Origin of the sequence: Nocardia sp. NPDC058244 (assembly GCF_042882065.1) — a bacterium.
Classification (GTDB): domain Bacteria; phylum Actinomycetota; class Actinomycetes; order Mycobacteriales; family Mycobacteriaceae; genus Nocardia.
The window spans coordinates 56,028-113,372 of record NZ_JBHVWX010000002.1 but is presented as its reverse complement, the minus strand read 5'-3'; the positions used below and the strand labels follow the sequence as shown (position 1 = coordinate 113,372).

The 57,345-nt window shown below is 71.1% G+C and carries 50 protein-coding genes (2 of these 50 running past the window's edge); 25 read left to right on the top strand and 25 right to left on the bottom strand.

The window, feature by feature from the left end:
- Together ACFVW6_RS06645 and ACFVW6_RS06640 are read right to left on the bottom strand one after the other, a co-directional pair.
- Positions 1–662 carry the beginning of a 1-acylglycerol-3-phosphate O-acyltransferase gene (locus ACFVW6_RS06645; protein WP_378825437.1) on the bottom strand. 757 nt of this gene lie to the left of the window's left edge, so 662 of the gene's 1,419 nt are visible here — the first part of the coding sequence; the start codon lies at positions 660–662; the stop codon falls past the left edge of the window.
- Entirely contained in the window at positions 662–3,091 is a 2,430-nt protein-coding gene (locus ACFVW6_RS06640) for a glycerol-3-phosphate 1-O-acyltransferase (RefSeq protein WP_378825439.1), read from the bottom strand. The genes ACFVW6_RS06645 and ACFVW6_RS06640 overlap by 1 nt, the downstream gene beginning before the upstream one ends.
- A 193-nt stretch (positions 3,092–3,284) precedes the next feature.
- On the opposite strand from ACFVW6_RS06640, the gene ACFVW6_RS06635 reads away from it, so the two are divergent.
- Complete coding sequence (locus ACFVW6_RS06635) at positions 3,285–4,571, top strand: salicylate synthase (RefSeq protein WP_378825441.1); 1,287 nt, start codon at positions 3,285–3,287, stop codon at positions 4,569–4,571.
- 51 nt (positions 4,572–4,622) lie between these two features.
- Here ACFVW6_RS06635 and ACFVW6_RS06630 read toward each other — a convergent pair whose 3' ends face one another.
- Positions 4,623–6,242, bottom strand: a complete 1,620-nt coding sequence (locus ACFVW6_RS06630; RefSeq protein ID WP_378825444.1) for a (2,3-dihydroxybenzoyl)adenylate synthase — start codon at positions 6,240–6,242, stop codon at positions 4,623–4,625.
- Between the two features lie 160 nt (positions 6,243–6,402).
- On the opposite strand from ACFVW6_RS06630, the gene ACFVW6_RS06625 reads away from it, so the two are divergent.
- From ACFVW6_RS06625 to ACFVW6_RS06615, 3 genes are all read left to right on the top strand, one after another.
- Positions 6,403–10,086: an amino acid adenylation domain-containing protein gene (locus ACFVW6_RS06625; RefSeq protein ID WP_378825446.1), complete on the top strand. Its 3,684-nt coding sequence runs from the start codon at positions 6,403–6,405 to the stop codon at positions 10,084–10,086.
- 76 nt (positions 10,087–10,162) lie between these two features.
- Positions 10,163–11,026, top strand: a complete 864-nt coding sequence (locus ACFVW6_RS06620) for an oxidoreductase (protein WP_365010327.1) — start codon at positions 10,163–10,165, stop codon at positions 11,024–11,026.
- A gap of 94 nt (positions 11,027–11,120) precedes the next feature.
- On the top strand, positions 11,121–11,591 hold the full coding sequence (locus ACFVW6_RS06615; protein ID WP_378825449.1) for a carboxymuconolactone decarboxylase family protein: 471 nt from the start codon (positions 11,121–11,123) through the stop codon (positions 11,589–11,591).
- 63 nt (positions 11,592–11,654) lie between these two features.
- On the opposite strand, the gene ACFVW6_RS06610 is transcribed toward ACFVW6_RS06615, so the two are convergent.
- A complete protein-coding gene (locus ACFVW6_RS06610; RefSeq protein WP_378825451.1) occupies positions 11,655–12,473 on the bottom strand; it encodes an NAD(P)H-binding protein in 819 nt (272 codons plus the stop codon).
- A 315-nt stretch (positions 12,474–12,788) separates the two neighbouring features.
- Between ACFVW6_RS06610 and ACFVW6_RS06605 the strand changes: the two genes are divergently transcribed.
- Entirely contained in the window at positions 12,789–13,877 is a 1,089-nt protein-coding gene (locus tag ACFVW6_RS06605) for a 3-deoxy-7-phosphoheptulonate synthase (protein ID WP_378825454.1), read from the top strand.
- Between the two features lie 51 nt (positions 13,878–13,928).
- Here the strand turns inward: ACFVW6_RS06605 and ACFVW6_RS06600 are convergent, their stop codons facing one another.
- A complete protein-coding gene (locus tag ACFVW6_RS06600) occupies positions 13,929–14,546 on the bottom strand; it encodes a LysE family translocator (RefSeq protein ID WP_378825457.1) in 618 nt (205 codons plus the stop codon).
- A gap of 67 nt (positions 14,547–14,613) precedes the next feature.
- Here ACFVW6_RS06600 and ACFVW6_RS06595 point away from each other — a divergent pair, with 67 nt between their 5' ends.
- Entirely contained in the window at positions 14,614–15,606 is a 993-nt protein-coding gene (locus ACFVW6_RS06595; protein WP_378825459.1) for an Rpn family recombination-promoting nuclease/putative transposase, read from the top strand.
- Positions 15,607–15,690: 84 nt separating this feature from the next.
- Complete coding sequence (locus ACFVW6_RS06590; protein WP_378825461.1) at positions 15,691–18,936, top strand: ATP-dependent RNA helicase; 3,246 nt, start codon at positions 15,691–15,693, stop codon at positions 18,934–18,936.
- A gap of 37 nt (positions 18,937–18,973) precedes the next feature.
- Here ACFVW6_RS06590 and ACFVW6_RS06585 read toward each other — a convergent pair whose 3' ends face one another.
- Both ACFVW6_RS06585 and ACFVW6_RS06580 read right to left on the bottom strand, forming a co-directional pair.
- Positions 18,974–19,525, bottom strand: a complete 552-nt coding sequence (locus ACFVW6_RS06585; protein WP_378825465.1) for an SAM-dependent methyltransferase — start codon at positions 19,523–19,525, stop codon at positions 18,974–18,976.
- 86 nt (positions 19,526–19,611) lie between these two features.
- Positions 19,612–20,190 (bottom strand): GNAT family N-acetyltransferase, encoded by a 579-nt coding sequence (locus ACFVW6_RS06580; RefSeq protein ID WP_378825467.1) that lies wholly within the window; start codon positions 20,188–20,190, stop codon positions 19,612–19,614.
- A gap of 67 nt (positions 20,191–20,257) precedes the next feature.
- On the opposite strand from ACFVW6_RS06580, the gene sigJ reads away from it, so the two are divergent.
- The gene (gene sigJ, locus ACFVW6_RS06575) at positions 20,258–21,151 is read left to right on the top strand and encodes an RNA polymerase sigma factor SigJ (protein WP_357346358.1); all 894 of its coding nucleotides are present in this window, start codon (positions 20,258–20,260) and stop codon (positions 21,149–21,151) included.
- 48 nt (positions 21,152–21,199) lie between these two features.
- On the opposite strand, the gene ACFVW6_RS06570 is transcribed toward sigJ, so the two are convergent.
- Positions 21,200–21,328 (bottom strand): hypothetical protein, encoded by a 129-nt coding sequence (locus ACFVW6_RS06570; RefSeq protein ID WP_355271075.1) that lies wholly within the window; start codon positions 21,326–21,328, stop codon positions 21,200–21,202.
- Between the two features lie 261 nt (positions 21,329–21,589).
- Between ACFVW6_RS06570 and ACFVW6_RS06565 the strand changes: the two genes are divergently transcribed.
- Complete coding sequence (locus tag ACFVW6_RS06565; protein WP_378825470.1) at positions 21,590–22,768, top strand: pyridoxal phosphate-dependent aminotransferase; 1,179 nt, start codon at positions 21,590–21,592, stop codon at positions 22,766–22,768.
- Positions 22,769–22,802: 34 nt separating this feature from the next.
- On the opposite strand, the gene ACFVW6_RS06560 is transcribed toward ACFVW6_RS06565, so the two are convergent.
- Both ACFVW6_RS06560 and ACFVW6_RS06555 read right to left on the bottom strand, forming a co-directional pair.
- The gene (locus ACFVW6_RS06560; protein ID WP_378825726.1) at positions 22,803–23,468 is read right to left on the bottom strand and encodes a trimeric intracellular cation channel family protein; all 666 of its coding nucleotides are present in this window, start codon (positions 23,466–23,468) and stop codon (positions 22,803–22,805) included.
- A 127-nt stretch (positions 23,469–23,595) separates the two neighbouring features.
- Positions 23,596–24,192 (bottom strand): LysE family translocator, encoded by a 597-nt coding sequence (locus tag ACFVW6_RS06555; RefSeq protein WP_378825728.1) that lies wholly within the window; start codon positions 24,190–24,192, stop codon positions 23,596–23,598.
- 332 nt (positions 24,193–24,524) lie between these two features.
- Between ACFVW6_RS06555 and ACFVW6_RS06550 the strand changes: the two genes are divergently transcribed.
- The 3 genes from ACFVW6_RS06550 (at position 24,525) to ACFVW6_RS06540 (ending at position 28,444) form a co-directional block, all read left to right on the top strand.
- Positions 24,525–26,192 carry a DNA repair helicase XPB gene (locus ACFVW6_RS06550; protein WP_378825472.1) on the top strand — a complete coding sequence of 556 codons (1,668 nt, stop codon included), beginning with the start codon at positions 24,525–24,527 and terminating at the stop codon, positions 26,190–26,192.
- 94 nt (positions 26,193–26,286) lie between these two features.
- The gene (locus tag ACFVW6_RS06545; RefSeq protein ID WP_355271082.1) at positions 26,287–26,952 is read left to right on the top strand and encodes a DUF3239 domain-containing protein; all 666 of its coding nucleotides are present in this window, start codon (positions 26,287–26,289) and stop codon (positions 26,950–26,952) included.
- 100 nt (positions 26,953–27,052) lie between these two features.
- A complete protein-coding gene (locus ACFVW6_RS06540) occupies positions 27,053–28,444 on the top strand; it encodes a M1 family metallopeptidase (RefSeq protein WP_378825476.1) in 1,392 nt (463 codons plus the stop codon).
- A gap of 14 nt (positions 28,445–28,458) precedes the next feature.
- On the opposite strand, the gene ACFVW6_RS06535 is transcribed toward ACFVW6_RS06540, so the two are convergent.
- The gene (locus ACFVW6_RS06535; protein WP_378825478.1) at positions 28,459–29,316 is read right to left on the bottom strand and encodes a hypothetical protein; all 858 of its coding nucleotides are present in this window, start codon (positions 29,314–29,316) and stop codon (positions 28,459–28,461) included.
- A gap of 157 nt (positions 29,317–29,473) precedes the next feature.
- Between ACFVW6_RS06535 and ACFVW6_RS06530 the strand changes: the two genes are divergently transcribed.
- Positions 29,474–29,938 (top strand): hypothetical protein, encoded by a 465-nt coding sequence (locus ACFVW6_RS06530; RefSeq protein ID WP_378825480.1) that lies wholly within the window; start codon positions 29,474–29,476, stop codon positions 29,936–29,938.
- 1 nt (position 29,939) lies between these two features.
- On the opposite strand, the gene ACFVW6_RS06525 is transcribed toward ACFVW6_RS06530, so the two are convergent.
- The gene (locus tag ACFVW6_RS06525) at positions 29,940–32,240 is read right to left on the bottom strand and encodes a helicase-associated domain-containing protein (RefSeq protein WP_378825482.1); all 2,301 of its coding nucleotides are present in this window, start codon (positions 32,238–32,240) and stop codon (positions 29,940–29,942) included.
- Positions 32,241–32,279: 39 nt separating this feature from the next.
- Between ACFVW6_RS06525 and ACFVW6_RS06520 the strand changes: the two genes are divergently transcribed.
- Positions 32,280–32,471 (top strand): hypothetical protein, encoded by a 192-nt coding sequence (locus ACFVW6_RS06520; RefSeq protein ID WP_378825485.1) that lies wholly within the window; start codon positions 32,280–32,282, stop codon positions 32,469–32,471.
- A 65-nt stretch (positions 32,472–32,536) separates the two neighbouring features.
- Here the strand turns inward: ACFVW6_RS06520 and ACFVW6_RS06515 are convergent, their stop codons facing one another.
- Together ACFVW6_RS06515 and ACFVW6_RS06510 are read right to left on the bottom strand one after the other, a co-directional pair.
- On the bottom strand, positions 32,537–33,145 hold the full coding sequence (locus ACFVW6_RS06515; protein ID WP_355271091.1) for a resuscitation-promoting factor Rpf1 domain-containing protein: 609 nt from the start codon (positions 33,143–33,145) through the stop codon (positions 32,537–32,539).
- Positions 33,146–33,518: 373 nt separating this feature from the next.
- Positions 33,519–33,767, bottom strand: a complete 249-nt coding sequence (locus ACFVW6_RS06510) for a hypothetical protein (RefSeq protein ID WP_355271093.1) — start codon at positions 33,765–33,767, stop codon at positions 33,519–33,521.
- 158 nt (positions 33,768–33,925) lie between these two features.
- Here ACFVW6_RS06510 and ACFVW6_RS06505 point away from each other — a divergent pair, with 158 nt between their 5' ends.
- Positions 33,926–34,345: a cold-shock protein gene (locus ACFVW6_RS06505; protein WP_355271726.1), complete on the top strand. Its 420-nt coding sequence runs from the start codon at positions 33,926–33,928 to the stop codon at positions 34,343–34,345.
- Positions 34,346–34,394: 49 nt separating this feature from the next.
- Here the strand turns inward: ACFVW6_RS06505 and ACFVW6_RS06500 are convergent, their stop codons facing one another.
- From ACFVW6_RS06500 to ACFVW6_RS06490, 3 genes are all read right to left on the bottom strand, one after another.
- The gene (locus ACFVW6_RS06500) at positions 34,395–34,910 is read right to left on the bottom strand and encodes a DUF2771 domain-containing protein (RefSeq protein WP_355271095.1); all 516 of its coding nucleotides are present in this window, start codon (positions 34,908–34,910) and stop codon (positions 34,395–34,397) included.
- Positions 34,907–36,691 (bottom strand): MFS transporter, encoded by a 1,785-nt coding sequence (locus tag ACFVW6_RS06495; protein WP_378825489.1) that lies wholly within the window; start codon positions 36,689–36,691, stop codon positions 34,907–34,909. The genes ACFVW6_RS06500 and ACFVW6_RS06495 overlap by 4 nt, the downstream gene beginning before the upstream one ends.
- 68 nt (positions 36,692–36,759) lie before the next feature.
- Positions 36,760–37,536: a glutaminyl-peptide cyclotransferase gene (locus tag ACFVW6_RS06490; RefSeq protein ID WP_378825491.1), complete on the bottom strand. Its 777-nt coding sequence runs from the start codon at positions 37,534–37,536 to the stop codon at positions 36,760–36,762.
- A gap of 17 nt (positions 37,537–37,553) precedes the next feature.
- On the opposite strand from ACFVW6_RS06490, the gene ACFVW6_RS06485 reads away from it, so the two are divergent.
- Positions 37,554–39,074: a DUF3027 domain-containing protein gene (locus tag ACFVW6_RS06485; RefSeq protein ID WP_378825494.1), complete on the top strand. Its 1,521-nt coding sequence runs from the start codon at positions 37,554–37,556 to the stop codon at positions 39,072–39,074.
- 44 nt (positions 39,075–39,118) lie between these two features.
- On the top strand, positions 39,119–42,208 hold the full coding sequence (locus ACFVW6_RS06480; RefSeq protein WP_378825496.1) for a sacsin N-terminal ATP-binding-like domain-containing protein: 3,090 nt from the start codon (positions 39,119–39,121) through the stop codon (positions 42,206–42,208).
- Here the strand turns inward: ACFVW6_RS06480 and ACFVW6_RS06475 are convergent.
- Positions 42,205–42,831 carry a TetR family transcriptional regulator gene (locus ACFVW6_RS06475; RefSeq protein WP_355271102.1) on the bottom strand — a complete coding sequence of 209 codons (627 nt, stop codon included), beginning with the start codon at positions 42,829–42,831 and terminating at the stop codon, positions 42,205–42,207. The two genes, ACFVW6_RS06480 and ACFVW6_RS06475, sit on opposite strands and share 4 nt — an antisense overlap.
- Before the next feature lie 119 nt (positions 42,832–42,950).
- Between ACFVW6_RS06475 and ACFVW6_RS06470 the strand changes: the two genes are divergently transcribed.
- Positions 42,951–44,999 (top strand): neutral/alkaline non-lysosomal ceramidase N-terminal domain-containing protein, encoded by a 2,049-nt coding sequence (locus ACFVW6_RS06470; protein WP_378825498.1) that lies wholly within the window; start codon positions 42,951–42,953, stop codon positions 44,997–44,999.
- Here the strand turns inward: ACFVW6_RS06470 and ACFVW6_RS06465 are convergent.
- On the bottom strand, positions 44,996–45,256 hold the full coding sequence (locus ACFVW6_RS06465; protein WP_378825500.1) for a DUF2530 domain-containing protein: 261 nt from the start codon (positions 45,254–45,256) through the stop codon (positions 44,996–44,998). The genes ACFVW6_RS06470 and ACFVW6_RS06465 overlap by 4 nt on opposite strands.
- 62 nt (positions 45,257–45,318) lie before the next feature.
- Between ACFVW6_RS06465 and ACFVW6_RS06460 the strand changes: the two genes are divergently transcribed.
- Complete coding sequence (locus ACFVW6_RS06460; protein ID WP_355271108.1) at positions 45,319–45,756, top strand: MarR family transcriptional regulator; 438 nt, start codon at positions 45,319–45,321, stop codon at positions 45,754–45,756.
- Here ACFVW6_RS06460 and ACFVW6_RS06455 read toward each other — a convergent pair whose 3' ends face one another.
- Entirely contained in the window at positions 45,757–46,149 is a 393-nt protein-coding gene (locus ACFVW6_RS06455) for a YccF domain-containing protein (protein WP_378825504.1), read from the bottom strand.
- Positions 46,150–46,174: 25 nt separating this feature from the next.
- Here ACFVW6_RS06455 and ACFVW6_RS06450 point away from each other — a divergent pair, with 25 nt between their 5' ends.
- Positions 46,175–46,978, top strand: coding sequence for a TrmH family RNA methyltransferase (locus ACFVW6_RS06450; protein ID WP_378825507.1), 804 nt, complete (start codon positions 46,175–46,177; stop codon positions 46,976–46,978).
- On the top strand, positions 46,975–47,274 hold the full coding sequence (locus ACFVW6_RS06445) for a DUF2537 domain-containing protein (RefSeq protein ID WP_378825509.1): 300 nt from the start codon (positions 46,975–46,977) through the stop codon (positions 47,272–47,274). The genes ACFVW6_RS06450 and ACFVW6_RS06445 overlap by 4 nt, the downstream gene beginning before the upstream one ends.
- 6 nt (positions 47,275–47,280) lie before the next feature.
- Here ACFVW6_RS06445 and ACFVW6_RS06440 read toward each other — a convergent pair whose 3' ends face one another.
- The 3 genes from ACFVW6_RS06440 to serC form a co-directional block, all read right to left on the bottom strand.
- On the bottom strand, positions 47,281–48,021 hold the full coding sequence (locus ACFVW6_RS06440; RefSeq protein WP_378825511.1) for a DUF6928 family protein: 741 nt from the start codon (positions 48,019–48,021) through the stop codon (positions 47,281–47,283).
- A gap of 105 nt (positions 48,022–48,126) precedes the next feature.
- On the bottom strand, positions 48,127–49,134 hold the full coding sequence (sepH, locus tag ACFVW6_RS06435) for a septation protein SepH (protein ID WP_378825513.1): 1,008 nt from the start codon (positions 49,132–49,134) through the stop codon (positions 48,127–48,129).
- Positions 49,135–49,448: 314 nt separating this feature from the next.
- Positions 49,449–50,570 carry a phosphoserine transaminase gene (serC, locus tag ACFVW6_RS06430; RefSeq protein ID WP_218716903.1) on the bottom strand — a complete coding sequence of 374 codons (1,122 nt, stop codon included), beginning with the start codon at positions 50,568–50,570 and terminating at the stop codon, positions 49,449–49,451.
- A 260-nt stretch (positions 50,571–50,830) separates the two neighbouring features.
- On the opposite strand from serC, the gene ACFVW6_RS06425 reads away from it, so the two are divergent.
- A complete protein-coding gene (locus ACFVW6_RS06425; RefSeq protein WP_378833735.1) occupies positions 50,831–51,466 on the top strand; it encodes a hypothetical protein in 636 nt (211 codons plus the stop codon).
- A 56-nt stretch (positions 51,467–51,522) separates the two neighbouring features.
- On the opposite strand, the gene ACFVW6_RS06420 is transcribed toward ACFVW6_RS06425, so the two are convergent.
- Both ACFVW6_RS06420 and ACFVW6_RS06415 read right to left on the bottom strand, forming a co-directional pair.
- A complete protein-coding gene (locus ACFVW6_RS06420) occupies positions 51,523–52,425 on the bottom strand; it encodes a polysaccharide deacetylase family protein (RefSeq protein WP_378833737.1) in 903 nt (300 codons plus the stop codon).
- Positions 52,426–52,631: 206 nt separating this feature from the next.
- A complete protein-coding gene (locus tag ACFVW6_RS06415; protein WP_378833739.1) occupies positions 52,632–53,756 on the bottom strand; it encodes a citrate synthase 2 in 1,125 nt (374 codons plus the stop codon).
- 128 nt (positions 53,757–53,884) lie between these two features.
- Between ACFVW6_RS06415 and pdxH the strand changes: the two genes are divergently transcribed.
- The 3 genes from pdxH to ACFVW6_RS06400 form a co-directional block, all read left to right on the top strand.
- Positions 53,885–54,580 carry a pyridoxamine 5'-phosphate oxidase gene (gene pdxH, locus ACFVW6_RS06410; protein WP_378833741.1) on the top strand — a complete coding sequence of 232 codons (696 nt, stop codon included), beginning with the start codon at positions 53,885–53,887 and terminating at the stop codon, positions 54,578–54,580.
- Positions 54,581–54,648: 68 nt separating this feature from the next.
- On the top strand, positions 54,649–55,932 hold the full coding sequence (locus tag ACFVW6_RS06405; protein WP_378833744.1) for an MFS transporter: 1,284 nt from the start codon (positions 54,649–54,651) through the stop codon (positions 55,930–55,932).
- Between the two features lie 271 nt (positions 55,933–56,203).
- Positions 56,204–57,345: the 5' portion of a citrate synthase gene (locus ACFVW6_RS06400; RefSeq protein ID WP_218716908.1), read on the top strand. It continues 172 nt past the right edge of the window; 1,142 of the gene's 1,314 nt are visible here — the first part of the coding sequence; the start codon lies at positions 56,204–56,206; its stop codon lies beyond the right edge, outside the window.

Below are 57,345 nucleotides of genomic sequence, written 5' to 3'. Positions count from 1 at the left end.
CCGCGGTCGGTGGCGATCCGCGCGAGTTCGGGGTCCGGATCGACGACGGTCGGGATCTCGGCCAGGTCGAGCAGGGTCAGATCGGTGATGCTGTCGGCGTAGGCGTAGCCGATCTCCACCTCCGCGGCGGCGGCGAATTCGGCCACCGCCTCGGCCTTCTCGACCCGCCACAGCGGCGCGCCGTCCGGCTGTCCGGTCACCAGCTCGTCGCGCACCGCCAGCTGCGTGCACAGCACGTGCTCGATGCCGAGCCGCTCGGCGGCGGGTTGCACCTGGAAGCGGGTGAGTTCGCTGACCAGCACCACCGTGTGCCCGGCCAGCTGATGCGCGCGCACGAGCTGCCACGCCTCGGGGAACAGCCGCCCGTAGATCTCCCGGCGGAAAGCGCTGCGGCCCAGCTCTTCCAGCTCGGCCTCGGACATCCCGGCCCAGGTCCGGTCGACGGCTTGCAGGAACCGCCCGAAGTCGCCGTCGCCGCCACCGCGCCGGATACCGCCGAGCAGCGCGGCCCGGCGGGCGTCACCACGGCGCAGCACCCGGCTCGCCAGGCCGCGCCGGGGCAGTCCGTCGACGACGGTGCCGCCGAAATCGAAGACGGCGGCGACGCCCGGTCCCTGCTGACCCGTTCTGATCGCGGCGACGGCCTCGGCGAGGGTGCCCATCAGATCGTGGTCCGGTTCGACGGGTCGAGACTGGCCGCGCGCGCGATGCGATCGCCGAGATCGCGCAGGCGTTCGGCGAATTCCAGTCTGCGCGCGGTCAAGTCGTCCTCGGCGCCCTCGGCGGCGGGTCCGATGAGGCCGTGATTGGCGGCCAGTTTCCAGGCGCTGGTGAACAATTCGGTCGACACCGATTCGGGGCTGTGCAGCCGCTGTTGCAGCAGCATCTGTTTGCCGACGGCCACGCACTCGTCGATGAACTCCTTGCGATCGATCGTCGCGTCGGCCGGGCGCGCGGCGAGTCGTTCGGCCACCACGAGCTGCGCGTCGAAGAACGAGCGCAGCACGCGATGGGCCATCACGAAGCCGGAATCGGTGAGGGCGCCGAGGAATTGGCGATCCAGCCGGTCGTCGGGGGTGTTCTCGTCCCATTCCGGCACGATCAGCCGCACCTCGTCGATGATCTGCTCGGCGAACTCCTGGCGCTCGGGGAAGAAGAACTCGAACTTGAGCAGGTCGCGCAGCGCGAAGGCGGCCTTCCACGCCGAGCGCAGCGGATCCTCGCCGGGTTCCTCGACGGCGGTGAGCGCGGCCAGCTCGAGGATCGCGCGGTTGACGAACCAGTGCACCGCGCTGTTGCGATAGAACGCGGCCTCCAGGTGCGCACCGGGTTCGATCGCGTAGACCGGTTCCAGCCCACCGCGATACACGGTGACCACGCCGGCCAGCGCGAGCTGTTCGAGGACGACGCGCAGACCCTGTTCGTCGCGCAGCGTGGACAGCTCGCCACTGGGCAGGCCGCGCTGGGCGATGTAGCCGAGCACCGGATCGACCACCGTGCGCACCTGCCTGAGGGTCAGCGCGCGCTCGTGCACGCCGAGCAGGGCCAGGGTGACCAGTGCGTTCACCGTGATCGGGGTGACCGCGTTGATCCCGACGGCGACGTCGAAGGCCAACCGCTGCACCGCTTTGCGCTCGGTCTCGCTCAGCGCCGACTCGTCGGGGACGCTGGTCGCGCCGGTGGTGGTGTCGCGCAGCGGGATGGTCAGCGGACGCTGGTCCATCGGATCGCCGTGCGCGCCGAGCCGTTCCCGCGCCGAGAGCGGTTCGCCGAACCGCACGTACACCCGGCCCGCCGAATGCTGCTGGCTGCGGACGTATCTGGCGAGCCAGCCGATACCCTCCGGCTTCTTCTTGCCGCCGGATTGCTCGCTCGCGATCGCCCCCAGCTCGTTGAGCCGCTCGTAGGTGATCGACACCGGCACCAGCAGCACGTCCTCGACCCGACGCGAACGCACAGCGGCGGCAAGGTAATTCAGCAGGCCGTAGCGCGGCGGGCGCAGCTTGCCGGTGCGGGTGCGCCCGCCCTCGAAGTACCACTCCATGTTGAAGCGCTTGGCCAGCAGATAGGCGAAGTACTCCTCGACGACGGCCTTGTACACCTCGTCGTCGCCGAAACTGCGGCGGATGAACACCGTTCCGGTGCGCCGGGCGATCGGGCCCATCGGCCAGAAGTTCAGGTTCGCGCCGCCGATCACGTGATTGGGCGGGAAGTCGTTGCGCGCCAGCACGTCACCGAGGACGAACGCGTCGACGTAGGACCGGTGCGAGGGCAGGAACACCAGCGGGTACTTGCGGTTGAGCTTGCGCAGCGCGTCCAGGCCGTGCAGGTCGGTGTCGACCTTCCAGGTCGAGGCGTGCACCGGCCGCATGGCCTGGGTGAACAGGTCCGAGACCAGCCTGCTCTGCGCGGCGACGAGTTCGCGCAGCGCCTTCTCCGCGTTGCGGTACACCTGGTCGGGCTCGGAGCCGATCTCCTCGGCGATGTAGTCGAGTTTGCGCTGGAACTCGGGGGAGTCGAGGATCTCCTCGGCCACCAGCTGCGGCACCTTGTAGCGGTCGCCGATGACGGTGCGTTCGGCCCGCTCCAGCGCGACGACCGCCGCGCGCACCACCGACCGCGCGAACGGATCGGCCGTGCCGGCGCGCAGCAGAGCGGCGGCCTCGGGGTTGTTGGTGCGCAGTTCGCTGAGCCGGGCGGGCGCGCCGACCAGCACCCGGTGCCGGTCGGGTTCGGTGCGCAGCAGCCTGCGCTGGACCAGCCGATTGGGCTTGCGCGGGTTGGTGAGCAGGGCCAGATCGGCGAAGGTGACCCGGCGGACGCCGTCGCGCTCGGGCGGTAGCCACAGCACCCGGACCGGGACGACGAGCGGGTCGTCGTGCCTGCCGACCAGGCGTTTGGTGATCGCCTTCGCGTCGAGGTCGAGCTGGGTCACCGGAGCATCGGAGCCGATGTCGCGGGCCAGGCCGCCCTCGGCGATCCAGTTGCCGATCAGTTCGCGTTCGACGCCGGAGGCCGCGTCGACCAGGGCGACCACCGAGTCCGCCCCGGATCCCGTTCGCGGGCCGCGCCGCCCACCGATGTCGATCATCCCTCCATTCAAGCGGCAGATCCGCCTCGGCGCACCGAACTTGGGCTACCGCGCGTTGCGACGGCCGATCGGGGTGGCCTAGGTTACCCAATACTGGTCTGGCCAACCGACGAGGTAATGCTAACCTAACCCGAGAAAGTTAGGTCAGCATTACCTTGGAGGATCGTTGTCGTCGACGGAGCAGCCCGTACGGGTGGAGTATGTGACCGATCCAGCGGCAGCGATGGCCCGCCTGGCCGCGGCGGACCGTTTCGGTGAGTACGTGATGTACGAGCAGCCCGGGGAATGGGTGTTCGCCGCCGATCCGCTCGGCAGTGTGGAACTCGACGCCGGTGAGCTGCGCACGGTCTGGGGCGGGCGGACCACCGCGCGCGCGTGGACGGGCAGCCCCGCGCAGGTCGTCGACGCCGCGCTGGCCGAGCTGCCGCTCGACGGCCGCAACGCCTTCGGCTGGATCGGGTTCGAGTTCTGCGCCTACTCGCTGGACGCCACCCGCTACCTGAACCAGCGGACCCCCCTCGCGCACCTGATGATCCCGCGGATCGAGGTGCGCATCGACGCCGCCGGCGTGCGGATCAGCGGCGCCACCCCGAACGAGGCCTGCGATATCCACGACCTGATCGCCGCGTCGCAGGGCACCGACCTGCCGGTCGCGCACCCGGTCGACGTGCGCCCCGACCCGACCGACTACCAGGGCCGCGTCGCCGACGCGGTGGCCGAGATCCGTTCCGGCAGCTACCAGAAGGTCATTCTGTCGCGCAAGGTCGCGCTGCCCTTCGCGGTCGACGTGCCGGGCACCTATCGGCTCGGCCGGGCCAACAACACCCCCGCGCGCTCGTTCCTGCTGCGTCTCGGCGGGCTGGAGGCCGCCGGGTTCAGCCCGGAGCTGGTGGCCTCCGTCGACGACGATCGCATCGTCACCACCGAGCCGCTGGCGGGCACCCGCGCCTTCGGGCTCGGCGCCGCGGCCGACGACGCGGCCCGCACCGAACTGCTCGCCGATCCGAAGGAGATCGTGGAGCACGCGATCTCGGTGCAGACCTCCTTCGCCGAGATCACCGCGGTGGCCGTGCCCGGCACCCCCGCCGTCTCCGACTTCATGGCGGTGCGCGAGCGCGGCAGCGTGCAGCACCTGGCCTCGACCGTGCGCGGCACCCTCGCCGCCGACCGGACCAGCTGGGACGCGCTCGAGGTGCTGTTCCCGTCGGTGACCGCCTCCGGCATCCCCAAGCGCGAGGGCGTCGACTCCGTCTTCCGCAACGACCACGACCCGCGCGGCCTGTACTCCGGTGCGGTGGTGTGTGTCTCGCCGACCGGTGCGCTCGAGGCCACCCTGGTGCTGCGCGCCATCTACCAGACCGGTGCGGGCGCGTGGCTGCGCGCCGGGGCGGGCATCGTCGGGCAGTCGCGGCCGGAGCGCGAGTTCGAGGAGACCTGCGAGAAGCTGGGCAGCGTAGCGCCCTACGTCGTCAAGGCTTGAGACAGCAGAACGGCGGCTCACCTTTCGGTGGGCCGCCGTTCTGCGTTCCGGTCAGCCGTGCAGCGCGCGCAGGGCTTTCTTGTCGATCTTGCCGACCGCGGTGATCGGGAGTGCGTCCGCCTGGCGGACCACGTCGGGCAGCTTGTAGGTGGCCAGGCCGCGCTCGGTGAGGAAGGTCTTGATCTCGCCGAGGCTGGGCAGCTCGCCCGTGACGACCAGGACGACGCACGCCTTCTCGCCGAGCGAGGCGTCGGGCAGGCCGACCGCGGCCGCGTGCCGGACGGCGGGGTGGGCGAGCAGGTGCTCCTCGAGCTCGTCGCAGGAGATGTTCTCGCCGCCGCGGTTGATCACGTCCTTGATCCGGCCGCTGACCACCAGGTGCCCGCTGGGCAGCTGCCGCACGAGATCACCGCTGCGGTAGTAGCCGTCGGGGGTGAAGGCGCGGGCGTTGTGCTCGGGCGCGCGGTAGTAGCCGCGCAGCGTGTACGGGCCGCGGGTGAGCAGTTCGCCCTCCTCGCCGGGCGCGACGTCGTTGCCGTCGGCGTCGACGACGCGCAGTTCGTCGGCGGGGGAGAGCGGGCGGCCCTGGGTGGTGTAGACCAGCTCGTCGTCATCGTCGAGGCGGGTGTAGTTGAGCAGGCCCTCGGCCATGCCGAACACCTGCTGGAGGCGGCAGTGCAGCGCGGGCTCCACATCGCGGGCGTTCACCTCGGCCAGGCGCGCGCCGCCGACCTGCAGCAGGCGCAGCGAGCTCAGGTCGGCGTCCTCCCATTCGACCGCGGCGCTCCACAATTGGGCCAGCGGCGGGACGACGGCGGTGACGGTGACGCCGTGCCGCTCGATCGCGGCGAAGGCCGCCTCCGGGCTCGGGTCGAGGGTGAAGGCGATCGCGCCGCCGGTGGCGACGACACCGAGGATGCCGGGGCAGGCCAGCGGGAAGTTGTGCGCGGCGGGCAGAGTCGCGAGGTAGACGTCGTCGCTGGTGAGTTCGCAGACCGCCGCGCTGGCGGTCGCGTTGTAGGCGTAGTCGTCGTGGGTGCGGGCGATCAGCTTGGGCAGGCCGGTGGTGCCGCCGGAGACCAGCATCAGCGCGATCTCGGACGGGTCGACCGTCGGCAGCGACGTGCCGTCGGTCGCGATCGAAGCCAGCGCGGTGAACTCGCCCGGATCGCCGGCGACGAGGACGTGGCGCAGGCTCGGGACGGCCGCGCGCACCGTGGCGGCGAGCTCGCGGTAGTCGAAATCGGCCAGAGTGTCGGGGATCAGGTAGGCCACGGCGCCGGCGAGCGCGGCCAGGTGCTCGATCTCGGCGCGGCGGTGCGCGGGCAGCGTCAGCACCGGGATGATGCCTGCTCGCAGCAGGCCGAACAGGGCGGTGGCGAACTCCGGGATGTTCGGCAGCTGGACGACCACCCGGTCGCCGGGGTTGATGCCGAGCGCGAGCAGGCCGTGCGCCATCCGGTCGGCGGCGGCGTCGAGTTCGGCGTAGGTCCGCGCGCCCGTGTCGGTCAGGATCGCGGGCCGGTCCGGCCCGCTGCGGGCGGAGTCGCGCAGGAGGTCACCGAGGGTGCGCCCGGTCCAGTAGCCGTCGGCGCGGTACTGCTGTGCGGCGGCCTCGGGGAAGGGGACGAAGCCCTCGCGATGGTCTGCTGCGGCTGATGTCGACGTCACGTGCTGCCTCGCTGCTCTGGCCGGTAGTGCGGTGGTTCGGCGCCCGCGTCGCAGGCTACCCTTGCATAGGTTAGGCAACCCTATCTCAATGGAGTAGGCTGCCGCCGAGCAGTACCGAAATCCGTCCGGCCCGGACGGCGAGCAAGGAGTGAACCGGCAGATGGACACAGCACCCGCAGGCGTCGTGATCGACCGCGCCGAGATCCGTGCCGCGATCGCCCGCCAGCTCGAGCTCACGCCCGAAGACGTCGCCGACGCCACCGACCTGATCCAGCTCGGCCTGGACTCGATCCGCACCATGAAGCTCGCCGGTGGCTGGCGCAAGCGCGGCATCGCGGTGAACTTCGCGCTGCTGGCGGCCCATCCGACGGTCGACGCCTGGTACGCCTTACTCAACGGCGCCGATCCCGACGACTTCGGCACGTCCGCAGGCGAATTCGCGATCGTGCCCGACGACGGCACCCCGTTCGCGCTGGCCCCGATGCAGCACGCGTACTGGATCGGCCGGTCCGACGCGCAGGAGCTCGGCGGTGTCGCCGCGCACCTCTACGTCGAATTCGACGGTGCCGATGTCGATCCCGAGCGCCTCGAGCGGGCCGTCGAGCAGCTGCTGGCGCGGCACCCCATGCTGCGCACCCGGTTCCTGCCCGACGGCACCCAGCAGACCCTCGACCGTCCGGGCCGCGCCGTGTACAGCGTCACCGACCTGCGCGAATCCGCCGCCGACGAGGCCGAGCTGCGGCTCGAGGAACTGCGCACCGCGCGCACCCATCAGCGGATGGCGGTGCAGGACGGTCAGGTGATCGATATCGCGCTGACCCGCTTGGCCGACGGCCGCACCCGCCTGCACCTCGATGTCGACATGCTCGCCGCCGACGCGATGAGCTACCGCGTCCTCGTCACCGACCTGGCCCGGCTCTACCACGGCGAGCAGCTGCCGCCCCAGGACTACACCTTCCGGCAGTACCTGGCCGAGCACCCGGCGGGCACCGGTGACGAGCACGCCCGCGACCGCGCCTGGTGGCAGGACCGCCTGTCCGAGCTGCCCGGCTCGCCGGAACTGCCGCAGTCCCAGCACCTCTCGGACCCGAGCCGGACCGTCCGCCTGCACCGCTGGCTGTCCCCGCAGGCCAAGGCCCAGGTGTTCGACGCCGCCCACGCGCGCGGCATCACCCCCGCGATGGCGCTGGCCTCGGTGTTCGCCGAGACCATCGGCGGCTGGTCGGCGCAGCGCCGGTTCCTGCTGAATCTGCCGCTGTTCCACCGGGAACCGGTGCACCCGCAGGTCGACGGCGTCGTCGGTGACTTCACCTCCTCGGTGCTGCTCGAGGTCGACGTCACCGAGCCCGCCACCGTCGCCGACCGGGCCCGCGCCCTCCAGCAGCGGCTGCACGAGGCGGGCGCGCACTCGGCCTATTCCGGCCTGGAAGTGCTGCGTGACCTGGGCCGTCACCGCGGCGAGCCGGTGCTCGCCCCGATCGTCTACACCAGTGCGCTGAACCTGGGCGAGCTGTTCGCCGACACCGTCACCGACACCTTCGGCGAGCCGGTCTGGATCATCTCCCAGGGCCCGCAGGTGCTGCTCGACGCCCAGATCACCGAGGTCCGCGGCGGCCTGCTGCTCAACTGGGACATCCGCGAATCCGCCTTCCCCGCGGGCATGGTCGAGGCCATGTTCGCCCGCTACATCGATGCGATCGAGCGGCTCGGCGGCCAGAGCACCACACTGGATGGTGCCGAGTCGGCATCGGGTGACGTGGGTTCGATCGCCGCAGCCGCACGGGCGGGGACGGCCGACGTCGGCGTTGCGGGCCGAGCGCCGTCGACGGGTGGTGCGGTGAGCGCGACCGAGCCGGTGTCGAGTGTGGACCTCGCGTCCGCTGACGCGGGCAGCCGCGGACGCACCGCGGCGCCGGTCGGCGACGCGGGCTGGCAGGCCGAGGCCGGTGTGCGAATTCCCGTGGAGCAAGCCGCGACTCGTGCTCGCGTCAACGCCACGGTCGGTCCGGTCAGCGGTGGCCTGCTGCACACCGGTTTCTTCGCCAACGCCGCCACCACTCCGTCCGCGCCCGCGGTGCTCTGGGAGCCCGCGGGGCAGCTGACCTACGGCGAACTGGCCGCCGACGCGCTGGCCGTGGCCGGTGCGCTGCGCGAAGCCGGTGTGGCGCCCGGTGATTCGGTCGCCGTCCAGCTGCCGAAGGGGCCGGATCAGGTCGTCGCGGTGCTCGGTGTGCTCGCGGCGGGCGCGGTGTACGTGCCGATCGGCTTCGATCAGCCCGCCGCCCGGCGCGCGGAGATCCTGCGCACCGCCGACGCGGTCGCGGTGCTCACCGTCGGCGGCGCGCTGATCCCCGACGCGCGCGCGATCGATCTGGCCGAGGCTCGCACGCACGCGGAACCGCTGGCGCGCCCCGTCTTCGGTGATCCGGAGAACATCGCCTACGTGCTGTTCACCTCCGGCTCCACCGGCAAGCCCAAGGGTGTCGAGGTCCCGCATCGCGCCGCGATGAACACCATCGACGACCTCAACGAGCGCTTCGGCCTCGGCGCGGACGCTCGGGCGCTGGCCCTGTCTGCGCTGGAGTTCGACCTGTCGGTCTACGACATCTTCGGCCTGCTCGCCGTCGGCGGTGCGGTCGTCGCCGTGGACGACACCCAGCGCGCCGACCCGGCCCGCTGGGTCGACCTCATCCGCCGCCACCGGGTGTCGATGCTCAACTGCGTCCCGAGCCTGCTCGACATGCTGCTCACCGCGGCGGCGGGCGCGGCACTGCCGTCGCTGCGCACGGTGATCCTCGGTGGCGACTGGGTCGACGTGGCCCTGCCCGCGCGCCTGGCCGCCGTCGCGCCGGAGTGCCGGTTCGCCGGTCTCGGCGGCGCCACCGAGACCGCGATCCACTCGACCATCTGCGAGGTCGTCGACGCGCAGGTGCCCGCCGAGTGGAGCGCGGTGCCCTACGGCACTCCGCTGCGCAATGTGCGGTGCCGCGTCGTCGGCCCTGCGGGCAACGACTGCCCCGACTGGGTGACCGGCGAGCTGTGGATCGGTGGGGACGGCGTCGCCGCCGGGTACCGCGCCGATCCGGAGCGCACCGCCGACCGGTTCGTCACCCACGAGGGTGTGCGCTGGTACCGCACCGGTGACCTGGCCCGCTACCTGCCCGACGGCGGCCTGGAATTCCTCGGCCGCGCCGATCACCAGGTCAAGATCCGGGGCTACCGGGTGGAGCTGGGCGAGGTGGAGAGCGCCCTGCGCGCGGTTCCCGGCATCCGGCACGCGGTCGCGGCCGTGGTCGGCGCCGCGGCACCGAAGCTGGTCGCCGCGATCGTGGCGACCCCCGACGCCGCCGTCGACGTCGACGCCGTGCTGGCCGCGACCGCCGAGCTGGTGCCCGCCTACATGGTCCCGACCCGGCTGGAACTGCTCACCGAGCTCCCGCTCACCTCCAACGCCAAGCCGGACCGCAAGGCGGTGCGCGCGGTGCTGGAGCGCAACGAGGCGGCCGTCGAGTTCGTCGCGCCGCGGACCGAGCTGGAGCGCGCGCTCGCCGCGGTGATCGGCGAGGTGCTCGCGACCGAGCGGATCGGCGTCACCGACGACTTCTTCGCCCTCGGCGGCGACTCGGTGCTCGCCACCACCGCCGTCGCTCGCGTCCGCGAGTGGCTCGACGCCCCCGACACCGTGGTCGCCGACCTGTTCACCGCGCGCGATATCGCCGGACTGGCGGCGCGCATGCTCGAGCGTGAAGCCGCCGCGGGCACCACCGGCAGGCTCGACGCGGTCGCCACGATGTACCTCGAGGTCGCCGCGATGACCGACGAGGAGATCCTCGCGCAGCCCTGACGACGAGAGCCGGTGCGAACCACGCACCGGCTCTTGCCGATTCGCGCTTTTCGCAGGTCGCAGTAGACTTTCGCCGGTGAGTAAGTGGACTACCGCGAACCTGCCCGACCAGACCGGCCGCACCATCGTCGTCACCGGAGCCAACAGTGGCCTAGGCGCCGCCACCACGCGCGCGCTCGCCGCCGCGGGCGCCCAGGTGATCCTGGCGTGTCGAGATACGGGCAAGGCGGAGCGGGTCGCGGCGAGTCTGCCGGGCGAGACCGAGGTCCGCGAGCTCGACCTGGCGAACCTGAACTCGGTCCGCGCCTTCGCCGACTCGATCGAGCGGGTCGACGTGCTGATCAACAACGCAGGCGTGATGGCGCTGCCGCTGCGCCGCACCGCCGACGGCTTCGAGATGCAGTTCGGCACCAACCACCTCGGCCACTTCGCGCTCACCAACCTGCTGCTGGACCGGATCACCGATCGCGTGGTCACGGTGTCCAGTGGCGCGCACCGCATCGGCCGGATCGACCTGGACGACCCCAACTGGGAGCGACGCCGCTACGACCGCTGGCTGGCCTACGGCCAGTCCAAGCTGGCCAACCTGATGTTCGCCTACGAACTGCAGCGCCGGCTGGCCGGTGAGGGCGCCGCGGTGGTCTCGGTCGCCGCGCACCCCGGCTACGCCGCCACCGAACTCATGTCGCACACCGAGTCCATCCAGGACGCGGTGATGTGGCTGGGCAACCGCACCCTGGCACAGAGCGCCGAGCAGGGCGCGCTGCCGACGCTGTACGCCGCCACCGCCGACATCGTGCCCGGCGCGTTCTACGGCCCCGACGGCCTGCTCGGCCTGCGTGGCTACCCCGCCCGCTGCGGCAGTACCGCCGCGTCGAAGAATCGCGCGGTCGCGGCCGAGCTGTGGGAGCTCTCCGAGAAGCTCTGCGGCCTGATCTGATTCATGGTGACCGGCATCACATGTGGTGGTGTCACACCCGGGGTGGCTCCCTCGTCGTCTCTGTAGAACCCCGCAGAACGACGAAGGAGTCATCATGGAACCGCGCTTCAACCTCTACGGCAACCCGGTCGCCGCCAGCTTCGCCAAGCGCCTGACCATGGCGAGCAAGGTGATCGACGACTCGACACTGGACAAGGCGACCTACGAACTGGTCAAGCTGCGTGCCTCGCAGATCAACGGCTGCAGCTACTGCACCGACATGCACTTCAAGGACGCCGTGCACGCGGGCGAGTCGACGACGCGGCTGAACCTGGTCGCCGCCTGGCACGAGGCCACCGTCTTCACCGAGGCCGAGCGGGCCGCCCTCGCGCTGACCGAGGAGGCGACCCGCGTCGCCGACGGCGGTCACGTCTCCGACGACACCTGGGAGCGGGTGCGCAAGCACTTCGACGACGACCAGACCGCCGCGCTGATCGCCGCCATCGCGATGATCAACGCCTGGAACCGGATGAACGCCATCGCCCGCACTCCCGCGGGCGACTACGTGCCGGGTCAGTGGGGCTGAGTGCACCGGGCGCTCGGCCCGGTCGGCTGGGCTGAGCGAATCGGCGCCGGGCGCTCGGCGCGGTCAGCTGTCCCAGGCGAACCGGTGTCCGTGTTCGGCCGCCCACTGCGCGAAGGTGCGCGCCGGGCGGCCGAGCACGTTCTCGACCGTCGGATCCACCGTGTGCGACTCCGGGCTCGACTCCGCGTACCAGCCGATCACGTAGTCGGCGTCGGCCTGCGAGACGCCGGTGGCGAGCAGCCGGTCGACGGCCTGCCGGTGGGTGATCCTGGCGAACTCGATCGGCCTGCCCGCCGCCGTGGCCAGGATCGCGATCCGCTCGTGCGTGGTCAGCGGCGCGGGCCCGGTCAGGTTGTAGGCGCGGCCGTGATGGCCGTCCTCCAGCAGCGCGACCGCGGCGACCGCGCCGATATCGGTCTCGTGGACCACCGCGCTCGGGTGGTCGTACGGCTCGCGGACCACGCCGTCGGCCAGGATCGTCTCCCGCCAGGTGAGCGCGTTCGACATGAATTCCTGCGGCTCCAGCCGCGTCCATTCCACGCCGGACTCCGCGACGGCCTGCTCGACCGGCCCGACCCCGCCGCCCCAGAGCACCGTGATGCGGCGTACGCCCGCGTCGACGGCCCGGCCGATCAGCTCCGGTCCGACCTCGGCGAGCCCGGCCGTCGACGTCACATGCAGCCGGTCGACGCCGTGCCAGGCGTCGTCGAGCGTCGACGGCACGGTGTGCGTGCCGGTGATCAGTTCCACCTCCGGACCGAGCAGCGTGCGCGCGGCGGCGGCATCGCGCGTGAGCGCCTTGACCTTCTCCCCGCGGCCGACGAGTTCGCGGACCACCTGGCGGCCGGTATTGCCGGTCGCGCCCGTAACCAGTGTTGTCACAGTCGATTTCCTTTCCTCGGCTACCGACGCTAAAAGCTCGAGCAAGGTAGAGGTCAAGGGCTTTCGGCCGGAACCTTCGGGAGCCCGGAGGTGTGATGGTCCGCACTTCGGGCAACCAGGCCCCGGCCGTCGACGTTTCACCGGTGGTACAGTCCACGGCATGCAGCGCGCATATTTCTGGTTTAGCGAGCCGGCCCTGGGTGGGCCGGTCTGCGACCCTGCGCGCTGACCTCTTCCACCCCGAGCCGGACACTGACCGGCTCGACGGGTTCGCGAAAGTCCGTGGGTCGGCCTCGAAGAATAGGAAACCCACACATGACCACCGCAGCCGATGTCGACTCGCGGCATTCCGATCTCGATGACCAGCGCACCCTCAGCGTGAGCCCGTTGCGCTCGCCCGCCGAGGTCCGCACCGTCCACCCCATCACCGACCAGCTCGCCGACACCGTGCGCGCCGGCCGCAAGGCCACCGTCGACGTGCTCAACGGCGACGACGACCGCCTCATGGTGATCGTCGGCCCGTGCTCGGTGCACGACCCGGCCGCCGCGCTGGACTACGCGCGCAAGCTGGCCGCCAAGGCCGCCGAGCTGAACGACCGGCTGCACGTGGTGATGCGGGTGTACTTCGAGAAGCCGCGCACCACGCTGGGCTGGAAGGGCCTGATCAACGATCCGCACCTGGACGGTTCGTTCGACGTCAACACCGGCCTCGGTATCGGTCGCAAGGTGCTCGTCGACATCACCGCGCTCGGTCTGCCGGTCGCGTGCGAGTTCCTCGACCCGATCACCCCGCAGTACATCGCCGACCTGGTCTCCTACGGCGCGATCGGTGCCCGCACCGCCGCCAGCCAGGTGCACCGGCAGCTGTCCTCGGCGCTGTCCATGCCGGTCGGCATCAAGAACGGCACCGACGGTGACGTGCAGGTCGCCGTCGACGGTGTGCGCGCCGCCGCGGCCAGCCACGTCTTCCCCGGCACCGACCTCGACGGCCGCTCCGCGCTGATCCGCACCACGGGCAACCCGGACTGCCACGTCATCCTGCGCGGTGGCAGCAACGGCACCAACTACGACGCCGCCTCCGTCGCCGAGGCCAAGCTCCGGCTGGAGAAGTCCGCGCTGGCCCAGCGCGTGGTGGTCGACGCCAGCCACGGCAACAGCAACAAGGACCACAACCGCCAGGTCGACGTCGTCACCGACATCGCCGAGCGGCTCGCCGCCGGTGAGCAGGGCGTGGTCGGCGTGATGCTGGAGTCGTTCCTCGTCGCGGGCCGCCAGGACCTGACCCTCGGCAAGGCCGACGAGCTCACCTACGGCCAGTCCATCACCGACGCGTGCATCGACTGGAACGTCACCGCGGCCCAGCTCGACCGCCTCGCCGCCGCCGTCGAATCCCGTCGCGGCTGAGTGTCTTCCGTACCGTGGCCCCGGAGAAATCCGGGGCCACAGTGCTTTCCGCTACTGGTTCTGCACCGCGAGGCGGCCGGCCAGCGCGACGAACGAGGCGCCGAATACCCGGCGCATCCACGTCACCACGACCGGGCGCGCCAGGATGTGCGAGCGCACCGCCGCCGCGGCCGCACCGTAGACGGCGAAGACGACGAACGTCGCCAGCATGAACAGTCCGCTCAGTTCGAGCATGCGCGCCACGGCATTCGGTGCCCCGGTGGGCACGAACTGCGGCAGGAACGCGAAGAAGAAGATCGTCAGCTTCGGGTTCAGCACATTGAGCAGAATCGCCGACCCGATCACCTTCCGCGCCGACGGCGCGGGCCCCGCCCCCGCCTCGGGAACCCCCAGCGCCCCCTTGTCGCGGAACGTACTCCACGCCATGTACAGCAGATACGCGACACCGAGATACTTCAGCGTCTGAAACGCGACCGCGCTGGTGTGCAAGACCGCCGCCAGCCCGGTCACGGCGGCGATCATGTGCGGCACGATGCCGAGCGTGCACCCGAACGCGGCGATCACACTCGCCCGCACCCCACGCGCCAGCCCGGCGGCGAGGGTGAACAGCACCCCGGTCCCCGGCGTAGCGACGATGACGAGCGTGGTCAGAACGAACTCGATGCTCATCTCCCGCAGGGTAACCGCCCGACCCACATCGAGGAAGACCCTTTCCACGCGAGCGTATGGTGTGCCGGTGACCGGGCGCCGAGACAACCCACACGACAGCTTGTTTCGCGGCATCATGGGCGAGCCGGCCTATGCGGCCTCCGAATTGCGTTCGGTGCTACCTGAACCTCTATCGGCCTGGCTGGATTGGTCGACGCTGCGTAAAGGGCCCGCGGACTACGTCACCGAGGAGATGCGGGTTCGGTTCGGTGACTTGCTGTTCGAGGTCGACAGCCGAGATGGTGCGGCGCTGATCTATGTGGCGATGGAGCATCAGAGCAGCAGTGACGAGCTGATGCCGTTTCGGATGCTCGAGTACCTGACGCAGATCTGGGCACGCCATCTGCGCATGACCAAGCCGCGACCGCGACGGCTGCCCGTCATCATTCCGCTGGTTGTGCACATCGGCTCACAGGGAGTCCGATGGTGTCACTCGACGCAGTTCGCCGACCTTTTCCAGCTCCCGCCAGGCGTCGCCGACGTGGTGGGTGACTATCTGCCGCGATTCCGGTTCATGCTCGACGACGTCACCGCGCTCGATGCGGCCGAACTGGCGGAGCGTCCGCTGGTCCCGGAGGTGCGGCTGATGCTGAACGTCATGAAGGCTGCCCCGAACAACTCCGGATTGGACAGCGCACTCGCCCAATGGACCGAGGACCTGGCGGAGGTCGCCGATGGTGCGGACGCTTTTCGGGTACTGAATCTGCTGGTTCGCTACATTATGCTGGTCGGTGAGACCGAAGAGAAGGCGTTGACGCCGCTGTTCGATGGGTTCGGGCCGAAAGCGAAGGAGGCGCTCGTGACTGCTGCTGATCGGCTTCGTGCCGAGGGGGAGTTGCGTGGTGAGGCTCGCGGAGAAGTTCGGGGTGTGGTCAAGGTGCTCCTGAATCAGCTTCAGCTCAAGTTCGGTGCTGTGCCTGCGGCTGTTGTCGAGACGGTTCGTGCTGCTGATCCCGAGGATCTGAATCGGTGGGCTGGGCAGATTCTTACCGCGGACTCGATCGAGGAAACGCTCCGCTGATCTTCGGCGCACCGGCGGGGTCCGGTGGCGGGCTGGTCGGGTGGGTGCTGGACGGGGCGGTGCGGGTCGGCAGACTGGTGGGTGATGAAGCTGCCTGAGTTACCCGAGCTGCCGGTGCGGTCTGCGCTGGGGGAGATCGTCGAGACGCTGGTCGGGCGTGGGGTGGCGGTGCTGGTCGCGCCGCCGGGGACCGGGAAGACGACGCTCGTGCCGTTGGCGTTGGCGGCGGGGACCGAGGGGAAGGTGGTCGTGGCCGAGCCGCGGCGGCTGGCGGCGCGGGCCGCGGCGGCGCGGATGGCGGCGTTGCTCGGGGAGAAGGTGGGGGAGAGCGTCGGGTATTCCGTGCGTGGGGATCGGAAGGTCGGGGCGCGGACGCGGATCGAGGTGGTGACCTCGGGGTTGCTGGTGCGGCGGCTGCAGAGTGATCCCGAGCTGGACGGTGTCGGCACGGTCGTGCTCGACGAATGCCACGAGCGGCACCTGGACGCCGACCTGTTGCTCGCCCTGTTGCTCGACGCCCGATCCGGACTCCGGCCTGACCTGCGGGTGCTCGCCACCTCGGCAACGGTCGCGGCCGGACGCCTCGCGGCATTGCTCGGTGCGGGGGATGCCGTGCCCGAGCCGGTCGCATCATCCGCGACGAGTGAAGTCGCTTTGCTCGACTGTGGCCCGGCGACTTCAGAGGTCTGGACTGGAGACGGCTCCGTGGCAGCGGGGTCCGCGTCCGATGGTGCGGCGACGGTGGTCGCGCCTGCTGGTGGTGCGGCGGCTCCGGAGGGCGCGCCCAACGGTGGCGTGGTGCAGCCGGTGGGCGTGCCCAATGGTGGTGCGGTGCAGCCGGTGGGCGCGCCCAATGGTGGTGCGGTGGTCCCTTCTGTCGCAGCCGAGGACGGCCCGGCGACTCCGGTCGTGGTATCGGGCGATGACTCGGCCCCGCGTGTTCGGCCCGAGGTGGATGCGTCCGACCGTGGTGCGGTGGCCCGGGTGAGCACTGAAGGCGGTGGGGTGGCGCCGGTGATCGAGGTGCGTGGGCGGGCGTATCCGGTGGCGGTCGGTTATGTTCCGGCGCTGGCTCGGGAGCGGGTCGAGGCGCACGTGGCGCGGGTTACTCGGCGGGCGCTGGCCGAGACCGAGGGGGATGTGCTGGTGTTTCTGCCCGGGGTCGGTGAGATCAATCGGACCGCGGGGTTGTTGCGGGATCTCGACGGGGTCGACGTGGTGCCGCTGCACGGGCGGTTGGGCAGCGCGGTGCAGGATGTCGCGTTGCGGCGGGGTGTGCGGCGGCGCGTCGTATTGGCCACGGCCGTAGCTGAATCCAGTCTCACCGTGCCCGGAGTTCGTGCGGTCGTGGACTCCGGTTTGTCGCGGGTGCCCCGCATCGATCATCGGCGTGGCCTGTCCGGCCTTGCAACCGTGCGTGTTTCGGCTGCCGTCGCCGAGCAGCGGGCGGGGCGTGCCGGTCGTGAAGCGCCAGGTCACGCCTGGCGGTGCTGGCCCGAATACGAGCATCAGACCCTGCCCGCCTATCCCGAAGCCGAGATCCGCACCGCCGAACTCACCCGCCTCGCACTGGAATTGGCGTGCTGGGGCACTCCCGACGGCACCGGCCTCGCCTGGTGGGACGCCCCGCCGGAAGGTGGCCTCGCCGCGGGCCGCGCGGTCCTGCACGCGCTCGGCGCCCTCGACGACGCCGACCGCATCACCGACCGCGGCCGCGCCATGGCCGCCCTCGGCCTGCATCCCCGCCTCGCCCGCGCCCTCCTCGACGGTGCCGCCCACGTCGGCGCCCGCGCGGCCGCCGAGATGGTGGTCCTGATGGACGATGATTCCCTCGCCTCCGGCGTCGACGCGACAGCCGCCCTGCGCACCCTGCGCACCGAGCGACCGCCCCGCTGGACCAGAGAGGTCCAACGACTCGTCCGGCTGATCGGCGCACGCGACCTGAGCGCCGGCGCCGACGAGAACCGCGAGTCGGCCACCGATGGCTCGCTCACAGCTGGCCGTGGGCGCCGCGGAGCGGCAACAGCTGGTGGCGGCATAGGAACTGAAGCCGCCGGCGGTGGGAACGCTGGGGCGGCCGCCGCCTCGCGGACAGGCAGCCGTGCAGGCAGCGAGGCGGGTGCAGGCGGGTCGATACGTGGCGGAGCGGTCACCGCTGGAGGCGGCGCAGGCGTTGATGCCGCCGGTGGTGGGAACGATGAGTCGGGCACCTCTGGGCATGGCGGAGCGGTCACCGCTGGGGGCGGCGCAGGCGTTGATGCCGCCAGCGGTGGGAACGCTGGGTCGGGCGCCACTGGTCATGGCGGAGTCCAGGACTCGGGCGAGGAGCGGCGTGGGGTCGGGAGTTCGGGGTCGGCGGCGGAATCCGCGGCGCTGCTCATCGCGTTGGCGCATCCGGAGCGGTTGGCTCGGCGGCGGGCGAACGGGGCCTCGTATCTGATGGCGGGTGGGACGGCGGTGACCTTGCCGCCGGGGTCCGGGCTCGCGGCGGCGGAGTGGCTCGCGGTGGCGGTGGCGGATCGGGATCCGGGGCGGGCCGAGGGGCGGATTCGGTTGGCGGCCATCGCCGATGAGGATCTCGCGCGGGCGGCGGCGCCGGGGCTGGTGACACGGGCCGACGAGGTGCGCTGGGAGTCGGGTGATGTGGTCGCCCGGCGGGTGGAGCGGCTCGGGGCGATCGTGCTGTCGGAAAAGGCGCTGCGCGAACCGGATTCACGGTTTTTGGCGGAGGCGGTTCGCGCGGGTCTGCGTTCGGAAGGGCTCGGGCTCCTGCGCTGGGACGAGGACGCGCGTGGTCTGCGGCAGCGCCTCGACTTCCTGCACCGCACCCTCGGCGAGCCCTGGCCCGCCGTCGACGACGACACGCTCCTCGCCGACCTCGATCTGTGGCTCGGCCCCGAACTCGCGACGGCCCGTCGCCGATCCGACCTGGCCCGTATCGACGCGGGCACCGCGCTGCGCCGACTCCTCCCGTGGCCCGAGGCGGCCCGCCTCGACGAGCTGGCGCCCGAACGCCTGGAGGTCCCCTCCGGCAGCCGCATCCGCCTCGACTACAGCGCCGACCCGCCGGTCCTCGCGGTGAAGGTCCAGGAGATCTTCGGCTGGACCCAGCCGCCCACGCTCGCCGGTGGCCGCGTACCGATCGTCCTCCACCTGCTGTCCCCGGCGCAGCGCCCGGTCGCCGTCACCGCCGACCTCCCGTCCTTCTGGCAGAACGGCTGGCCCCAGGTCCGCGCCGACCTCCGCGGCCGCTACCCCAAACACGCCTGGCCCGAAGACCCCACCACCGTCACCGCCCACCGAGGCACCGCCCGCAACGCCAACCGCTGACCCCGCCACCGCCCGAAGGCGCCGGTGAACCGACGCACTACGGCCGGGCAGGGACAGCGTGGGCGGCGAGGAGATCGCCGGAAGTCGTTATGTCGCAGTGAAATCCGGCAGCGGTCAGGCGGGTGGTGAGTTGGTCGGTGGTGGGTTTGGGGCTGGTCGAAGGGCTGGTGGGGCTGCCGTAGCCGTAGCCGTAGCAGAGCCATAGGCGGCCGGTGGGGGACAGGCACTCTCGGATCATCGACCATGCTGGTGTCGCCGGGCCGGTCCAGAACAGGTTGACGTTGACCGCGAACACCAGGTCGAATCGTTCGTTCCCGTCGAGCTGGGCCAGCACCGCATGCGTCGAATCGGGGCCGACCGCTCCCTCGACCAACCGCACCCTGCCGTCCGCGATCTCGGCGGCGCACCGGTCCGCTGCCCGGCCGATCGCGGTGGCCGATCGATCGAGACCGACGATCCGTCCGCCCCGCAGCCGCTTCGCGATCCGCACCAGCGAGGCGCCCGATCCCGGGCCGAGTTCGAGCACACGATCATCGGCCCGCACACCCATGGTGTCGGCGAACCACTCGAACCGCGCGTCGTCAGGCATCGGTGCTCCTCGGTGTGGGCGTGCCCGTTCACACATGCTGACACGGCTGTCCAGGTCGTTGGCCTGGTCCGCCCGGGCGGTACAGCTCAGCGCGGCGCGATGTCGGCGGGCCACCCTTCGGCGAAGACACCGGGATCGGACGCGAGGCGCGCCGCGTGCCATTCGTCCACCCGGGTGCCCCGCTGGATGCCACCCTGCCGGGCCAGCCCCTCGTAGTGGAACCCGACCCGGCGGACGGCGGCGGCCGAGGGGTGGTTGCCGACCATGGCGCGCCAGGTGATCCTGGCGAGGGCGAGGCCATCGGGGTCGAAGGCGAAGTCGCAGGCCAGGGTGATGGCGCGGGTCATCAGGCCCTTGCCGCGGTGGCCCTCGGTGAGCCAGAAGCCGATCTCGCAGACGCCCGGCCCGCGGGTGTGCAGGCCGAGCATGCCTTCGACGGGGCCGTCCGGCGCGGTGCGGATGGCCCAGACCGCGGCATTGCCCGCCCAGGTGGGGGCGACGACCTTGTCGAGGAATTCCTCGGCGTCGGAGCGCGTGTACGGGACGGGGATCGTCGTCCAGTGGCCCACCTCGGGGTCCTGGCAGCATTCGACGATGCGGTCGATGTCGGCACCGGTGGGGCGGGTGAGCCAGACGGTGCCGTCGGTGAGCGTGTGCTCGTACATCGAGCCATCTTGACAGGTCGGCGCCCGGTTTCTCAGCTGGTTTTCGCCGACCGTAGGATCAGCGGCGATGGTTTCCCCGTTACTCGCCGACCTGTTCGAATCGCATCGAGCGCATCTGCTTTCGGTCGCCTACCGACTCACCGGAAGTGTCGGTGACGCCGAGGACGCCGTGCAGGAGAGCTGGCTGCGGATGGCGGGCGTGCACCAGTCCGAGATCGACGACCTGCGCGCCTGGTTGACGACCGTGGTCAGCCGGATCTGCCTGGACCACCTGCGCAGCGCGGCGGTCCGCCGGGAAACCTATGTGGGGCAGTGGCTTCCGGAGCCGATCGTCACCACCCCGAGCCGCACCCCCGACCCGCTGGACGTGGTGGTCCGCCATCAGGACAGCCGGCTGGCGGCGCTGGTGGTGCTCGACGCGCTGACCCCGCAGCAGCGGGTGGCGCTGGTGCTGCACGACAGCCTGGACGTGCCGTTCGACGAGATCGCCGACATCCTCGGCGTGTCGGCCGACGCCGCGCGGCAGTTGGCGGTGCGTGCCCGCAAGGCGGCGGCGAAGGCGCCGGAGCCGGTCGCCGACGACGTGCACGACGCGGCGGTGCGGCGGTTCCTGGCGGCGCTGGCCACCGGCGACGTCACCGCGGTGGCGGCGACGCTGCATCCGGACGCGACCTTCGTCGCCGACGCGGGCGGCACCACCAAGACTGCACTGAATGTCGTTGCGGGAGCGGAGAAGATCGCGCGCCTGGCGCTCGGCCTGTGGCGCAAGCAGCAGGAAGAGCTCGGTCTGGAGCTGGGTTCGGCGACGGTGAACGGGCAATCGGGCCTCGTTGTCACCGATCCGAACTCGCCGTTCGGGCGGCCGGTGCGGGTGCTCGGCTTCGCGGTGCGCGAGGGAAGAATCTGGGCTGCTTACGATTTCGCCAATGTGGCGAAGCTGTCGGGTGCGCGGCTGCGCTGACCTGGCATCGGACCGGACCCGCGCGATCCGGTCCGATGCGCCGGGTGTCTACGGGTAGGTCGACCCCCACTGGTGGTTTCCGGTGGACGAACCGAGGTTCGTGTCGCCGGTGGAGGAACCCATGTTGTTGTCCGGGGTCGCCGAGCCGGTGAAGTAGTCGACGATGGGGCTGCCCATCAGATGATCGTGGATGAACCGCAGAGCCGAACCGGCAACCTCCGACGCAGCCGGGCCGACAATGAAATCGAGCAAGGGTGAGGCCATAGGGAGCCCCTTTCGATATGCCACCACGCTGTGGTGTGTGAGGTAGAACACGGCGAGGCTAGCTCAGCCTGGGTGATCGCACAATAGTGCAGGTCAACCCCGCAAAACGTTTGTGAAACATGCGTGTTCGCTATCGGACGGCAACGGTCGGGAAAAGTGGGATACGCTGCGGAGATGTCGTCTGCGCCGCCCACCGTCTCCCGTTTGCGCCCGTTCGGATCGACCATCTTCGCCGAGATGACCGAACTGGCGATCCGCCATGACGCGGTGAATCTGGGGCAGGGGTTCCCGGATACCGACGGGCCCGCCGGCATGCTCGAGGTCGCCAAGGCCGCGATCTCCGACGGCCTGAACCAGTACCCGCCGGGCCGCGGCATGCCGGTGCTGCGCCAGGCGATCGCCGACGACCGCGCCCGCCGCTACGGCACGGCGTACGACCCGGCCACCGAGGTGCTGGTGACCGTCGGCGCCACCGAGGCGATCAGCGCCGCCGTGCTCGGGCTGGTCGAGCCGGGCCAGGAGGTGGCGCTGATCGAGCCGTACTACGACTCCTACGCCGCCGCCGTCGCGCTGGCGGGCGCGCAGCGGCGCACCGCGCGCCTGGTCGCCGACGGCGATCGGTTCGTCCTCGACCTGGACAGCCTGCGCGCCGCGATCACCCCGAAAACCCGGATGCTGGTGATCAACTCGCCGCACAACCCCACCGGCGCGGTGCTCGACCGCGCCGACCTCACCGCCATCGCGGAACTGGCGCGCGAGCACGATCTGCTGGTGCTGGCCGACGAGGTGTACGAGCACCTGGTCTACGACGGCGCCGAGCACATCAGCATCTCCACGCTGCCCGGCATGCGCGAGCGCACGATCGTGGTGTCGAGCGCGGCCAAGACGTTCAATGTCACCGGCTGGAAGATCGGCTGGGTGTGCGCGCCCGCGCCGCTGCTCGACGGCGTCCTGGCGGCCAAGCAGTTCCTCACCTTCGTCGGCGGCGGACCGTTCCAGCCCGCGATCGCGCACGCGATCAACGCCGAGATCGACTGGGTGCACGCCCTGCGCGACAGCCTGTCCGACAAGCGCCTGCGCCTCTCGGCCGCGCTGCGCGACACCGGGTTCGGCGTGGCGGCCAGCTCCGGCGGCTACTTCGTCTGCGCGGACATCCGCCCGCTCGGCGCCGAGGACGGTATGGCGTTCTGCCGCGAACTGCCCGCGCGGCTCGGTGTGGCCGCGGTGCCGGTGAGCGTGTTCGCCGACCACGCCGACGACTGGAAACACCTGGTGCGCTTCACCTTCAGCAAGCGCGACGAGACCATCGACGAGGGTGTGCGCCGCCTGCGGGCCGGGATGGCGGTGCGCTGAGGGGGTGTTCCGGCTGTCGCCTGCCGGTGCGTCCTCAGTCGCGGGCGTGCCGGGCCGTCGGCGCGTGCCACTGGTAGTGGCGGGCCAGCAGGCGGAAGCCGATGGCGCCGAGCGCGGCGAGCAAGCCGGTCCACGTCCGGTACAGGTCGAAGTGCAGCAGGGTGGCGGTGGCGGCCGCGCCGAACAGGGCCGGGATCGCGTACAGGTCCTGGTCGGGGCGGAGCACGAACGGGACCTCGCCGCTGAGCACATCGCGCAGGACGCCGCCGCCGATGGCGGTCGTCATGCCGAGCAGCGCGGCGGTGGGGGCGCCGACGCCCGCCGAGTACGCGATGACCGTGCCGGTGACGCAGAACAGGCCGAGCCCGATCGCGTCGGCGACCTCGAGCGGTCCCTTGGTGAGCCGGCGCGATGGCGCGATGAAGTACAGGACGAGCGCGGTCACCAGGGACGCGGACAGGTAGGTCAGGTCGGTGAACGCGCCCGGCGGCGTGCGCCCGATCAGCAGGTCGCGCACGATGCCGCCGCCCAGCGCGGTCGCGGTGGCCAGGATCGCCATGCCGAACAGGTCGAGCCGCTTGCGCACGGCGACCAGCGCGCCCGACGCCGCGAACGAGATGACGCCCATCAGCTCGCCGCCGCGATGCACGGCGGTCAGCGCCGAGTCCAGCTCCGTCGCCGACGGCCCGGCCACGACCATCGCCACCAGCAACCCACCACTCACCGCTCACTCCTTCTCGCCCGGATCACTCAGCAGCGTGACATGGCGGTGAGGGTGGCAGCCGACCAGGCCGCGCATGTCGCGCGTCCGTGTCGAGTGGCGCGGGTCAGGCCGGGGCCGGGCGGGCGCGGTCGGTGGCGAGCATGATCGCGATCCCGCCGAGCGCGGTCCCCATCAGATACCGCTGGGTGCGCAGCCAGAGCGGGCGCGCGGTGAGGAAGCCGGCCAGGCCGGCCGCGCCGAGCACGATCAGCGCGTTGACGGTGAGGGCGACGGTGATCTGGATCGCACCCAGCGACAGGCTCTGCAACCACAGCGCGCCGCGTGCGGGGTCGACGAACTGCGGGATCAGCGCCATGTACATGATCGCGATCTTGGGATTGAGCAGGTTCGTGACGAAGCCCATGGTGAACAGGCGCCGGGCGGGATCGACGGGCAGGTCGACCGGTGCGAAGACCGACACCCCACCCGGACGCACCGCCTGCCAGGCCAGCCAGAGCAGATAGCAGGCGCCGGCGAGCTTGAGCCCCAGGTAGAGGCCGGGAACCACGGCGAACACCGCGGTGATCCCGGCGGCCGCGGCCAGCAGATACACCGCGAACCCGGCGGCGACCCCGGCCAGCGAGATCAGCCCGGCGCGGCGTCCCTGCGCCACCGTCCGGGACACCAGATACATCATGTTCGGCCCCGGCGTGAGCACCATGCCGAGCGCTGCCGCACCAACCCCGAGAACCGCCGTCGTCTGAAGCACGCATCGAGTCTGACCTGGTCAGTGCGGCCTTGTCGCGGTCCAGTCGACACCTGCTGGACCGCACACCCACCGCTTCACCCCGAGTCGTGTCGGCCCGGGTCCGTACAATCGACAAAGGCTGCCGAAGCGATCCACCCCGGCGGCGCCAACGTAGAAACACCCCGGCCGAACGCACCCCGCACAGGGCGAGCTCGACGAGCCCGTTCGGGGCCGCCCCTCGATCGAGCGCTCGATCGAGGGGTCACGAGGCCCCGAACCCGCGGCCCCGGCCGCTAAGGAACACTGTGACCGACGGTCCGCTGATCGTGCAGAGCGACAAGACCCTGCTGCTCGAGGTCGACCACGAGCTGGCAGGCAACGCGCGACAGGCCATCGCGCCGTTCGCGGAGCTCGAGCGCGCGCCCGAACACGTGCACACCTACCGGATCACGCCGCTGGCGTTGTGGAACGCCCGCGCGGCCGGACACGACGCCGAGCAGGTCGTCGACGCGCTGGTGAACTTCTCGCGCTACGCGGTGCCGCAGCCGCTGCTGGTCGACATCGTCGACACCATGGGCCGCTACGGCAGGCTGCAGCTGGTCAAGCATCCGGCGCACGGGCTGTGCCTGGTGAGCCTGGACCGCGCGGTGCTCGAGGAAGTGCTGCGGCACAAGAAGATCGCCCCCATGCTCGGTGCCAGGATCGACGACGACACGGTGATCGTGCACCCGTCCGAGCGCGGCCACATCAAGCAGATGCTGCTCAAGATCGGCTGGCCCGCCGAGGATCTGGCCGGCTACGTCGACGGCGAGGCGCACGACATCGGCCTGGACTACACCGAGGGCAAGTGGCACCTGCGCGACTACCAGGAGATGGCCGCCGACTCGTTCTGGGCGGGCGGCTCCGGCGTGGTCGTGCTGCCGTGTGGCGCCGGCAAGACGATGGTCGGCGCCGCGGCCATGGCCAAGGCCAAGGCGACCACGTTGATCCTGGTCACCAATACTGTCGCGGGCAGGCAGTGGCGGCGCGAGCTGCTGGCGCGGACCACGCTGACCGAGGACGAGATCGGCGAGTACTCCGGCGAGCGCAAGGAGATCCGCCCGGTCACCATCGCCACGTACCAGGTGATCACCCGCAAGACCAAGGGCGAGTACAAGCACCTGGAGCTGTTCGACAGCCGCGACTGGGGCCTGGTGATCTACGACGAGGTGCACCTGCTGCCCGCGCCGGTGTTCCGGATGACCGCCGATCTGCAGTCCCGGCGCAGGCTCGGCCTGACCGCCACGCTGGTGCGCGAGGACGGCCGCGAGGGCGACGTCTTCTCGCTGATCGGACCGAAGCGCTACGACGCGCCGTGGAAGGACATCGAGGCGCAGGGCTGGATCGCGCCCGCCGACTGCGTCGAGGTGCGGGTGACGCTCACCGACGCCGAGCGGATGGCCTACGCCACCGCCGAGCCGGAGGAGCGCTACAAGCTGTGCTCCACCGCGCGCACCAAGATCCCGGTGGTGGAGTCGATCCTGGCCAGGCACTCCGGCGCGCCGACGCTGGTGATCGGCGCGTACCTGGACCAGCTCGAGGAACTGGGCGTCGACCTGAACGCGCCGGTGATCACCGGCGCCACCAAGAACAAGGAGCGCGAGGCGCTCTTCGACGCGTTCCGGTCCGGCGAGGTGCCGGTGCTGGTGGTGAGCAAGGTCGCGAACTTCTCCATCGATCTGCCGGAAGCCTCGGTGGCGGTGCAGGTTTCGGGCACCTTCGGCTCCCGGCAGGAGGAGGCGCAGCGCCTCGGCCGACTACTGCGGCCGAAACAGGATGGGGGACAGGCGCATTTCTATTCGGTGGTCGCCCGCGACACCCTCGACGCCGAGTACGCCGCGCACCGGCAGCGCTTCCTCGCCGAGCAGGGCTACGCCTACCGCATCACCGACGCCGACGATCTGCTCGGACCGCCGATCGGTGACGGCGCGTAGCAACGAACGGCCGGTCGGAACGCGGTACCGTGCGGTGAAGTCCTCGGCAGATAAGTGGAGGCAACTCCTCCGCAACTTGTGCTAGGAAGGAACCGTGCGCCGCTTCGAATTCGTGGTCGACCGTGAGCACGCTCATGCGGTCAACGAGACGTTCACCGGGTTACGCAGGTTGCGGGTGGTCGCCCTGCTGGTGGCCGGGCTGGCCGTCGCGGCGACGGCCGCGCTGCTGTGGAGCGGGCAGGCCTGGGGGTATCTGCTCGCCGTCGTGTGCGTACTGGTCGCGGCGATCGCGCTGTGGGTCGCGCTGTGGACGCCGCATCGCTCCAGTATCGAAAAGCTCTACCAGGACGGCGCTTTGGTGCCCGCCGTGGTCACCGAGGCCGAGGACTCCGGCATCGTGCTGCTCGCCCTCGTCGACATCGCCGAGCCCGCCGCGCCGACGCGCAGCTGGGCGCTGATCACCCGCAAGGTGCGCGCGCTGCCCGGACATCTGCCCGAGCCGGGGGAGCGGGTGCCCGCCGTCGCGGTCCGCACCGATCGCGCGCCCCGGCAGGTCGGTGAACGGTGGCAGCTGGTCACGGCCATGCCGATCGCCTGGGGCACCCGTGATCGGCTGGTCATCGAGCGGGCCCGCGCCGCCATCACCGAGCGGGAATGGCGGCTGCTCGCCGAGAACCTGGCGCTGGCCGCGCGGGTGAAGCGGACCGCGACCAAGCGCCTGCTGCTCGACCCGCAGCAGCTGCCCGGCGACCTGGGCTGAGCGCGCGGGCGACGGATATTAGGACCTGCGCGGCGCGGCTGGAACGATGGAAGGTGTCCGCGAGATCCGAGCCAGAGCAGGCGAAAGGTGTCAGTCGACGATGCGATGGTCGGCCGGAGTGTGCGCGGTGCTCGCCCTGCTGGCGCTGGGTGTGCGCCCGATCGGCGCCGACCCCGGCCTGATCGGGGCGCCGGGGCTCGGCGATCCCTACTACCCGCTCGACGGCAACGGCGGCTACGACGTCGCCCACTACGACCTGGCGGTCGACTACGACCCGGCCACCTATGTCCTGCGCGGCACCGCGACCATCGACGCCAGGGCGACCCAGCCGCTGGCCCGGTTCGACCTCGACTACCGCGGTCCCGAGGTGCTGATGGTGACGATCAACGGCCAGCCCGCGGGCTGGACCCGCGAGGAGGACCAGGAACTGGTCGTCACGCCGCTGCTGCCGCTGCCCGCCGGGCTGCCGATGCGCGTCGTCGTCGACTACGCGGGCCCGACCGCCGACACCGAGGGCGAGGGCTGGACCTACGCGCCCAGCGGCGGCGCGTTCGCCGTCGGCCAGCCGCACAGCGCGAGCACCTGGTACCCGCTCAACGACACCCCGCTGGACAAGGCGACCTTCACGCTGCACGCCTCGGTGCCCGAGGGGTGGGAGGTGATGTCGACCGGTGACCGCACCCGGCACGAGGTGCGCGACGGCCGCCTGCACACCACCTGGGAGACCAGGCAACCCGTGATCGGGTACCTGACCACGATCGCCGTCGACCACTTCACCTTCCTCGAACAGCGCACGTCCGACGGCACACCCGTGCTCAGCGCCTTCGCGCCGGAGTCGGAGAGCAACCGCGACGACGAGCAGCGGCTGCCGGAGATCCTCGCCTTCCTCGAAAACCTGTACGGCCCCTACCCGTTCGATGTCGCGGGTGGCATCTACGTCGACGCCGAGCTCCCGTTCTCGCTGGAGACCCAGACCCGCCCCACCTACGCGCCGTGGACCGACCTGAACACGGTCGTGCACGAACTGGCGCATCAATGGTGGGGCGACACGATGTCGGTGCGGCAGTGGTCCGACATCTGCCTCAACGAGTGCTTCGCCAGCTACACCGCCGACTACCTGTGGCCGGAGCGGATCGATGGCGCCGACGTCGACACCAAGTACCGCGAGAAGATCGCGAAATACCGTGACGATCCGGAGTTCTGGGAGGTCGCGCTGGCGAGCCCCGGCGCGGGCAACGAGTTCACCTCGGTCTACTACCGCGGCCCGCTGTTCCTGCACGCGCTGCGCAAGCTGCTCGGCGAGGACGTGTTCTTCACCGCCGTCCACGATTTCGTGAACGCGCGCCGCGACGGCCACGGCTCGATGCCGGAGTTCCGGGAGTTCCTCCAGAGCCGGACCTCCTTGCCGCTCGGTGAGTTCCTGGCCGAATGGCTGGACGCGACCACGCCGCCGCGCGAGGCGTTCCTCTATCCGGGCACGTTGGGCCGCTGACCCACCCCGCGCGGTCAGTCCTCGTCCACGCGGGCGCGCGCCCGCTCAGCCCAGCGCTGCATCCGCTCGAACTGGCTACGCGCCGAGGTCAATTCGCCCCGGGCGCGATGGTCGGCGGTGCGGGCGAAATGGCGTTGCTGCTCGGCGTGCTCGAGTGCGGCGCGCAACTCGTCGATGCGGGACTCGACCTCGTCGAGCGCGGTCTTCGCCTGGGCGGCGGCGGCTTCGGCCTCGTCGCGCGCGGAACGGGCGGTCGCCAGCGCGGATTCGGCGTCGTCGAGTTCCCGCGCGGCCTCGGCGCGGCGGACCGCCTCGGCGTCGGCGGGTGACTTCCCGGCCTTGCGGGGCGCGCGCTTCGCCGGGGTGGCGGCCTTGCCGCCGGTGATCGCGACCAACCCGGCCGGGCCGAAGCCGTCGTAGGTGATGGTGGTCGGCAGCAAGCCGGCGCGGACCTGGTCGGCGACGCCGGGATCGGCCAGCGCGGCGGTCAGGGTCTGGCCGACCTCGCGCAGCACCTGGTCGCTCGCCGGGCGGTCGTGCTCGGCGGCCAGTTCACCCGCCCGCTTGGTCATGGCGTTGACCACCTGCTGGCGCTGGGTGCCCAGGGCGCGCAGCTTGTCGCCGGAGAGCTGGCGCTGGGCCGCGCGCAGGGCCTCGCCGAGGTCGAGCAGGGCCGCGATCTCCTGCGGCGCGTGCCGGGCCAGCAGGTTGACCGTCCACGCGGCGACCGTCGGTTTGCGCAGCGCGGTGATGGCCGCGGCGAGCTCGCGGTCGCCGTCGGCACGGGCCTGGGCAGCCCGCTCGGTGCGGGTCGGCACGAAGTCGCCGGGGTCCAGGCCGTACAGCTCGCCTGCGACATCGTCGAGGGTCATCTTTGTGATGGTAGCCAGGGTTCGACGGGGCCGAGCGCGGGCGCGGCCGGCTTGGGTATCGTCACCGGCGGTCATGTTCGCCTGAACCGTTCGGTGAGTGAGGTTTTCAGTGTTGTTCCCAGGAAAGCGACTGCTGGCACGGGTTGTGCTCGCCCCCGTGGCGACGGTCGCACTGGTCGGGGCGGTCGCCGCCTGTTCGTCGGACAGCGACTCGGCGGGCGCTTCGCTCGCCAAGGGCTCGTGCGTCGAAGTCACCGACAACGCCGCCGACGCGATGGTCGGCACGCTCGGTGACTGCGCGGCGGCGACGTCGAACTACCGGATCGTGCAGGTCGGCACGGCCCCGCTGACCTGCGACGTCTCCGACGCCACCTTCAACGGCACGGTCGGTGACACCAAGACCGCGCTGTGCCTGGCGCCGAACTTCGCCCAGGGCAGCTGCTACGCCGACGCGGGCAAGCGCCCCGCCGAGGCCGTGGCCTGCACCGCCCCCGAGGCGACCTTCAAGGTCGTCAAGCGCATCGACGGCGTGGCCGACGAACTCCAGTGCGGCGGCGACGCGACACAGTTCCGCACCGTCGCCGACCCCAAGGCCACCTTCTGCATGGCCAAGCCGGCCTAGCTCAATCCAGCAGGGCGACCGACGCGATCCGGTGCAGGGTGAAGTGCCGGGTCGCGCCGGTGACGGGGTCGACGGCGTCGAGCTGGCCGTTGCCGACGCGCAGCGGTTCGACCACGCGCTGGCTCGCGACGCCCTGGGCGTCGACGTAACCGATGTTCACCGGGCGGCCGACCCTGGCGGCCAGCTGGAGCAGGGCCAGGGTGGCCGCGGTGCCGGTGCGGGTGCCGTCGGCGCGCACCGACTGGCCGGTGCGGGCACCGGCGGCGCGTTCGCCCGCGCGTAGTTCGGTGACCAGCAGCGCGAGCTGTTCGTCGCTGGGCGGGCTCGGGCGATAGGGCTTGCGGGCGAGCGGGCGGACCGCGATGCGGGCACCACGCGGACGCAGGTCGACGATCGCGCCCGCGGAATCCTCACCGGCCGGTGCGAAACCGGCCGCGCGCAGCTGTTCGAGCAGCTCGCCCAGCGGGGCCAGCGCGATGGCGACGGTGGGCGCGATCGCGCGCAGCGCGAGGGTGTCGGCGACCGGCGCGGCCAGCACCTGGGCGAGCAGCGCCGGGTCGTCGCTGCGCAGGAACGACTGCGCCATGCCCGCCCGCAGCTGGCCGTGGCGGCGGGCGACATCGTCGATGAGATACGTCAGCGACTGGGGGACCGGGGTGCGGGAGTGGTTGGCGAACAGCGCGTGCAGTTCGGCGGCGGTCATCCCGGCGTCGAGCGCGCGGCGCACCGAGGTGTCGCCGACCCGGTAGACCGTGGCCGCGCCCGCCGACTCCACATCGGCGACCAGCGCGATCCGGCCGCGTAGCTCGGGCACCAGCGGGCCGGGCGCGATGACCGTGAGGTCGGCCTGGACGAGCACGTGATCGACCGGCTCGGGCAGCGCCGCGGCCATCTCCGCCTCGGCGTCGGCGACGCTGGTGTCGGCGCCGTGCAGCAGCGCCCGCGCGGCGGAATCGAGCGCGCCACGCCCGAGCAGGCCGAGGGTGGCGGCCTCGGCCAGCGTCGCGGTCACCGCGTCGAGCCGGAAGTGCCTGCGCCTGCGCGGCATCCGCCAGGCCAGCAGCTTGCCGATATCGGTGGCGGTCAGCGCGGTTCCGCTCGGGTACTCGGCGAGCAGGCCGAGGATCGCGTGGCGGTCGCGCACCGCGTGCGGGATGCGCAGTTCCGCCGAGAGCGCGGCGATCGGCTTGTCGGCGGCATCGCGCAGCCCGATCATCCACGGCATCCGGTCCAGATCCAGCCAGGCCCGCGCGAGCAGCACCCAGCGGGTGGCGGGCGGCGCGTCCAGCCAGGCGTCGGCCGCGGGCGTCGGGGCCCAGAAGTCGTCGGTGGAGTCCACCTCCGGCACCGGCTCGGGCAGGCCCTTCTCGACCAGCTTGGCCGCCGCCAGCAGCTCCAGCAGCAGACCGGTGCGCGTCTCGTCGACGCCGGTCTGCTTGGCCAGCCTGCGCAGCTCGCGCACGCCGAGCCCGCCGGCCCGCAGCGCCGGGGCGGGTAGTCGGCCCAGCGCGTCGAGCAGGTCGGCGCAATCGCGCAGCAGCTCACCGACTTCGCCCGCGCCGACCGCGTTCACCTCGGCGGGCGCGTGCTTGGTCAGCGTCGGCTTGGGCGGGGCGAGGGCGTGCGGGTCGGTCACCGGCTCGCCGCGCAGGATCTGGCCGACCGTCACCGGCAGTTCGACGGTCTCGTCGTCGATCCGGTGCAGCAGCCGGGCCGCCAGCAGCCGCGGTACCGGACGATCGGGGGCCGTGCCGGGTGCGGCGTCCCTGGTGCGCCCGCGCGGGCCCGTGGTGGCCAGTTTCTCCAGCAGCGCGCGTTCGGCCGGGCTCGCCGCGCTGAGCGCGGTGGCGACCTCCGGCTCGGTCAGGGCGTCGGGCAGCGCCGTCGTCGCGCCCAGGGGCCAGGGGAGGGCTTCGGCGGCGCTGGGGGCCAGGTGCAGGCCGTCGCCGGTCTGCCAGATCAGCGCGCGGTCGAGCAGGCGGGTCAGCGCGGCGGTGAGCGCGGTCTTGGTGACCCGGTCCTTCAGCTGCGCGTGCAGGGTGATCCGGGTCAGCGGGGTGACCTCGGTGCCGATCGTGCGGGCGTCCTCGTTGGCGGTGAGCGCCTCGATGATCGCGAATTCGAGGGTGTCGAGATCGTCGGCGGCGCGCAGCACCGAGGCCCGCTGCTGGGCACGCACCGCGAGCACCGACATCGACGCGGGCAGCGGCACCGCCAGATCGGGCCGCAACTGCAGCAGTTTCACCAGCTGGGGGTCGGTGCGCGCACCGAGCCAATCGGCGAGGGAGTCCGTCGCGATCATCCGATCCAGCCTACGTTGTGCGTATGCCAGAATGAGCCCGTGGTGAACAAATCGAAGAAACCCTACGTCGACAACGGCTGGCCGCAGGTGGCCGACGGCGAGCACGCCGTGACCGAACTGTCGGCGACCCGCGCCGGTAACCTCTCGCCCTTCGGTGAGGACACCGAGTTTCCCGTCCCGGCATCGAAGCTGCCGTACATCCACCCGCAGACGGTGATCAACCGGGTGTAGTTCGGACGGGAAAGACAAGAGCCCGCATCCCTAGGGATGCGGGCTCTAGTTGTCTGCGTGGGCGATCAGGAGGGCAGCAGGCCCTTGTTCGCCTCGAAGAAGTCGATCACGGCCGGGTCGAGCTGAGTGCCCTTGGCGGCGTTGAAGAAGTCGAGCGCCTGCTGCGGCACGGCGACACCCTGCTGCTGCACGACGGAGAGGGCGCGATCGACGGCCTGGAACACTTCCTGGCTCGGATCCTGCACCTGCGGGACGGTCACCTGCGGGGCCCAGCTCGGGGTGGAGGGGGCGATCCGCTCGCTCGGGCCGCTGCTCAGACCCAGCTGGGACGAGCAGGAGGGCCAAGCGCCCCAACCCTGCGAAGCGAGAACCTTTTCGGCGACCACGATCTGCTGTTCGCGGGTGGCCTGGTTGGCCGTGGCGGCGTACTCGCCACCACCGTGCGCGTTCCAGGTGGAGGGCGAGAACTGCAGCCCACCCTGGTAGCCGTTGCCGGTGTTGATGCCCCAGTTGCCGCCGGCTTCACACTGCGCGAGGCGATCCCAGTCGGAGTCGGGGGCCGCGCTGGCGTTTCCTGCGAAAGCTGCACTGGCGGTGCCGATGATCGCGCCGGTGACGGCGACCTTGGCGACAGTGCGGCCGGTGGAAGTCGGCTTGCGGTGGCGTCCACTCATATCGGGTTTCTTCCTCTCGTGCGCACCTGCATGTGGCCCGGACTGAGAGGTCTCCCGGTCCGCCCTCACTCCTGATTCCAATCGGGGTCCGGTACCCGCGGGGTGAGGTTCGGTGCGGCGGGCCGGTGGTTCCGGGGGTTGCCCCGGCTGAGAGAAACGGTACGACGGACAGCGGGGAAAGTCACTATTTGGTAACCGGCGTGTACGGGTGGGTCTCGGGGTGGTCTCAGGGTGATCCCCGAGGCGTCCGCGCAGGTAGTCGCGGTGCCATGTGTGCGCGACGGTTGCACGCTCAGTTCGTTATCTACCCGTTATGTGACGAAGGTCACACCGCTGTCTGGGTATCGATTCGCCGGGGTAACCAGTTGACGCGTCAACGCGCGCGTCGGCCCGACCACAGCGCGAACACCACGGCGAGCAGGAAGCCGACCGGTGCGAGCATCGCGAGCAGGTACAGCCACAGCCCCGGCGACGAGTCCGACACGATCGGTGTCACGAAGATGGCGATCACCGCCAGGATTCCGACCCCGAACAGCGCGAGGGCGAGTTGCAGCAGGCGATCGCTCGGCCGACGGGGGTCGCGCTCCGGCGGAGTGGCGGCGGGCGGAGGTGAGTTGGTCACCGGTGCACCGTAAAACTGATGTGCTCGCGTTATAGCAACCGGGGTAGACTCTCAGCACATCGCGTCCTGCCTTGCTGTGGGGCGCGTTCTTTTCGCGACAAGCAGCTGTAACCCGGGCCACAAGGGTCCGGGTGTCGAATGATGAACGGGTGAGCGCAGTGCCGACCGGCCGGGTGAAGTGGTACGACGTCGAAAAGGGCTTCGGCTTCCTTTCCCAAGACGAGGGCGAGGACGTCTACGTCCGTTCCTCCGCGCTGCCCGAGGGCGTCGAAGGCCTCAAGCCCGGTCAGCGAGTCGAATTCGGCATGGCCGCAGGCCGTCGTGGCCCGCAGGCGCTCAGCTTGAAGCTGCTGGAGGCCCCGCCGACCGTGCGCGGCAACCAGGCGCAGCAGCCCGCCCGCAAGGACGCGGGCCCGCGCAAGTCGCCCGACGAGCTGCACGGCCTGGTCGAGGACATGATCACGCTGCTCGAGACCAAGGTCCAGCCGGACCTGCGGCGCGGCAAGTACCCGGATCGCAAGCTGTCCCAGCGGATCTCCGAGGTCGTGCGGGCCGTCGCCCGCGAACTCGACCACTGATTCGATTTCCTCGGTCCCGGGCACCCACGGTGTCCGGGACCGAGTCGTCTCAGGCCTCGGGGGTGCTGATCGACCAGGCGGCGTGCGGGATGTAGGTCTCGCGGCCGGTCACGGTGTCGCGGGCCAGGATCGGCAGCTGCACCTCGATGCCCGCCAGGCGCAGGTCGGGTTCGGGCTTGGTGTCGATGGTGAGCGCGCGTGCGCCCGAGGGGAAGTCGGCGAAGCTCAGCACCCGGTCGACCTGCTCGCCGGAGGGACGCTGGTAGATCAGCTGGACCAGCCACGGTGACTCGGCGATCTTGTCCGGCAGCGACAGCTGCACCGGAAGGCCCGCCACCGTAGCGAGCTCGGTGGTCTCGCCGTACCGGCAGTCCTGCATGGTGACGGTGCAGTACAGGAACGGGTCGACGGTGACCGCCTTGCCGTGCGCGAACGCGGTGATCTGCGGCTCGTACTCGGGCGCCTTCGAGACGCCGTAGGCCACCAGGCCCGCGGTCACCGCGGCGACGGCGACGAGTCCGGCCGCGACCAGGGCGACGATCGTGCGGACGTTGAGCTTGCTCACCGGATGGGGTCTCCTGTCCCTCGCGGAACCGTACCGGGGCCTGCCCGGTGCGGATGGGTGTTGGGCACTTCCTGCTCGGCGTGCTGCGGACGGTTGCCGCCGAGGCCGGGCAGCAGCGAATGTCCGGTGTAGCTGACGAACGTCTGGATCAGGCCGATCACCAGGATCACGCTGATCACCGCGAAACCCTTCCAGAATTCGATCGGCAACAGCACACCGGCCGCGCCGCCGATCACCCAGCTCAGCTGGAGCACCGTCTCCGACCGGCCGAAACCGGACGCGATCGACTCCGGCGGCAGGTCGTCCTGGATCGCCGCGTCCAGCGACACCTTCGCCAGCGCGCTCGCCGCGGAGGCGATCAGCGCCGCGAACGCCGCGCCGAACAGATTGCCGGTGAACATCGCGAACAGCGCGACCGCGGTGCAGGCGGCGGTGCAGCCGAGCACCACCAGCGACGGCCTGCCCAGTTGCAGCCTGGCCCCGGTCGCGTTGCCGCCGAAGTTGCCGATGCCCGCCGCGACGCCGACCACCGCGAGCATGGCCGCCTGCTCGGTCGGGCTGCCGCCCGAGCCCTTGGCGACGAAGGCGATGTAGAAGGTCAGGAAGCCGGTCAGCACGCGGATGGAGCTGTTGCCCCACAGCCCGGTGACCACGGCCCGGCCCAGCGGCTGCCGTCGTTTCCGGGCGGGCACCGAGGATTCCGTGCCGGGTTCGAGCACCTCGGTGTGCGCGTCGTCGCCGTGATAGCTCAGCGTCGCGGGCACCTCACCCTCGGTGACCTCCACCCACGACGGAATCCGCAGGCTCAGATACGCACCGGCCACCGCGATGCCGGTGGCCAGCACCAGCGCGCCGGTGGACCCGGCGATCATGGCGGCGAGCGCGGCCACCGCGCCGGCGCCGATGGTGCCGCCGACCAGGCCGAACACCGTCAGCCGGGAGTTGGTGCGGACCAGATCGATGTCCGGTGGGAGCACCCTCGGGGTGACCGCGCTCTTGAGGACCGCGAAGGATTTCGAGCCGACCATCATGCACAGGGCCAGCGGATACAGCCCCCACGTGTCGATCTCGATGATCAGCAGCAGCGCGAAGATCGCGCGCAGCCCGAACGTCGTCGCCAGCGCCAGCCTGCGGCCGCGCTGCAACCGGTCAAGCAGCGGGCCGATCAGCGGCGCGATCACCGCGAACGGGGCGATGGTGATCAGCAGGTACAGCGCCACCTTGGTCTTGGACTCGGCGGTGGCGCTGGCGAAGAACAGGGTGTTGGCCAGCGAGACGGCGATCGCGGCGTCGAGCGCGAAGTTGGCCATCGTGGCGTAGGTGAGCGCGGTCAGGCCCGACTGGTCGGCGCCGTCGGCCTTGGCGGCCCGCTGGAAGGTGGCGAACCCGCGTTCGGTGAGTTCGCGGCTGCGCATGGCCGCGACCCGGGTGACGGTGAGCTTGCGCGGTACCCGCTGCTTGACCTCGTCGTCGGCGGGCTCCTCGGGCCGGGGCAGCGGGCGGGTGCCCGCCGGGCCTGCGTCCTGCTCGGGCGGCACCGGCCTGGCGCGCGGCGCGGGGCCGCGCAGCGGGGCGGTCGGGGCGGCGTCGGGCTCGGACCGTCCGCGCCGGAACGGGTTCTTCGACCGGACCGTCGGCGGATCGGGCGAGTCCGGGCGCGGGAAGACCTTGCGCGGAGTGCCCGAACGCGGCGGGTACTGCCCGAAGCCGGGATGCCTGCCCGCGGGGTTACCGTCCCGGCGACCACGGTCGGGACCGGAGGGATCGCGGGGAGTAGTCACAGTCCAATTCTGGCCCACGCGGGATCTCCGTGTTCACTCGCGGCGCGGCAGTGTTCGCCACAGCTCGCCTATTTCGGGACGAACCGCACCTCGAACATGCGCGGCCAGTACTTGCCGGTGAGCAGGAATCGGTCGGTGCCGGGCAGGTGGGCGATGCCGTTGAGGACATCGGTGCCCGCGCGCTCGCCCGCGGTGAGCAGCCCGCCCGCCTCGATCACGGCGAGCACCCGGCCGGTCTCCGGATCGATGCGCAGGATCTCGTCGGAGGGGTAGTTGTTGGCGTAGACCGTGCCGTCGGGGGCGCAGTCGAGTTCGTTCGGCTGCGGGGACGGGTAGCCCGACAGCGTCACCGAACCGGTCTTCGCGAAGGTCACCGGGTCGCGGAAGGTGAGGGTGGGCGTGCCGTCGCTCATCACCAGGCGCTGGGGCTGGGCGCACACGCCCCAGCCCTCGCCCTCGTACTCGGCGCGGCCGGTCTCGGCCAGGGTGACCGGGTCGCGCGCGATGGCGAGGTGGTCCTGCCAGGTGATCTGCCAGACGATCCCGCCCGCCTTCGTCATGCCCTCGCCGAACAGGTTGCCCGGCAGATCGACGCGCGCGGTCTCGACGCCGGTCGCCTGATCGGCGGCGCGCGCGCTCGACACGCCCCACATGCCGGTGCTTTCGTAGCGGACGCCGTCGACCACCTCCAGCCCCTGGGTGAAGGCCCGCGGATCGTGCGGTGACGAGCCGATCACCTCGACGCGCCAGCGCGGCGGTCCGGGCTCTTCCCGGCCCCCGCAAGCCCCCACGCCGAGCAGGCTGACCAGCGCAGCGACGGCCAACGAACTCCGATTGCACTTCATACGGCAAAATGTATGCCGTGAGCGCAGTATCTGTTTCGGAGTCCGGCGTGCGTCCTGTTCTGGCCGATGCGGCCGAAGTCGCACGTCGTGCGCTCGTGGAGTTGGAGCCCGACGGGGTCGGAGCGCATCTGGGGGTGTCCGGCGAGGACGAGTCGGCGGCCACCCACCGGTTCGAGGCGACCCTGCCCGGCTACCGCGGCTGGCAGTGGGCCGTCGTGGTCGCCGCGCCGCCGGAGGCCACATACGCCACGGTCAGCGAGTCGGCGCTGCTACCCGGCCCCGACGCCCTGATCGCCCCCGACTTCATCCCGTGGGAGCAGCGGGTCCGCCCCGGCGACCTCGGTCCCGGCGATCTGCTCGCCCCGCCCGCCGACGATCCCCGCCTGGTCCCCGGCTACATCGCGACCGGCGATCCCGTGGTCGACGAGGTGTGTCACGAGATCGGCCTCGGCCGCACCCAGGTGCTCAGCCTCGAGGGCCGCGTCGAGGCGGCCCAGCGCTGGTATACCGAGTTCGGCCCCGACACCGAGATGGCCAAGGCCGCCCCCTCCACCTGCGGCCTGTGCGGCTTCTTCCTGCCGCTGGCCGGCGCCCTGCGCGAATCCTTCGGCGTCTGCGGCAACGCGATGGGCGCGGACGGCCACGTCGTCCACATCGAATACGGCTGCGGCGCCCACTCCGACGTGATCGCCCCCTCGGGCAACGGTTCGCCGCGCTACGAGGCGTTCGACGACCACGCCGTGGAACTCGTCGAGATCGTCCGCACGACGCCGGAGCCCGTGCCGTCCGCCGAGGTCGCCGAGGCTGCCGCGATCGGTGAGGCCGCTGCGCCCGCTGAAGCCGTTGCGACTGCCGAGGCCGCTGCGACTGTCGAAGCCGGTGAGGCCGCTGCTGAATCCGCTGAGGTGTCCGTCGCGGACGTGGCCACCCCGGCCGTGAATGCCGCGACCACTGTCGACACCGACGCCGCGACGGATGCCGCTGCGGTCGAGACCGGTGAAAACGCCGATCAGCAGGAGACCGCCGAGGCCGAGGCCGTCGACGCGGCTACCGCCGCCCGCGCAGCGCTCGCCGAAGGCGCGCAGCCGGAGTCGGCCGCCGAGGTCGTCGCCGCCGAGCCGGCACCCACTGCCGAAGCCGCCGTGGTCGCCGAGACCGTCACCGAGGCGCCCTCGGGTGCGACGGAAGTCGACACCACCGAGTCGCAGACCGTTGCGACCGAGTCGACTACCGAGGCCGCCGCCGAGACCGTCCCGGCGGCCGACGCTGCCGAGATCGCTACCAGCAACCTGGGCGCCGAGTCCGGGCCCGCTGCGGAAACGCAGTCTGATGCCGAAACGGTCGGTGCCGAATCGCAGGCTGCAGCCGCCGACACGGTGACCGAGGTCGCGGAGGATGCCGCCGAGGTCGCCGAGGACGTGGCTCCTGCCGCTGACGCGGCGGGCGAAGACACCACGGCCGCAACGGCTTCGGGTGCCGAGTCCGACGCGGTCCAGGGCGACTCGGTGGACGAGCACGGATCGTCGGTGGCGCGCTGAACGGATCGGCGGATCCCTTCGGCACCGCGGAGCTGCGTGCCGGAGTGCTTGCCGCCTGGCGGGATTCGCCTACCCGGTTGCGCGAGGACAGTGCGACCGAGGCGGATCTGGTGGCCGCGGGCTACCGGGATCGGGTGCTCACCGAGCTGGCGCAGAACGCGGCCGACGCGGCGGCGAAGGCGGGGGTCGCGGGTGAGCTGAGCGTCCGGGTGCTCGACGGGCGACTGCATGTCGCGAATACTGGTGCGCCGCTGAGTGTTTCCGGCGTGCACGCGCTCACCGCGTTGCGTGCCTCCGGGAAGACCGAGGCGGAGCAGGTCGGGCGGTTCGGCGTCGGTTTCACGGCGGTGCGGTCGGTGGGTGACGAGATCGAGGTCAGGTCGACGACCGGCTCGATCCGATTCTCCCGGACCGCGACCCGCAACGCGTTGCACGACATCGGCATCGAGATCCCCGAGGACCTGCCGACGATCGAGCCGCCGGTGCTGCGCCTGGCCTGGCCCGTCCCGACCACCCCGGTCGCCGGCGCCGACACCGAGGTCGTCGTGCACCTGCGCGCCGATATCGACGCCGACGCCCTGCTCGCCGCCCTGCGCGCGGAAGCGACCGACCTGCTGCTGGAACTGCCCGCCCTGCGTCGCATCCGGATCGGCGCCGACGAATTCACCAGCACCGGCACCGATCTCGGCGCCGACGGCCTCACCGAACTGGCCGTCACCCAGCCGGACGGCACCACCCGGCGCTGGTGGCAGTACCGCACCCCGAGGGCGCGCTGGCTGCTCCCGCTGCGCGCGGGCCGCCCCGTGGCCGCCGCCCCCGACGTGCTGCGCGCCCCCACCCGTTCCGACGAGGAACTGTCCCTGCCCGCGATCCTGGTGGCCGACATCGCCATGCAGCCCGATCGCCGTCGCCTCCTCCCCGGCTCCCGCCTGTCCGAACTGGCCGCGGGCTACGCCGATTTCGCCCGCGCCCTCCCGCCCCGCGACCGCCTGGTCCTCGTCCCGGCCCCCGGCTTCGCCCGCAGCGAGGCCGACGGACTCCTCCGCGAAGCCGTCACCACCGAACTCCGCACCAACCCGTGGCTCCCCGTCTGCGCCACCCAGCTCGCGGACCCGGAGCTCGTCGACCCAGAATCGCCGCCGACCGGTGACTCCCAACCACCCGCGACCGACGCCGCACGAGCCGCGGCCATCGCGCTGGGCGGGTTCGACCTGCCCGAAGCCACTGCCGAAGAGGGCCTTTCCGGTCGCTCGGAGATCGCGCGCGCACCCGAGAGTCCCGGCCTGGCCGAAGTCGCCGGAACGGCCGTCGCCGGCCGGGACGAGACGGCACATGCGATCAACGACCCCGGCCTGGCCGCCGCTGCCTTCGCTCTCGGCGCATCCCTGCCCCCGGCTCGCGTGGTCGAGGCGCAGGCCGGGCCGACCACCGGCACCGACGCGGGTCGTCTCGATGCCTGGTTCTCGGGCGTCACGACGGACCAGGTCGCCGTCCCGACCCGCGCCAGCGTATTCCCGGACCTCACACCGGAATTGGCGGCGCAGCTCGCCGATATCACCGGCCCCCTGCTGATCCCGGAACTCTCCGGTCGCGCCCAGCAGGAGAAGCTGTCCGTCCTCGACGTGCACCGCCTCGGCCCGGCCGCGCTGGCCGACCTGTCGAGCGGCCTGGATCGCGAACCGCGCTGGTGGCAGCGGTTCTACGCCGCCCTCGAACCGTTCGTGGTCGACACCAGGACCGCCGAGGAGTTCGGCGCGCTGGCGGTGCCGCTGGCCGACGGCAGGCTCGTCACCGGTCCGCGCACCGTCGTCCTCGACGATCAGCTCACCGTGGCCGTTCCGGTGCACTGGGCCCGCCTGGTGCACCCCGACGCCACCCATGCCCTGCTGGCCCGGCTGGGCGCCCGCAGCGCCACCGCGGAGGACCTGCTCACCGACCCCGGCCTGCACGACCTGCTCGAACAGGACCCGGCCGACCCCGACACCGTCGACGCGGTCCTGCGGCTGGCGCCCTTCGCCACCCCGGAGCTGCTCCCGACCTGGCTCGGCCTGCTCGAACTGCCCGACGACACCGGCGAACCGCGGCCCGCCGACGAGCTGCTGCTCCCCGGCGCGCCGCTGGCCGCCGTGCTGGTCGAGGACTCACCGTTCGGCACCGTCGACGCCGACACGGTCGCCGAATACGGCACCGACGCCCTGCGCGCGATCGGCGTCGGCTGGGACTTCGCGGTGGTCACCGACCCCGATCCGGTCGGCCCCGACCACGACCTCGACGACGAACACGCCTGGTGGGACGGTCTTTCCGCGGACCCGCGCGAGCTGGCCGCCGTCCGCGACCTCGATCTGGTGGACGAGAACCGCTGGCCCACCGCACTGCGCCAGCTGCTGTCGGAGCCGCGCACCCGGGCCCTGCTCGCCGACCGCGAGGGCTACACCGCCTGGTGGCTGCACCGGCACGCGCACATCGGCGATATCGCCCTCGGCCGCCTGCGCCATCCCGACGACGACGAATTCGCGGGCCTGCTCCCGGCGTTCGAGGTCGACGGCATCACCGGTCCCGACCTGGACGTGCTGCGCTCGCTGCTGGTCCGCCCGGACGTGATGTCGGCCGAACTGGCCGAAGAACTCCTCGACGCGCTCGCCGATCCGTCGAAAACCCCCGCGCCCGAGGTCATCGCGCACACCCACGCCCGGCTGGCCGCCGCCGTCGAGTCCGGCGCGCTGGACCCGCGCGAGCTGGATCTGCCCGAGCAGGTGCGCTCGCTGTCCGGCGCGGTCGTCGACGCGAGCACGGTGCTGGTCCTGGACCAGCCCTGCTTCGGCCTGGTCGTCCCGCCGGAGCGGCTGGTGGCCGGGGACACGGGCAGCGCCGAGGGGCTGGCGACCCTGCTGGACGTGCCGCTGGTCTCGGAGGAGGTCAGCGCCGAGGTGCTCGGCACCGGCAGGCGAACCACCTGGGCGGCCGACGCGCTGGGCGTCGTGCTGCGTCAGCTGTGGTCACCGCGGGACACCGCGGGCGCGCTGGTCCTGCACGAGACGCTCGAGGTGCATCTGCGCGGTGCGCTGACGGGCACGGTGCGGGTGCCGTGGTGGCACACCGAGGACGCGGTGCACGTGCAGGTGCCGCGGGGCTAGCGCGCGTGCGCGGCCACCATCGCGGCGAGCAGGTCGAGCTGGGTCTGCACGGCCTCGCTGTCGTCGTCGACGAGCCAGCGCAGCACCACACCGTCGATGACGCTGAGGATGAACCGGCTCAGCTCGGTGACGGGGGTGGTCCAGGTGGTCGCGGTGGCTTCCCGGCAGTGGTCCATGACGTCGGCGACGGTGGTGTCGTTGAACGCGTACTGCTCGCGGGCGATCGCGATCTTGGCCGGCGTCGCCTCGCCCTCGCGCAGGGCGTAGGTGGTGGTCTCGTAGGTGAGCAGCTGACGCTCGGGAGTGGCTTCGATGTTGCGCCACATCAGTTCCAAACCGGAACGCACCAATTTCTGAAGCGCTTCTTTTCCGGTTCCGGCATCCGCCCAGAGCGAATCATCGGCATCGACGGAATCGCGCAATTCCATGGACAACGCTTTGACCAGCTCGGTCATCAGTGCGTCCTTGTTTTCGAAACAGTAATGCACCACACCGAGTGAGACGCCCGCTGCTTGTGCGACATCGCGCGTGGTCACGCCCGCGACGCCTTTTTTCTCTGCGAGACCGATCGCTGCCTCGATCAGGTGGGCTCGTCGTTCTTCGACGCTCAATCGGGAGGACACGTGTGCGAGTTAAGCGCCCGCGTGGCAAACAGTCAATTCGCCGGTCCGCGAGAAAATCCTGGACATCTGACCAGTTGATGTGGTTGTCTCCGAATCGGAAGTTGCGAAGGAGTCGCCTGATGTCCGTGTCCCGCCGTACCGTCCTGGCCGCCTCGGCCCTGGGTGTGGCCGCTGTGCCCGCTGTCTCGGCCCTCACCGGTGCCGCGACCCCCGCCGCGCGCGCCGATCCGAAACCGGGCGGATTCGAATTCGGGCTCGGCATCGCCGATCTCACCGGCCCGGCCGCGGAATGCGGCATGATGGGCTACTCGCAACTCGATCAGGCGACCGCCGGAATTCATCTGCGGCCCCGGGCGCGCGCGTTCGTGATCGGCGCCGACGGAAATCGCATCGCTTACGTCGCGGTGGAGAACGGCGCGGTGTTCGGCTCGGTCCATGGTGGGGTACTGCGCGCCCTCGCGCAGCGTTTCGGTGACCGCTATACCGAGCGAAATGTGGTGCTCACCTCGACCCACACCCACGCCAGTTGTGGCGGCTCCGCGCACGACTACGCCTATACGCTGGCGACGCTGGGATTTCAGCAGCAGGTCTACGACGCCGAGGTGAACGGCATCGTCGAGGCGATCGTCGCCGCCGACGCCGATTTCGGGCCGGGCGCCATCGCGCTGGGCCGGGCCACCCTGCACGACGCCAGCGTGAACCGGTCCCGCGTCGCCTTCGAGCGCAATCCCGAGGCCGATCGCGCGGTGTTCCCCGACGCCATCGACCCGGCCGTGACCACGCTGGTCTTCACCAGGGCGGGCCGCGAGGTCGGCGCGCTGACCTGGTTCGCCACCCACAACACCTCCATGACCAACGCCAACCGGCTGATCAGCTCGGACAACAAGGGCTACGCCAGCTTCGCCGCCGAACACATCGAGCACGGGGTGCGGCATCTCGACGGCGCGCCGTCCTACATCGCGGCGTTCGCGCAGACCAATGCCGGTGACATGTCGCCCAATCTGAATCTGCGCCCTGGCGACGGACCGACCACCGACGAGTTCGAGAACACCAGGATCCTCGGCGAGCGCCAGCACCACGCGTCGAGAGCGGCTGCCGCGCACGCGGTGTCGATGGCGGCCTCGGTCTCCGCGTCGCTGTGCTACATCGACCTGGCCGATATCGCGGTGGACGGCCGCTACACCCCGGACGGGGCGCCGCGGCGCACTTCGGCTGCCGCCGCGGGTGTTTCGCTGGCCGCGGGCAGTGTGGAGGACGGGCCGGGCCTGCCCGGCGGGCCGATTCCCGAGGGCGTGCGCAATCCGATGGTCGACTTCCTCGGCGGGATCGATCATCCGCATCCGGCGTGGCTGGCGGACGCGCAGGCGCCCAAGGCGGTCGCGGTGCCGCTGGGTCTGCTCCCGCCGGTGGCCTGGGTGCCGAATGTGGTGCCGATCCAGCTGATCCGGATCGGCGGGCTCTATCTGGCCGCGGCGGGCGCTGAGTTCACCATCGTCGCCGGGTTGCGGGTGCGGCGGGCGGTGGCGGCGGCGCTCGGTGTCGATCCCGACCAGGTGCTGCTACAGGGCTACGCGAACTCCTACCACGAGTACGTCACCACGCCGGAGGAGTACGACGCGCAGCAGTACGAGGGCGCCTCGACGCTGTTCGGCCGCTACACGCTGTGCGCGTATCAGCAGGAGTTCGCCCGGCTGGCCGCCGCGTTCGTCGCGGGCGGGGCGATCGGGCGCGGTCCGGCGCCGCGCGATGTCTCCGCGCTCCAGCCGAACTTCGCCACCGTGCCCGGCCCGGACGCGACCCCGCAGGGCCGCGGCTTCGGTGACGTCCTGGTGCAGCCGCCCGCGCGGTGCGCGCCCGGCGAGCGGGTGGCGGTCGAATTCGTCTCGGCCCATCCGAAACACAACCCGCGACGCGGTGACACCTTCCTCGAGGTGCAGCGCCGCACCGGCGCGGGCGACTGGGCACGGGTGGCCAACGAGGGCGAGTGGGACGTGCGATTCCACTGGCGCAAGGAGGGCGACGCGGTCTCCATCGCCAGGTTCACCTGGGACGTGCCCGCGACCGCAACGGGGGTGCACCGGTTCGTGCACTACGCCGACGCGCTGGGCGCCGACGGCGCGCTGCGTCCGGTCACCGGGACCAGCGCCGAATTCGAGGTGACCGGCTAGTCGGTCGACAGACCCACCTGCGCGCCCTTGTCGCCACGGCGGGCCGAGCGCAGCTGGGCCAGGTAGATCGAGACGCCGAGCACGCCGACCGCCAGCCCCATCAGGCACACCGGCCTGGCCTCTGACCAGGCCGGATTCAGCCACGCCAGGGCGGTCGCGACGAGCCAGGCGACGAATCCGGCCACCACCACCGGACGCGGATCTACCAGACTTCGGGGCAGTTCGGGGACCGCCGAGCTGACGTGACCGTTATCCATACCCAAACAGTAGCCGCGTGAAACACATCAGGTGGCGCGGACGTACCGTAGAGTTCTGCACTGTGACAACGCCATCGGACGTCCGTGCCCTGGCCGGTGATCTCTCACTGGCCGTCGTACGGCTCACGCGACACCTGCGCGGCCGCCGTGCCGACGCGCAGATCTCGCTCACCCAGCTGTCGGCTCTGGCGACGCTGGCGCGTGATGGTGCCATGACCCCCGGGGCGCTCGCGGGCAAGGAACGGGTGCAGCCGCCGTCGATGACCCGCGTCATCGCGTCGCTGTCGGACCTGGACCTGGTGCAGCGCCGTCCGCATCCGACCGACGGCAGGCAGATCATCGTCTCCCTGTCCCCGGCCGGGCGCGCGCTGGTGGCCGACGAGACCAGTGCCCGCGAGGCCTGGATGACCGATCAGCTCGCGCGCCTGGAGCCGGAGCAGATCGAGATCCTGGACCGGGCGGTCGAGATCATGAACCAGATCGTCGCCGAGTCCGAGTGATCAGCGCGCCTCGTCGGAGTCGACGACTTCGTGGCCAAGCGGGAACAGCGACAGCGGCACCAGCTTGAGGTTCGCCCAGGCGAAGGGCAGGCCGATGATCGTCACCGCCAGCGCGATGCTGGTCGCGATGTGACCGATCGCCAGCCACCAGCCCGCGAAGACGAACCAGATGATGTTGCCGATCAGCGAACCCGCGCCCGCGCCCGGTTTGTCGACCACGCTGCGCCCGAACGGCCACAGTACGTAACCGGCGATCCGCAGCGACGCGATACCGAAGGGGATGGTGATGATGAGGATGAAGCAGATCAGGGCGGCGAGCAGGTAGCCGAGGGCCATCCAGAAACCGCACAGCACCACCCACAGGATGTTCAAGATCAACTGCACGATCTTCATGCATCCATCATGCCAGGATTGTCCAGTGGCCGAAGTGATCGACATCGACGACCCCGCCGACCCGAGGGTCGACGACTTCCGTGACCTGTCCTCCGCCGACCGCAGGCCCGACCTGCCGGGGCGCAAGGGCCTGGTCATCGCCGAGGGTGTCGTTGTCGTGCAGCGGATGCTCGCCTCCCGGTTCACCCCCAGCGCGCTGCTGGGTGTCGGGAAACGCTACGAGGCGCTGTCCGAGGACCTGGCGGGCCGCGACATCCCGTACTACCGGGCCAGTGCCGAGGTGATGGCCGAGGTGGTCGGCTTCCACCTCAACCGGGGCGTGCTCGCGGTGGCGCCGCGGCCCGCCGAGCTGTCGGTCGACGACGTGCTCGACGGCGCCCGCACGGTGGCGGTGCTGGAGGGCGTCAACGATCACGAGAACCTGGGCTCGATGTTCCGCAACGCGGCCGGGCTCGGCGCGGACGCGGTGCTCTTCGGCGACCGCTGCGCCGATCCGCTGTACCGGCGCGCGGTCCGCGTCTCGATGGGGCACGTGCTGCGGGTGCCCTTCGCGCAGCTGCCGACCTGGCCGGACGGGCTGGAGCTGGTGCGCGAGCGCGGCTTCCAGATCATCGCGCTGACGCCGAATCCGGCGGCGGTGAACCTGGCGACGGCGATGACGGGGAAGCGGGTCGCGCTGCTGCTCGGCGCGGAGGGCCCTGGACTGACCGAAGAAGCCATGCGCGCCACCGATGTTCGCGCGCGAATTCCGATGTCGCCGGGCACCGATTCGCTCAATGTCGCGACGGCGGCGGCGATGGCCTTCTACGAGCGGGTGCGAAAATCGTGAAGCAGGAACCGGACGGTCCCTATCGCGCGCAACCGGATTCGGTGCCGTGGGCCGCGGGCATCACGGTAGTGGTGCTGGTCGCGGTGCTGAGTGCCGTGGCGGTGTACGCGTTCGGCGCCGCGCTGGCGACCGTCCACTGGCTGCTCGCGGTGGCCGTGAACGTGGTCGCCGCGATCGGGGTGGCACCGACCGCGTGGCGCTGGCGGTTCACGCCGGTGGTGCGGTGGGTGCTGGCGGGCGCGGCGCTCGGGGTGGTGCTCGGCTGGCTGACGTTGCTCGGCGACCAGCTCGGCTGAACCGGCTCACAGCACCCGGTCGGTCCGGTGCAGCCAGCCGAACAGGCCCCGCTTGCGCCGGGTGGCCGCACCGGGACTGCCCGTCTGCACCAGCGGCGGTGGCTGCGGTGCCTGACCCTTCGGGTACAGGGTGAAGCCGCAGACCGCCAGGTCGCCGGGGATCAGGCCGCCCGGCTCGGCCGGGGTGCGGTAGCGGAAGCCGAGCCATTCGTCGTTGGCGGCGTCGGCGAAGTCGGGCGGATCGAAGGGCAGCGACTGCGGTCCGGGATGGTCGGCCGCCTGCCACGGCACCGGATGGTCACCGGCCCAGAACGGCCGCTCCCACACCATCGGCAGCCCCTCGTTCTCCAGGATGTCGACCCGGGTGGAACTGAACGAGCGCCGGAACTCCCCGCGCTCCCAGTGCGCGAACGCGCCCCAGTGCAGCTTGGCGTCGAAGGAGACCAGGTAGGTGTGCTCGGAGGCGAGCGGGCGCACCAGCAGATCCGGCAGCTTCGTCGGCCGCACCAGTGCCGCCTCGGCCGTGCACACGACCGTCAGCCCCGGATAGCACCCGATGTACACCTCGTCCCGATCCGGCGCGGCGCACCCGTTCAGCGTGCCGATCATGATCGGCCGCACATCGTGCTCGGCGTACAACTGCCCGGCCAGCGCCGCGGCGGCCGCCGGGTCGGGCTCGGGCCGCTCCCGCAGCACGGCCACGGGATCCGGCGTGTCGACATACCAGAGCGTGGAAGCGGAAAGCACCGGCAACCACCTCCCACCTCGACCGAATCACCAGCTCACGCAAGAACATGGATAACTCGAACCCCGACCCCGCACCGCGGCCCGGCCGAAACCCCGGGGCGGCGGTTAGTGCCCGGAGCTGCGGACGCCGAGGAGGACGTCCTCCCAGGACGGCATCGGCGCCTTGCCGCGCTTGGCCCGTGCGGGCTTGGCGGCGGGCTTCTCCGGAGTCGCCGGCTGCTCCGGAGCGGGCTCCTTCGCCACCGGCTCCTTGTCCTGCTGCGCCACCGGCTGCGCCGGCGTAGCGGGGACGGCCGGGATCGGCGCCGCGGGGACCGGGGCAGCCGGAATCGCCGCCGCGCCACCACCGGCGGCGACCGCGCGCTGCTCGTAGTACTCGTCCAGCGTCGGCTGGGCGGGCCGGGCCGTCGGACGCGCGGTCGGGGCGACCTGCTCGCGCGGGCGCGGCTCGACCGGGGTCGGCGGCTCCACGATCGGCGGAGCCTTCTCCACCGGGGTGGGCAGGATGGTGGCCAGCCCGCGCAGCGCGCGCCCGAAATCGGGATCGATCAGGTCGTTGGCCGGGTCGTCGAGCGGGGAGACCGAGCCGCCGTGCGCGTCCGGCTGGTAGCGCCAGTGCGCGGCGATCTCGGAGTGTCCGTGCCGCCACTGCAATTGGGCGACCCAGAATCCCTTTTCGTCTTTCCAGGCGTCCCATTCGGCCTGTTCGATGGTGTGCCCGCGTTCGGCGAAGGCCGCGGTGACGATCTCGTGCAGCGTTTCCAGCGCGGGACCGTCCGGGCGCACCGGATGCGCTTTCTGCGCCAGTTCGGCGGCGCGGGCGCGCTCCAGCAACACCGGGTAGGCGAAACGTTCGACTTTGGTGGCCGGCATCCCGGACTCCGCCGTGACCTGCTCGACGGACGCACCGGCTCGAATACGGGCCTGGATATCGCGAGGACGCATAGACGCTTCCGTTTCGATCTCGATCTGGCCGAATCGTGCGAGGTCGCCGCGCGCCGCCGCGCGGAGCTTGTCGTCGGCGGGCAACCGGAACTTGGTGCCGGACTCGGTGTCACTGCACACGATGTGCGTGGAGTCGGGCGTCACCCCGATCACTCGAAGTTCACGCACCGTTACCTCCCTATCGCGTCGGCTACGACACCGCCCACTTTCCTAGACAGTAGTGCACATTACTTGCCCGCGGCAGCAGACACGCACGACCGAAATCGCGCACCGGGACCCCAGGTCCCGCTAATCTGATCGGCTCACCATACGAATCCTGGTCGTGTGCAGGGAGTTTGGTGATAGATCAACATCAAATACCGGGTCGCGGCGGTGTGCTCGAATGCAAATGTTGCGAACCCGTGGAGAACCCGACGCAAAGGGCCGGTGCCCGATGAACCGGAAAAGGTTCATCGGGCACCGGCCCTGATTGCGGTCTTATCTCAGAGCTGACCGACGACCCAGTCGATCGAGCGGGTCAGCTGCGAAACGTCTTCCGGATCGATCGCCGGGAACATGCCGACGCGGAGCTGGTTACGGCCCAGCTTCCGGTACGGCTCGGTGTCGACGATGCCGTTGGCCCGCAGGATCTTCGCGACCTGGGCGGCGTCGACCGCGTCGTCGAAGTCGATGGTGCCGACGACCTGCGACCGGTGCGCCGGATCGGTGACGTACGGGGTGGCGAAGGAGCTCGACTCGGCCCACGAGTACAGGCGCGAGGACGAGTCCAGGGTGCGCTTGACGGTCCAGTCCAGGCCGCCGTTGGCGTTCATCCACTCGATCTGGTCGGCGAACAGCAGCAGGGTGGCCAGCGCCGGGGTGTTGTAGGTCTGGTCCTTGGTGGAGTTGTCGATGGCGATCGGCAGCGACAGGAACTCCGGGGTCCAGCGGCCCGAGGCCTTGATCTCCTCGACGCGGGCCAGCGCGGCGGGGCTCATGATCGCGATCCACAGGCCACCGTCGGCGGCGAAGCACTTCTGCGGGGCGAAGTAGTACACGTCGGAGTCGGCGATGTTCACCGGCAGGCCGCCCGCGCCGGAGGTGGCGTCGATGGCGATCAGGGCGTTCTCCGAACCGGCCGGACGCGAGACCGGGATGGACACACCGGTCGAGGTCTCGTTGTGGGCCCAGCCGATGAGGTCGACCGAGGGGTCCGAGACGGGCTCGGGCGCGCTGCCCGGCTCCGACGAGACGACGATCGGGTCACCGATGAACGGGTTGCCCTTGGCGACCGAGGCGAACTTCGAGGAGAACTCGCCGTTGGTCAGGTGCAGCGAGCGCTCGCGGATCAGGCCGAAGGCGGCGGCGTCCCAGAACGCGGTGGTGCCACCGTTGCCGAGCACCACTTCGTAGCCCTCGGGCAGGGAGAACAGCTCGCGCAGGCCGTTGCGCACCCGCGCCACGACGTCCTTGACCGGCTTCTGGCGATGCGAGGTGCCGAACACCGAGGCGCCGACAGTCACCAGGGACTGCAGCTGCTCCGGGCGGACCTTGGACGGGCCGCAGCCGAACCGTCCGTCGGCGGGCTTGAGGTCGGCGGGAATGGTCGGGAACGCACTGGTCATGGGGGCGAGTTTAGTGGTCCGCCGATGGTCGAACGCGCACGGGGGCGAGGTCACGGAGCGGCTGTGAGGCGGCCCACTCGCGCGCGCGGTCGGTTGGACGCTTGCTCAGGATGTGTGGGTCGGAAGTCGGCAGAGTCGGCGGTCGCGTGGTCGCCCGGGCGCGGGACCGCGAACGATTCCTCGCGGGGATCGCGGCTGTCGGTCGGGCGGGTGCGGGGAATTTGCCCCTGTCGGAAGGTGGTTCGCATTACGCTTTCGCTATGAGCCTCGCCGTGGCCGACTCGGGTCGGACCCTGTTCGACCGGTTCGCCTGGGCGTTCGGGCGGCGGCCGGGATTGCTGGCCGAGAGTTCCCGGCGGGAACTGCTGATCAGGGGGTTGCCCGCGACCGCCACCGTGCTGTCGGTGCGGTCCCGGCGCGGGGAGGGCGGCTACCGGATCTCGGTGCGGGTGCAGCTGCCCGGCGAGCTGGCCTACGACGCGCGGGTGCGGCAGCGGGTCCGTAGCCAGGACCTGGAATGGATGCAGCCCGGCGACGCCGTCGGCTGCCGGGTCGATCCGGGTGATCGCGAACGCGTGGTGCTGTTCATCCCCGAGATGCCACAGTCGGGCCGCAGCGCGGCCGCCAAGATCCTGGCCAACGGCCGCCGCGCCGAGGCCACGGTCCTCGCCGTCGCCCCCATCGCCGCCGACTACACCGGCCGCGACGACCCGGTCCTGCGCCTCGACCTGGAGCTGCGCGCCTGGGACGAGCCGACCCCGTGGCGGGTCCGCCTCATCCAGCCGGTGCCCCTGGCCGCCGTCGGCCTCATCGAACTCGGCACCCGTCTCGACGCCGCCTTCTTTACCGTCGATCGCGGCGCTTCCGTCGCCATCGACTTCACCAGCCTGGCCTGATCACAGCCTGATCGGCAGGCACCGAGCCCGCTACTACCGCTGGACGGCGTCCGCGACTACAGGTGTACGAAGGTGAACCCGGACGCGCGCAGTGCCGGAATCGCGGCGGCCATCCCCGCCGCCGTACCGGACTTCGGCCGGTGCATATGGGCGAGCACGATGCCGCCGGGCGCGGCCGCGCTCATCGCGCGCTGGACCTGGGCCGCCGACGCGGTGGCGCCGAAGTCGGCGTTGACCGTGAACCCGAGCGGGGTCTCGCCCAGTTCGGTGACGATGGCGACCGCGACGTCGTCGTAGTGCGCGGTGCCCGCCCGGAAGAACCGTGGCGCCCGGCCGGTCAGCGCGAGCAGGCGTTCGTGATTGGCCCACACCTCGTGCACGGCCTCCTCGGCCGACGCGGTGCCCGCGATGTTGTAGGCGGCCCGCCCGGTCACCGAGAGCGGCTTGTGCGCGACACCGTGACTCGCCAGCTCGAACAGCGGGTTCGCGGCCAGCCGCTGGACCCGGCCGGGATCCGCGTCGACCCAGCGCTTGTTGAGGAACAGCGTCGCCGGAACCCGCTCGGCGACCAGCAGATCGATCAGCGCCTGGTCGATCTCGCTGTTGCCCGGCCCGCCGCAGGCGTCGAAGGTGAGCGCCAACTGCTTGCCCGCGGCCGGGAAACCGCTGGTGATGCCGGGCAGATCGACACCCCACCCGTGCGGCCGCGCACCCGCGTACCGGGCGGCGACCGCGGCGGGGGAGACGGCGGGCGGCGCGGCAACGGTGGAGATCGGTCGCGCGGACACCGGCGCGGCGCCGGACGGCCCGCCTGTGATCGGCGTGGCACTCGACGACCCGGGGGTCACCTCGGGCGCGGCCGAATCACCCTGCGCGGCAGCACAGCCGGTGATCACACTCGCCGCAAGCGCGGCACCCGCGCCGAAAAGCCCACGCCGGGACAGACCCTCGTTCCGCACCGCCCACCCTTATCGTTCAGGTCGGCTGAACACTACCTCCGCCGAGCACATCCACCAGGCCGAACAGGCCGTCTACCTGCCGTGTTCCGCGAGCAGATCATGTCGGCACCGGGTTGCGCGGCGACGAACAGTCGCTGAACAGCGAACGACCGGGCGCCGGCGGCCGGGGAGGCCGTCGACGCCCGGTCGGGCGATGCGGGGGTGGATCAGTCGCCGGCGATGGTGGACCAGCCGGCGACTTCCTCGGGGGTGCGGGGGCCGGGGCCGGTGTAGATGGCGGCCGGGCGGACGAGCTTGCCCAGCTGCTTCTGCTCCAGGATGTGCGCGCACCAGCCCGCGGTCCGGCCGCAGGTGAACATGGCGGGCATCATGTGCGCGGGGACCTCGGCGAAGTCGAGGATCACCGCGGCCCAGAACTCGACGTTGGTCTCGATGGCGCGGTCGGGACGGCGCTCACGCAGCTCGGCCAGCGCGGCCTGCTCCAGCGCGGCGGCGACCTCGAAGCGCGGGGCGTCGAGGCGCTTGGCGGTGGCGCGCAGCACGCGGGCGCGCGGGTCCTCGGCCCGGTACACCCGGTGGCCGAAGCCCATCAGCTTCTCCTTGCGGTCGAGAATGCCCTTGACCAGCGCGCGGGCATCGCCGCTCTGCTCGACGGCCTCGATCATCGGGAGCACGCGGGCGGGGGCGCCGCCGTGCAGCGGGCCGGACATGGCGCCGATCGCGCCCGACAGCGACGCCGCCACGTCGGCGCCGGTGGAGGCGATGACGCGGGCGGTGAAGGTGGAGGCGTTCATGCCGTGCTCGGCCGCCGACACCCAGTAGGCGTCGATCGCCTCGGTGTGGCGCGGGTCCGGGTCACCCTTCCAGCGGGTCATGAACCGCTCGGTGACCGTGGTGCACTCGTCGATCTTGCGCTGCGGAACGGCGGGCTGGTAGATGCCGCGGGCGGACTGGGCCACGTAGGACAGCGCCATCACCGAGGCGCGGGCCAGGTTCTCGCGGGCGGTCTCGTCGTCGATGTCGAGCAGCGGCTCGTACCCCCAGATCGGGGCGAGCATGGCCAGGCCTGCCTGCACGTCGACGCGCACGTCACCGGTGTGCACCGGCAGCGGGAACGGCTCGGCGGGCGGGAGACCGCGGCCGAACTGGCCGTCGACCAGCAGGGCCCACACGTCGCCGAAGGTGACCCGGTTGGCGACCAGATCCTCGATGTCGACGCCGCGATAACGTAGCGCGCCACCATCCTTGTCCGGCTCGGCGATGTCGGTGGTGAAGGCCACCACGCCTTCCAATCCGCTGACGAAATCCTGTGGTACCGAGCTGGTAGTCATGGTGACTCTCCTTGCAGGGGCATGCCGATCTTTCTGAACCATAGCCCTGGGGATACCGGGTAGTAACGTCGCCCCTGGCCTGACCTCGACCCCTTCCCGGCCGACGTCCCGGCGTACCGTCTGTCCCCATGGTTGACCAGGAACCCGCGACCGCGGCAGACCTCGCCGCGATGCGCGTCGACTACGGCGACCCGCTGTCGGTGCCCGAGGAGACCGACCTCGACGAGACCTGGGTGGCAGGCGGCTGGGAACCGTTGCTGCGCCGCTGGATCGAGCAGGCGCGCGGCCTCGGCATCGCCGAATCCAACGCGATGGTGCTGGCCACCGTGTCGCTCACCGGCCCGGCCCCGCGCCCGGTCGCGCGCACCGTGCTGTGCAAGGGCCTCGCACCCGAGGGCATCACCTTCTACACCAACTACGACTCGGCCAAGGGCAACCAGCTCGCCGCCGACCCGTACGCCGCGGCGACCTTCGTCTGGCCCGCGCTGGCCAGGCAGGTCCACCTGCGCGGGATCACCGAGCGGGTGTCGCCCGAGGTGACCGCGGCCTACTGGCAGACCCGCCCGCGCGACTCGCGCCTGGGCGCCTGGGCCTCGCGGCAGTCGCGGCCCGCGGCCTCGCGCGCCGAGGTGGACCGGTCGCTGGCCGAGACCACCGCCCGCTTCGCCGACGTCGACGACATCCCGGTGCCGCCGTTCTGGGGCGGCTACCTGCTGCGGCCCGACGAGGTGGAGTTCTGGCAGGGCAGGCGCGGCAGGCTGCACAACCGGATCGTCCTGCGGATGGGGGACGCAGGCACAACCGTGGAACGTTTGCAGCCCTAACGAGCGGTGGGCTATGTCACCGAGCGCATCCGTTCTCGGATCGCCCGGCAGTGGCTAATCTGCGGCGAGTGAGACTGCTCGCCGACACCGAACCCCTGCGTCACCCCGACTACCGCAGGCTCTGGACGACCAACATCGTCACCGTCATCGGCGCGCAGCTCTCGGTGGTCGCGGTTCCGCAGCAGATCTTCCAGATCACCGGCAGTTCCGGCTACGTCGGCCTGGCGGGCCTGTTCGGCCTGATCCCGCTGGTCGTGTTCGGCCTGTGGGGCGGCGCGCTGGCCGACGTGATGGACCGGCGCACGCTGCTGATCATCACCACCGCGGGCACCGGCGTGACGGCGGTGGCGTTCTGGGTGCAGGCCGCCCTCGGGATGAACAACGTGTGGCTGGTGCTCGGCCTGTTCGCCGCCCAGCAGGCGTTCTTCGCGGTCAACCAGCCCACCCGCAGCGCGGCCATCGCGCGGCTGCTGCCGCCCGAGCAGATCGCCGCGGCCAGTTCGCTGAGCATGACGGTGCAGAACGTGGGCATGATCGCGGGCCCGGTGCTGGCCGGTCTGCTCATCCCGGTGCTCGGCCTGCCGACGCTGTACCTGATCGACGCGATCGCCCTGCTCGCCACGGTGTGGGCGGTGTGGAAACTGCCCGCCTTCCCGCCGACCGGCGATCAGCGCCGGGCCGGGTTGCGCGCCGTCATCGACGGTTTCCGCTACCTGACCGGGCAGCGCATCCTGCTCGCCTCGTTCGTCGTCGACATCATCGCCATGGTGTTCGGCATGCCGCGCGCGCTGTTCCCGCAGATCGCGCACGAGACCTTCCACGACCCAGCCGAGGGCGGCGTCGCGCTCGGCCTGCTGTTCGCGGCCATCTCGGCGGGCGCGGTGCTCGGTGGCGTGTTCTCCGGCTGGGTGCCGCGGATCCGCAGGCAGGGTCTGGCGGTGATCGTCTGCATCGTGATCTGGGGCGTGGCGATGATCGGGTTCGGCCTGGCGGTGGGGCTGGCCGGGCACCTGTTCGGGCTGGGCGTGTGGCTGTGGATCGCGGTGGCCTTCCTGGCCCTCGGCGGCGCGGTCGACATGATCTCGGCGGCGCTGCGCACGGCGATGTTGCTCAACGTCTCCACCGACGAGATGCGCGGCCGCCTGCAGGGCGTGTTCATCGTGGTTGTCGCAGGTGGGCCGCGGATCGGTGATGTTGCCCACGGTTTCGCCGCGGCGAGCCTGGGTACCGCTGTAGCTGCCGCGGGTGGCGGTGTCCTGGTCGTCATCGGGGTGGTGCTGGCGGCATTGGCCTTCCCCGCCTTCGTCCGCTACCGGGTGACCCGCGCGCAATCCGATTCTCTGGTTAATTGAGTTGTGCGAGAAGGGAATACATGGTTTTCGCCGATCCGCGCCGACCGGGTCCCGCCGCCCTGCGCGGAGCCGGTCCGTGACGTCGGCGAACAGGGGATCGGCGCAGGTCGGCACCTGTGCGCCGACCTCACCGCCGATCGGCCCCGGTGTGAGAACGGCGCAGGACAACCCTGATTGCTCGTCTCGACCGAACAACAGCTAGCGTTAGCGCAAGTGCACCGCGTGCCGACCGCACCGGTGCCTACGGTTCTAGCCTGAGAGGGATCCTTCCGTGCCCGCTGAGAACATCACCAACGTCGCCGATGACGCCAAGGCGGTACTGCAGTACCCCGGAGGCGAGTTCCCGATCTCGGTCACCAAGGCCGCAGAGGGCAACGACGGACTCGACTTGGGCAAGCTGCTGGCCAGCACCGGTTACGTCACCTACGACCCCGGTTTCATGAACACCGCGTCGACCAAGTCGGCCATCACCTACATCGACGGTGAAGCGGGCATCCTGCGCTACCGCGGCTACCCGATCGACCAGCTGGCGGGCCGCTCGACCTTCATCGAGGTCAGCTACCTGCTCATCTACGGCGAGCTGCCGACCCAGGCCCAGCTCGACGACTTCACCGATCGCATCCGCCGCCACACCCTGCTGCACGAGGACCTGAAGCGGTTCTTCGACGGCTTCCCGCGCAACGCGCACCCGATGCCGGTGCTGTCGTCCGCGGTGAACGCGCTGTCGGCGTACTACCAGGACTCGCTGGACCCGCGCGACCCCGAGCAGGTCGAGCTGTCCACCATCCGCCTGCTGGCCAAGCTGCCCACCATCGCGGCCTACTCGTACAAGAAGTCGGTCGGCCAGCCGTTCCTCTACCCGGACAACTCGCTGTCGCTGGTGGAGAACTTCCTGCGGATGACCTTCGGTTTCCCGGCCGAGCCCTACGAGGTCGACCCGGAGATCGCCGCCGCGCTCGACATGCTGCTGATCCTGCACGCCGACCACGAGCAGAACTGCTCCACCTCGACCGTGCGCCTCGTCGGCTCCTCCGACGCCAACCTGTTCACCTCGGTGTCCGGTGGCATCAACGCGCTATGGGGCCCGCTGCACGGCGGCGCCAACCAGGCCGTGCTCGAGATGCTCGACGAGATCAAGGCCAACGGCGGTGACGTCAAGGAGTTCATCCGCAAGGTCAAGAACAAGGAAGACGGCGTGAAGCTCATGGGCTTCGGGCACCGCGTCTACCGCAACTACGACCCGCGCGCCACCCTGGTCAAGCAGGCCGCCGACAAGATCCTGTCGAAGATCGGTGGCGACGACCAGCTGCTCGACATCGCCAAGCAGCTCGAAGAGGCCGCCCTCACCGACGACTACTTCGTCTCGCGTCGGCTGTACCCGAACGTCGACTTCTACACCGGCGTCATCTACCG

Bases quoted from the DNA above. Each gene is read 5' to 3' on its own strand.
- ACFVW6_RS06465 (WP_378825500.1), bottom strand. From the start codon at position 45,256: ATGGATAACGGTCACGTCAGCTCGGCGGTCCCCGAACTGCCCCGAAGT.
- sigJ (WP_357346358.1), top strand. From the start codon at position 20,258: ATGGTTTCCCCGTTACTCGCCGACCTGTTCGAATCGCATCGAGCGCAT.
- ACFVW6_RS06555 (WP_378825728.1), bottom strand. From the start codon at position 24,192: ATGGTGCTCACGCCGGGGCCGAACATGATGTATCTGGTGTCCCGGACG.
- ACFVW6_RS06565 (WP_378825470.1), top strand. From the start codon at position 21,590: ATGTCGTCTGCGCCGCCCACCGTCTCCCGTTTGCGCCCGTTCGGATCG.
- ACFVW6_RS06490 (WP_378825491.1), bottom strand. From the start codon at position 37,536: ATGAAGTGCAATCGGAGTTCGTTGGCCGTCGCTGCGCTGGTCAGCCTG.
- ACFVW6_RS06525 (WP_378825482.1), bottom strand. From the start codon at position 32,240: ATGATCGCGACGGACTCCCTCGCCGATTGGCTCGGTGCGCGCACCGAC.
- pdxH (WP_378833741.1), top strand. From the start codon at position 53,885: ATGGTTGACCAGGAACCCGCGACCGCGGCAGACCTCGCCGCGATGCGC.
- ACFVW6_RS06425 (WP_378833735.1), top strand. From the start codon at position 50,831: ATGAGCCTCGCCGTGGCCGACTCGGGTCGGACCCTGTTCGACCGGTTC.
- ACFVW6_RS06600 (WP_378825457.1), bottom strand. From the start codon at position 14,546: ATGAGCATCGAGTTCGTTCTGACCACGCTCGTCATCGTCGCTACGCCG.
- ACFVW6_RS06615 (WP_378825449.1), top strand. From the start codon at position 11,121: ATGGAACCGCGCTTCAACCTCTACGGCAACCCGGTCGCCGCCAGCTTC.
- ACFVW6_RS06570 (WP_355271075.1), bottom strand. From the start codon at position 21,328: ATGGGCAGCCCCATCGTCGACTACTTCACCGGCTCGGCGACCCCGGAC.
- ACFVW6_RS06515 (WP_355271091.1), bottom strand. From the start codon at position 33,145: ATGAGTGGACGCCACCGCAAGCCGACTTCCACCGGCCGCACTGTCGCC.
- ACFVW6_RS06455 (WP_378825504.1), bottom strand. From the start codon at position 46,149: ATGAAGATCGTGCAGTTGATCTTGAACATCCTGTGGGTGGTGCTGTGC.
- ACFVW6_RS06560 (WP_378825726.1), bottom strand. From the start codon at position 23,468: ATGGTCGTGGCCGGGCCGTCGGCGACGGAGCTGGACTCGGCGCTGACC.
- ACFVW6_RS06535 (WP_378825478.1), bottom strand. From the start codon at position 29,316: ATGACCCTCGACGATGTCGCAGGCGAGCTGTACGGCCTGGACCCCGGC.
- ACFVW6_RS06590 (WP_378825461.1), top strand. From the start codon at position 15,691: ATGAAGCTGCCTGAGTTACCCGAGCTGCCGGTGCGGTCTGCGCTGGGG.
- ACFVW6_RS06470 (WP_378825498.1), top strand. From the start codon at position 42,951: ATGTCCGTGTCCCGCCGTACCGTCCTGGCCGCCTCGGCCCTGGGTGTG.
- ACFVW6_RS06640 (WP_378825439.1), bottom strand. From the start codon at position 3,091: ATGATCGACATCGGTGGGCGGCGCGGCCCGCGAACGGGATCCGGGGCG.
- ACFVW6_RS06605 (WP_378825454.1), top strand. From the start codon at position 12,789: ATGACCACCGCAGCCGATGTCGACTCGCGGCATTCCGATCTCGATGAC.
- ACFVW6_RS06580 (WP_378825467.1), bottom strand. From the start codon at position 20,190: ATGTACGAGCACACGCTCACCGACGGCACCGTCTGGCTCACCCGCCCC.
- ACFVW6_RS06585 (WP_378825465.1), bottom strand. From the start codon at position 19,525: ATGCCTGACGACGCGCGGTTCGAGTGGTTCGCCGACACCATGGGTGTG.
- ACFVW6_RS06625 (WP_378825446.1), top strand. From the start codon at position 6,403: ATGGACACAGCACCCGCAGGCGTCGTGATCGACCGCGCCGAGATCCGT.
- ACFVW6_RS06540 (WP_378825476.1), top strand. From the start codon at position 27,053: ATGCGATGGTCGGCCGGAGTGTGCGCGGTGCTCGCCCTGCTGGCGCTG.
- ACFVW6_RS06415 (WP_378833739.1), bottom strand. From the start codon at position 53,756: ATGACTACCAGCTCGGTACCACAGGATTTCGTCAGCGGATTGGAAGGC.
- serC (WP_218716903.1), bottom strand. From the start codon at position 50,570: ATGACCAGTGCGTTCCCGACCATTCCCGCCGACCTCAAGCCCGCCGAC.